The 53,486-nt window shown below is 63.9% G+C and carries 42 protein-coding genes and 1 other RNA gene; 22 read left to right on the top strand and 21 right to left on the bottom strand.

The features are described from left to right. A partial coding sequence (locus ACTHLA_RS17810; RefSeq protein WP_440192712.1) for a hypothetical protein occupies nt 1-435 on the bottom strand: 435 nt, incomplete at its 3' end. A gap of 144 nt (nt 436-579) precedes the next feature. Here ACTHLA_RS17810 and ACTHLA_RS17805 point away from each other — a divergent pair. Both ACTHLA_RS17805 and ACTHLA_RS17800 read left to right on the top strand, forming a co-directional pair. Further along, a complete protein-coding gene (locus ACTHLA_RS17805) occupies nt 580-2,190 on the top strand; it encodes a sodium:solute symporter family transporter (protein WP_440192709.1) in 1,611 nt (536 codons plus the stop codon). A 142-nt stretch (nt 2,191-2,332) separates the two neighbouring features. After that, nucleotides 2,333-5,146 (top strand): bifunctional diguanylate cyclase/phosphodiesterase, encoded by a 2,814-nt coding sequence (locus tag ACTHLA_RS17800; RefSeq protein ID WP_440192706.1) that lies wholly within the window; start codon nt 2,333-2,335, stop codon nt 5,144-5,146. A 13-nt stretch (nt 5,147-5,159) separates the two neighbouring features. Here ACTHLA_RS17800 and ACTHLA_RS17795 read toward each other — a convergent pair whose 3' ends face one another. From ACTHLA_RS17795 to ACTHLA_RS17785, 3 genes are read right to left on the bottom strand one after another with little or no spacing between them, the layout of a single operon-like run. Further along, the gene (locus ACTHLA_RS17795; RefSeq protein ID WP_440192703.1) at nt 5,160-6,485 is read right to left on the bottom strand and encodes a hypothetical protein; all 1,326 of its coding nucleotides are present in this window, start codon (nt 6,483-6,485) and stop codon (nt 5,160-5,162) included. Continuing rightward, complete coding sequence (locus ACTHLA_RS17790) at nt 6,482-7,363, bottom strand: ATP-binding cassette domain-containing protein (RefSeq protein ID WP_440192700.1); 882 nt, start codon at nt 7,361-7,363, stop codon at nt 6,482-6,484. The genes ACTHLA_RS17795 and ACTHLA_RS17790 overlap by 4 nt, the downstream gene beginning before the upstream one ends. Next, nucleotides 7,360-7,761, bottom strand: coding sequence for a GntR family transcriptional regulator (locus tag ACTHLA_RS17785; protein ID WP_440192697.1), 402 nt, complete (start codon nt 7,759-7,761; stop codon nt 7,360-7,362). Before ACTHLA_RS17785 ends, ACTHLA_RS17790 begins: the two co-directional genes overlap by 4 nt. A 135-nt stretch (nt 7,762-7,896) precedes the next feature. Here ACTHLA_RS17785 and ACTHLA_RS17780 point away from each other — a divergent pair, with 135 nt between their 5' ends. Further along, a complete protein-coding gene (locus ACTHLA_RS17780; protein ID WP_440192694.1) occupies nt 7,897-9,552 on the top strand; it encodes a DUF389 domain-containing protein in 1,656 nt (551 codons plus the stop codon). 96 nt (nt 9,553-9,648) lie between these two features. Continuing rightward, entirely contained in the window at nt 9,649-10,719 is a 1,071-nt protein-coding gene (locus ACTHLA_RS17775) for a YeiH family protein (RefSeq protein ID WP_440192692.1), read from the top strand. Nucleotides 10,720-10,803: 84 nt separating this feature from the next. Here ACTHLA_RS17775 and ACTHLA_RS17770 read toward each other — a convergent pair whose 3' ends face one another. Both ACTHLA_RS17770 and ACTHLA_RS17765 read right to left on the bottom strand, forming a co-directional pair. Continuing rightward, nucleotides 10,804-12,066, bottom strand: a complete 1,263-nt coding sequence (locus ACTHLA_RS17770) for a histidine-type phosphatase (RefSeq protein WP_440192689.1) — start codon at nt 12,064-12,066, stop codon at nt 10,804-10,806. A 120-nt stretch (nt 12,067-12,186) separates the two neighbouring features. Further along, a complete protein-coding gene (locus tag ACTHLA_RS17765; RefSeq protein WP_440192686.1) occupies nt 12,187-14,739 on the bottom strand; it encodes a TonB-dependent receptor in 2,553 nt (850 codons plus the stop codon). Nucleotides 14,740-15,271: 532 nt separating this feature from the next. Between ACTHLA_RS17765 and ACTHLA_RS17760 the strand changes: the two genes are divergently transcribed. From ACTHLA_RS17760 to ACTHLA_RS17750, 3 genes are all read left to right on the top strand, one after another. Next, nucleotides 15,272-16,117 (top strand): HAMP domain-containing protein, encoded by an 846-nt coding sequence (locus tag ACTHLA_RS17760; RefSeq protein WP_440192683.1) that lies wholly within the window; start codon nt 15,272-15,274, stop codon nt 16,115-16,117. Next, nucleotides 16,116-16,467, top strand: a transfer-messenger RNA (tmRNA) gene (ssrA, locus tag ACTHLA_RS17755). Before ACTHLA_RS17760 ends, ssrA begins: the two co-directional genes overlap by 2 nt. A gap of 255 nt (nt 16,468-16,722) precedes the next feature. Then, entirely contained in the window at nt 16,723-17,517 is a 795-nt protein-coding gene (locus ACTHLA_RS17750; protein ID WP_440192680.1) for a response regulator, read from the top strand. A gap of 11 nt (nt 17,518-17,528) precedes the next feature. Here the strand turns inward: ACTHLA_RS17750 and ACTHLA_RS17745 are convergent, their stop codons facing one another. After that, a complete protein-coding gene (locus ACTHLA_RS17745) occupies nt 17,529-19,727 on the bottom strand; it encodes a polysaccharide lyase family protein (RefSeq protein ID WP_440192677.1) in 2,199 nt (732 codons plus the stop codon). A 123-nt stretch (nt 19,728-19,850) separates the two neighbouring features. Continuing rightward, a complete protein-coding gene (locus ACTHLA_RS17740) occupies nt 19,851-21,236 on the bottom strand; it encodes a PLP-dependent aminotransferase family protein (RefSeq protein WP_440192674.1) in 1,386 nt (461 codons plus the stop codon). A gap of 101 nt (nt 21,237-21,337) precedes the next feature. Here ACTHLA_RS17740 and ACTHLA_RS17735 point away from each other — a divergent pair, with 101 nt between their 5' ends. Then, nucleotides 21,338-22,246 carry a DMT family transporter gene (locus ACTHLA_RS17735; RefSeq protein WP_440192672.1) on the top strand — a complete coding sequence of 303 codons (909 nt, stop codon included), beginning with the start codon at nt 21,338-21,340 and terminating at the stop codon, nt 22,244-22,246. A gap of 113 nt (nt 22,247-22,359) precedes the next feature. After that, entirely contained in the window at nt 22,360-24,108 is a 1,749-nt protein-coding gene (locus tag ACTHLA_RS17730) for an SLC13 family permease (protein ID WP_440192669.1), read from the top strand. On the opposite strand, the gene ACTHLA_RS17725 is transcribed toward ACTHLA_RS17730, so the two are convergent. Next, on the bottom strand, nt 24,099-24,563 hold the full coding sequence (locus tag ACTHLA_RS17725) for a MarR family winged helix-turn-helix transcriptional regulator (protein ID WP_440192667.1): 465 nt from the start codon (nt 24,561-24,563) through the stop codon (nt 24,099-24,101). The two genes, ACTHLA_RS17730 and ACTHLA_RS17725, sit on opposite strands and share 10 nt — an antisense overlap. A 107-nt stretch (nt 24,564-24,670) precedes the next feature. On the opposite strand from ACTHLA_RS17725, the gene ACTHLA_RS17720 reads away from it, so the two are divergent. After that, a complete protein-coding gene (locus ACTHLA_RS17720) occupies nt 24,671-25,075 on the top strand; it encodes a nuclear transport factor 2 family protein (RefSeq protein ID WP_440192664.1) in 405 nt (134 codons plus the stop codon). 132 nt (nt 25,076-25,207) lie between these two features. Further along, nucleotides 25,208-25,357: a hypothetical protein gene (locus tag ACTHLA_RS17715; RefSeq protein WP_440192661.1), complete on the top strand. Its 150-nt coding sequence runs from the start codon at nt 25,208-25,210 to the stop codon at nt 25,355-25,357. Between the two features lie 11 nt (nt 25,358-25,368). Here the strand turns inward: ACTHLA_RS17715 and ACTHLA_RS17710 are convergent, their stop codons facing one another. Further along, nucleotides 25,369-25,596: a hypothetical protein gene (locus tag ACTHLA_RS17710; protein ID WP_440192658.1), complete on the bottom strand. Its 228-nt coding sequence runs from the start codon at nt 25,594-25,596 to the stop codon at nt 25,369-25,371. Nucleotides 25,597-25,919: 323 nt separating this feature from the next. Between ACTHLA_RS17710 and ACTHLA_RS17705 the strand changes: the two genes are divergently transcribed. From ACTHLA_RS17705 to ACTHLA_RS17685, 5 genes are all read left to right on the top strand, one after another. Then, entirely contained in the window at nt 25,920-28,676 is a 2,757-nt protein-coding gene (locus ACTHLA_RS17705; RefSeq protein WP_440192655.1) for a TonB-dependent receptor, read from the top strand. Nucleotides 28,677-28,760: 84 nt separating this feature from the next. Next, on the top strand, nt 28,761-30,302 hold the full coding sequence (locus ACTHLA_RS17700) for a tryptophan halogenase family protein (RefSeq protein ID WP_440192652.1): 1,542 nt from the start codon (nt 28,761-28,763) through the stop codon (nt 30,300-30,302). Continuing rightward, the gene (locus ACTHLA_RS17695) at nt 30,293-31,729 is read left to right on the top strand and encodes a glycoside hydrolase family 30 protein (RefSeq protein WP_440192649.1); all 1,437 of its coding nucleotides are present in this window, start codon (nt 30,293-30,295) and stop codon (nt 31,727-31,729) included. The genes ACTHLA_RS17700 and ACTHLA_RS17695 overlap by 10 nt, the downstream gene beginning before the upstream one ends. Nucleotides 31,730-31,752: 23 nt before the next feature. After that, nucleotides 31,753-33,999 carry a beta-glucosidase family protein gene (locus ACTHLA_RS17690; protein ID WP_440192646.1) on the top strand — a complete coding sequence of 749 codons (2,247 nt, stop codon included), beginning with the start codon at nt 31,753-31,755 and terminating at the stop codon, nt 33,997-33,999. Nucleotides 34,000-34,072: 73 nt separating this feature from the next. Further along, nucleotides 34,073-34,840: a class II glutamine amidotransferase gene (locus ACTHLA_RS17685; RefSeq protein WP_440192643.1), complete on the top strand. Its 768-nt coding sequence runs from the start codon at nt 34,073-34,075 to the stop codon at nt 34,838-34,840. A gap of 105 nt (nt 34,841-34,945) precedes the next feature. Here ACTHLA_RS17685 and ACTHLA_RS17680 read toward each other — a convergent pair whose 3' ends face one another. The 9 genes from ACTHLA_RS17680 to ACTHLA_RS17640 form a co-directional block, all read right to left on the bottom strand. Continuing rightward, nucleotides 34,946-37,399 carry a glycoside hydrolase family 31 protein gene (locus tag ACTHLA_RS17680; protein WP_440192640.1) on the bottom strand — a complete coding sequence of 818 codons (2,454 nt, stop codon included), beginning with the start codon at nt 37,397-37,399 and terminating at the stop codon, nt 34,946-34,948. Nucleotides 37,400-37,606: 207 nt separating this feature from the next. Beyond that, on the bottom strand, nt 37,607-38,584 hold the full coding sequence (gene virB11, locus ACTHLA_RS17675; protein ID WP_440192637.1) for a P-type DNA transfer ATPase VirB11: 978 nt from the start codon (nt 38,582-38,584) through the stop codon (nt 37,607-37,609). Between the two features lie 2 nt (nt 38,585-38,586). Then, nucleotides 38,587-39,648 (bottom strand): type IV secretion system protein VirB10, encoded by a 1,062-nt coding sequence (gene virB10, locus ACTHLA_RS17670; protein ID WP_440192634.1) that lies wholly within the window; start codon nt 39,646-39,648, stop codon nt 38,587-38,589. Continuing rightward, entirely contained in the window at nt 39,645-40,409 is a 765-nt protein-coding gene (locus ACTHLA_RS17665) for a TrbG/VirB9 family P-type conjugative transfer protein (RefSeq protein WP_440192631.1), read from the bottom strand. The genes virB10 and ACTHLA_RS17665 overlap by 4 nt, the downstream gene beginning before the upstream one ends. Next, a complete protein-coding gene (locus ACTHLA_RS17660; RefSeq protein WP_440192629.1) occupies nt 40,406-41,647 on the bottom strand; it encodes a type IV secretion system protein in 1,242 nt (413 codons plus the stop codon). The genes ACTHLA_RS17665 and ACTHLA_RS17660 overlap by 4 nt, the downstream gene beginning before the upstream one ends. Next, entirely contained in the window at nt 41,647-44,064 is a 2,418-nt protein-coding gene (locus ACTHLA_RS17655; RefSeq protein ID WP_440192626.1) for a VirB4 family type IV secretion/conjugal transfer ATPase, read from the bottom strand. The genes ACTHLA_RS17660 and ACTHLA_RS17655 overlap by 1 nt, the downstream gene beginning before the upstream one ends. An 8-nt stretch (nt 44,065-44,072) precedes the next feature. Further along, the gene (locus ACTHLA_RS17650) at nt 44,073-44,357 is read right to left on the bottom strand and encodes a type IV secretion system protein VirB3 (protein WP_440192623.1); all 285 of its coding nucleotides are present in this window, start codon (nt 44,355-44,357) and stop codon (nt 44,073-44,075) included. A gap of 9 nt (nt 44,358-44,366) precedes the next feature. Further along, on the bottom strand, nt 44,367-44,672 hold the full coding sequence (locus ACTHLA_RS17645) for a TrbC/VirB2 family protein (protein WP_440192620.1): 306 nt from the start codon (nt 44,670-44,672) through the stop codon (nt 44,367-44,369). A gap of 16 nt (nt 44,673-44,688) precedes the next feature. Next, complete coding sequence (locus tag ACTHLA_RS17640; RefSeq protein WP_440192617.1) at nt 44,689-45,312, bottom strand: lytic transglycosylase domain-containing protein; 624 nt, start codon at nt 45,310-45,312, stop codon at nt 44,689-44,691. Between the two features lie 375 nt (nt 45,313-45,687). On the opposite strand from ACTHLA_RS17640, the gene pal reads away from it, so the two are divergent. Then, nucleotides 45,688-46,248, top strand: a complete 561-nt coding sequence (pal, locus tag ACTHLA_RS17635; protein ID WP_440192614.1) for a peptidoglycan-associated lipoprotein Pal — start codon at nt 45,688-45,690, stop codon at nt 46,246-46,248. 515 nt (nt 46,249-46,763) lie between these two features. Further along, nucleotides 46,764-47,375 (top strand): tetratricopeptide repeat protein, encoded by a 612-nt coding sequence (locus ACTHLA_RS17630; RefSeq protein WP_440192611.1) that lies wholly within the window; start codon nt 46,764-46,766, stop codon nt 47,373-47,375. A gap of 164 nt (nt 47,376-47,539) precedes the next feature. Here the strand turns inward: ACTHLA_RS17630 and ACTHLA_RS17625 are convergent, their stop codons facing one another. Together ACTHLA_RS17625 and ACTHLA_RS17620 are read right to left on the bottom strand one after the other, a co-directional pair. After that, complete coding sequence (locus tag ACTHLA_RS17625) at nt 47,540-49,744, bottom strand: TonB-dependent receptor (protein WP_440192608.1); 2,205 nt, start codon at nt 49,742-49,744, stop codon at nt 47,540-47,542. Between the two features lie 73 nt (nt 49,745-49,817). Beyond that, nucleotides 49,818-50,369, bottom strand: coding sequence for a TlpA disulfide reductase family protein (locus tag ACTHLA_RS17620; RefSeq protein WP_440192605.1), 552 nt, complete (start codon nt 50,367-50,369; stop codon nt 49,818-49,820). A gap of 23 nt (nt 50,370-50,392) precedes the next feature. Here ACTHLA_RS17620 and ACTHLA_RS17615 point away from each other — a divergent pair, with 23 nt between their 5' ends. From ACTHLA_RS17615 to ACTHLA_RS17600, 4 genes are all read left to right on the top strand, one after another. After that, nucleotides 50,393-51,718, top strand: a complete 1,326-nt coding sequence (locus tag ACTHLA_RS17615; RefSeq protein ID WP_440192602.1) for an ATP-binding protein — start codon at nt 50,393-50,395, stop codon at nt 51,716-51,718. Then, complete coding sequence (locus ACTHLA_RS17610) at nt 51,715-52,242, top strand: response regulator transcription factor (RefSeq protein WP_440192599.1); 528 nt, start codon at nt 51,715-51,717, stop codon at nt 52,240-52,242. The genes ACTHLA_RS17615 and ACTHLA_RS17610 overlap by 4 nt, the downstream gene beginning before the upstream one ends. Nucleotides 52,243-52,406: 164 nt before the next feature. After that, a complete protein-coding gene (locus tag ACTHLA_RS17605) occupies nt 52,407-52,997 on the top strand; it encodes an ANTAR domain-containing response regulator (RefSeq protein ID WP_440192596.1) in 591 nt (196 codons plus the stop codon). Continuing rightward, nucleotides 52,994-53,486, top strand: a 493-nt coding sequence (locus ACTHLA_RS17600; protein ID WP_440192593.1) for an ABC transporter substrate-binding protein, incomplete at its 3' end; no start/stop codon positions are given. The genes ACTHLA_RS17605 and ACTHLA_RS17600, both read left to right, overlap by 4 nt.

Below are 53,486 nucleotides of genomic sequence, written 5' to 3'. Positions count from 1 at the left end.
CCAGTCGCTGAAAAGGATGGTAAAATCCTCATCCTCATAGCGTCTGGGCCCAGACGGATAGGGCGTTGTGTAAAGCTGGCGCAGCAGGGCCTGCATGACGAGGGCGCAGCGTTGGGCGCGGGCGGCTTCGATGTGGGTCTGTGGCCGGTCGATGCGCTCGACGGCGTCGAGCAGGCGGTCGGCGCAGGCGCGTAAAGAGTCGCGGAAGGTGGGCGCGGGAGCCGCGTCACAGGTCTGAGGCGGCGCTTCGGGCAGGCTGGCCAGCGCCTTGTCGGCGGTCTGGAGAGCGCGGGCGGCGTGGGTGGCTTCGACATAGGTTTGCGGGGCCGGCATGTCGTGCAAACGCTGGGCAATGTCTTCGGTGAAGGCGCGCAGACGCAACAGCCGCGCTTCCAGCGCCGCCTTGTCCGCTTCTGCCTGTTCCGTATAGGTCATCGCATCAGGATAAGGGCGTTTTGGAGAGAGGGGATAAGTGCGCTCACCCGCGCTCAAGGAGCGCAGCGTTAGCGCGACGAAAACCGCATTGCGCGGCGGCGTGAATCCGCTACCTTCGCGTTATAAGATAAAGCAGGGGCCCATATGTTCGACGCCAGCCGTCTCAGTTCAAGCGATGTCGTCGTCTTCGGCCTCTATCTGCTCGGCCTTCTGGCGGCGGGACTGATCGGACGCAGCCGGGCGCTCAAGGCGCGCGAGCATTTCCTTGGCGGGCAATCGGCCTCGTGGCTGCGCATCGGTTTTGCGCTTTACGCCACCACCATTTCGGCGACCTCGCTGGTCGGGCTGACCGGATCATCCTATGCGCACGGCGTATCGTCGGCCTTTTCCTATGAATGGCCCGCCGCCATCGTGCTGACCCTGTTCTGCGCCGTCGTGCTGCCGACCTATGTGAAGTCGCGCATCTTCACCGTGCCGGAGTTTCTGGAGCTGCGCTACGGACGCTTCGTGCGCACCTATGTGTCGGGGCTTGGCATCGGACTGGGCGTGTTTCTCGACGCTTCGGGGTCGTTGTTTGCGGGAGCGGTGCTGTTTCAGACCCTGTTTCCGGGCTGGCCGTTATGGGAGGTGTGCGCGCTGCTGGCGGGACTATCCGGCGCCTTCCTGATCATGGGGGGATTGCGCGCCGTGCTGATGGTCGAGGGGGTGCAGGGCCTCGTCATGGTGGTGTCATGCGCGGCGCTGGCCTTTTTCACCTTTTCCGCCATTGGCGGCGGCGATCCGCTGCACGGCTGGGGCCGGATCATGCGCGAGGTCGATCCGTCGCATCTGAAGCTGATCCTGCCCGCCTCCGATCCGTACATGCCGTGGACCGGGCTTGTCACCGGCGTACCCCTGATCGGCTTTTATTTCTGGTGCGCCAATCAGACCATGGTGCAGCGCGTGCTGGCGGCCAGATCCCTCGACGACGGGCGGCGCGGGGCCTTGCTGGCCGGAGGGCTTAAACTGACCAGCCTGTTTCTGGTCTGCATCCCGGGCGCGGGCGCCATTTTGCTGTTTCCGCATCTGGCCCAGCCCGATCAGGTGTTTTCGCACATCCTGTTCGATATTCTGCCCCACGGATTGACCGGCCTGTTCCTGGCCGCCTGTCTGGTGTCGATCCTGTCGTCGCTGTCCGGCATATACAATTCGGTCTCGACCCTGACGACCATGGATTTCATCCGCCGCTTCAGGCCGGGTCTCAGTGAGGCGGCGCTCGTGCATATCGGCAAGGCGGTGACGGTGATCGTCATGTTGATCTCGATCCTGTGGGCGCCGCAGATCGTGCATTTCAAGGATACGCTGTGGCAGTATCTGCAGGCTTTGCTGTGCTATTTCGTACCGCCCATCGCCGCCGTCTTCATCGCCGGTCTGTTCTGGAAGCGCGCCAATAAGCGCGGCGCGGGTCTGGCCCTGGTGGTCGGGACGACGATGAGTTTTGCGCTGTTTTACGCCATCGAGATCGCGCATCTTCTGCCGCTGCACTTTCTGGTCGCGGCCATGCTCATCTTCCTGATCGCGCTGGCGGCGCTGGTCGTCGGCAGTCTGAGCGCGCCCTTGCCGGATATGAAGCGCGTGGCGCCTCTGATGTTCTCCCAAACCGTCTGGGCCGAGGAGAGCGCGCACCTCAAAGGCGTAAGCTGGTTTCGCAATTACCGCATCCTGTCCGTGGGGCTGCTGATCGTGACCGGCATCATCGTGATCTGGTTCGCCTGAAAGGGTATATTTTACCTTTTATTTCGCGTTAACGAGAAAAAAATCCTGCTTTGTTAGATAAAAAGGTCTGCGGAGCCGTTTTGGCGTGGAGAAATCCAGAACGGCGGACAGAATGACCGTATCCGATAAGGCCTGAGTTTACATGTTTCGAGTGCTTTACTGCCTGCGCGATCACCATGACTGGAAGCTGGTGGCGCTGGCGGCTATTGTCTGTCTGATTTCCAGCGCCGTCACGGTCATGATGATCGCGCGCGCGCGGCTGACACGCGGCGCGACGCGCAAAGACGACAGACGCGCCTATATCGCCTGGGTGCTGGTGTCCGGCGCGGCGGCGGGCTTTTCCATCTGGGCGACGCACTTTATCGCCATGCTGGCCTATAATCCCGGCGTGCCGATGACCTTTTCGCCGGGACTGACGCTCCTGTCGCTGCTGGTCGCCATCGCCCTGACGGCGGGCGGCATCGAGATCGGGGTGTCAAAAGCGTTTCGCGGCGCCGATCTGACCGGCGGCGCGGTCGTTGGCGCAGGCATCGCCTCAATGCATTTTCTCGGCATGGCGGCGCTCGACGTACCGGGACGGCTGATCTGGGCGCCGGATCTGGTCTTTGTCTCCATAGCGGCGGGCATGGCCCTGTCGGCGGCGGCCATGTGGTCGGTCAACCGTTACAATCACCGTCTGATCTGGCGCGCGGCGCCCCTTTTGACCCTGGCCATTGTCTGCCATCACTTCGTCGCCATGGGCGCGGTGACGGTGCTGCCCGATCCGCGCATAACGACCAATGGACTGCATCTGTCGCCGCACGCCATGGCCGCCGCCCTGTTCAGCGCCGCCGCCGCCGTCATGGCGGTCTGCGCCTTTGCGGTCATCTGGGGCCAGCGCTTCGACGCCATGCGCGCCGACACCGACCGGCGCTTCAAAGTGCTGCTGGAAGGGCTGGAGGACACCTTGCTGTTCCTGCTCGACCGCGAGGGGCGGGTTCTGGACTGGAACAACGGCTCAGAGCGCAACAACCGCTATCCAGTCAAGGACATTGTCGGCAAGGTCTATGCCGATGTCTGCGCGCTCGACGCGCAGTTTCCAATCCGGTATCGACACGCGCTGGACGCTGCGCGGCAGACCGGACACGCCGAACTCGAAGCGCGCATTCAGGATATCGAGGGCCGCGCCTTCTGGAGCCACACCACCTTGCGCGCGCTTCGCGATGACAACGGCGAGCTGATCGGTTACGCTTCGATTACCCAGGACATCAGCGCGCGCAAGGCTGACCAGGACCGTAGCCTTGAGGCGACGCGCAATCTCGACGCGGCTCTGTCGCACATGTCGCAGGGCCTTTTGCTGTTCGACCGCAACGAAAAGCTGGTGCTGGCCAACAGACGTTTCATCGACATTTACGGACTGGACGCCGCCCAGGTCACCCCAGGCCTGTCGTTTCGCGACCTGCTGGTCATGCTGATGTCCACCCGCGACGGCGCTGCGCCGCCTGAAGCCGAGATCGAGACCTGGCATGCGCGTAACCGCGCCCTGATCGCTCGCCCCGGCGGCGGCGACATGGTTTCGGACTTTTTCCCCCATCGCACCATGTCAGTGTCGCATCGCCCGATGCCAGACGGCGGCTGGGTGACGACCTTTGAGGACATTACCGAACGCCGTAAGACCGAGGCGCGCATCGCCCATATGGCGTTGCACGATAGCCTGACCGGCCTGCCTAACCGCGCGCATCTCAACACCCATCTCGACGCCGAACTGGCGCGCGTTGCGGCGGCTGACCAAAAGCTGGTCGTGGTCGCCATCGACCTTAACGGGTTTCGCGCGGTCAATGACCGCCATGGCCACAGCGTCGGCGACCGTATGCTCAGGGCGGTGGCGGCGCGGCTGTCCGACGCGCTGCGCGACGGTGAATTCATCGCCCGCTTCGGCGCTGACGAATTCGCAGCGGTCATGCCGTACGGCGATGAAGCGGCGCTCGACGATTTTCTCACCCGCCTGTGCGACGCGGTGCATACGCCCAGCCAGATTATGGACAGTCAAGGCGCCGTCCTGTCGTTGAACGGCGGCGGCGCCATCGGCGCGGCGCTGTTCCCGCAGGACGCGCAGACGCGCGAAGCCCTGCTCAACAACGCCAATCTGGCCATGTGGCGCGCGCGCGCCAGCCACAGCGATCACCTGTGCTTCTTCGACGCCGGAGCGGATGAGGCGGCGCGCGACCGCCGCGCCCTGGCGCACGATCTTGGGCGGGCGCTGGCCAATGACGAGTTCCGCCTCTTCTATCATGTGCAGCAGGCCGTCGCGACCGGTGAGGTCACCGGCTATGAGGCGCTGATCCGCTGGAGCCATCCGCAGCGCGGCTTCGTCTCGCCCGCCGATTTCATTCCGCTGGCCGAGGAGAGCGGCGCCATCATCGCCATCGGCGAATGGGTGCTGCGCACGGCGTGCGAAGAGGCGGCGCGCTGGAGCGAGCCTTTGCGCATCGCGGTCAATCTGTCGCCGGTGCAACTCAGCGACGAGCGTCTGATCGCCACAGTGCGCGACATCCTGATCATGACCGGGCTTGCGCCGTCGCGGCTGGAGCTGGAGATCACCGAAACCTCGATTATCGAGGACCGGACGCGCGCCCTGCACATCCTGCGTCAGATCAAGGCCTTGGGCGTCAGCATCGCCATCGACGATTTCGGCACGGGCTACGCCTCGCTGGATACGCTGGGCGCCTTCCCGTTCGACAAGATCAAGATCGACCGCTCCTTCCTGATGCAGGCCGATGTCAGCCCGCAGGCCCACGCCATCGTGCGCGCCATTCTGGCCCTGGGGCGCAGCCTCGACATTCCGGTGCTGGCCGAGGGCGTGGAAACTCAGGCCCAGCTTGACCTGCTGCGCGCCGAGGGCTGCGCCGGGGCGCAGGGCTATCTCCTGGGCCGCCCGCAGCCGCAGGTCGGCGTCACGCTCCGCGCGGCGGGGTGAGGCCAGACGTCCGTCAGCCGTCTCGACCGCGCCAGGTCTGCGCCGTCAGCGGACGCTGGCGATAGGCGGCGCGGCCATAGGCCAGCTCCGCCCAGGTCCAGACCCAACCGCCCGCAAGAAGCAGACACAGTAGCAGCGCCATCCACACCCTGGCGGCGGCGGGCAGCGCAGGGCCTCCTGTCGCCGCCATGAAGCCGGCGTTCACACCCATGAGACCGGCGAGGACGCCGACGAGCGCGACGGAGGCCCTGACGCCAAAGCGCAGTTGCAGGGCCAGGCTCACAGACGCGGCGGCCAGCAGGGCCAGCGCCGTCAGACCATAGGCGGCCAGCCACATTGGCGTCAGCGTCGCCGGAGCGATCAGAAGCGTCAGTCCCCACATGAGCGCGAACACCGGCAGTTGCAGCAAAGGCGCTGAAGCCTGCAAGACAACCGTTCGCGCCGCAGGCGTCAGCGGCAACCCCGCTAAGGCGCGGATCGGCGTCGTCGTCTGTGTGGTGATCGCCACGATCGCCGGAGGCAGCGCGCCCAGGATCGGCGTCCATGCCGAGGCTCCGTCTGAAACGATGAACATGACGGCGACGGCGAGCAGGGAAAGACCAGTGGAAAACGCCAGACGGTTCAGGGCGGGCCTAGCCAACGCGCCCCACCCCGTCAATCCAGGCTGGCCCGGCTTCGACGCGGCGGCGTCACGGCTTTTCGCGCGCGCGAGCCGCGGCGGTTTGGGCAGGGCCAGAGGCAGCCAGGGACTGGCCGCATACAACGCGAACATCAGCATCAGCCCCATCGCGCCGCCCGTCAGCATCTCGCCCTGGTGGACCAAAAACAGGTCTTTATCCATCCAGCGCATCCCGAGCGCAAGAGCGCCCGTCAGCGGCAGGCCAAGGCCCAGCGCATAGCCGCCAACGCCGAACATGGGCGCCAACTGGGCCGCCAGCAGCACCGCCGCGCCGAATAAGGGGATCAGAGATAGCTCAGCGCCGCCATAGGCCAGGATCTCAACCGGCGGCGTGCTCAAGGCGCCGAACATGGCCGCCCCCGCAACGGCCAGGGCCAGAGACGCCAATGCGCACAAAGCGGGGCGGCCCAGCAGATGCCACCATTGCGCCTGTCCCAGTTCGGCGCGCGACAGTGGAAGATGGCGCCAGACCGGCGTTTTGAGCGTATAGTTTGACGTCACGACGGAGGCGGAGAAGACCATCATGATGTTCGGCTCGCCCTTGCCTGTCATCCACACGCCAGCGATGAAGGCGACGATCAGCCAGAGCAACAGCCCGACGCCGTTTTGCCAGAGCGGGGCGGGATCAAGGACGAGATGGCGCAGTCGTGACGTCATCATGCGGCTTTCTCCTGCGTTTCAGAGGTCAGGGCGAGGAACAGGTCTTCGAGATTGAGCGGAACCCCGGCCACGACGCGCACGCCCTGCGCGCTCAGCGACGCCTCGTCGCAAAGATGGCGATCCAGCAACAGGCGGACGCGGTCGCCGTTGCGCGCGATCAGACGCACGCCGCTCAGATCAGGCAGACGCCCCGCACAAACGGCGTCCAGCTGCACGTAGCGCTCCAGAAGGCGGTCCATCGGCGCCATGACCTCAAGCCTGCCGTTGCTGATGATGGCGCAGTGGTCGGCCAGCCGCTCCAGATCGCTGAGCTGATGCGAAGATATCAGCACAGTTCGGTTATCGGCTTTCACGACATTGAGCAGTTCATGGAACAGAACGCGGCGCGCGTTCACATCAAGCCCGACCGTCGGTTCATCGAGCAGCAACAGCTCCGCCTCGCGCGCCAGCGCCATCGTCAGGGACAGCTTGATGCGTCCACCGAACGACAGGGCTGTGATCTTCTGGGCGCGCGTCAATTCAAACGCCGTCAGAAGGCGGGCGCAGCGCGTCTCGTCCCAGTCGGGATAGAAGCCGCGCACGAAATCGAGCGCGCGCCCGACCGTGCCCCAGACCGCGTAACTCACATCCGGATTGACATAGGCGACGCGCGTCTTGATTGCGACTTCATCACCAGGCTGCGTCAGACCCAGCAGTTCGATACGCCCCGACCGCGCGCGTCCCAGCCCCATCATAAGATCCAGCAAGGTCGTCTTGCCCGCGCCGTTCGGTCCGATCAGAGCTGTGATCGAGCCGCGCGGCACGCTCAGGTCCAGCGGGCCGAGCGTGAAACCGCCTTGTTTGCAATAAAGTCCTTCTGTCAATATCGCCGGGCTCATCCGTCAATTCCCTCTTTCAAAATGTGATTCAACATGTCCAGCAGCCCCGCATCATCCAAGCCTGCGGCGCGTCCGGCGGCCATGCCCGCCCGCAGAGCCGCCTGCGCGGCTTCGATATTCTGTTCGCGCAAGCGTTCGCCGCCAGCGTCGGCGACAAAGGCGCCCAGACCCTGCCGCGAATAGATCACGCCGTCCTTCTCCAGCTCCTCATAGGCGCGCTTGACGGTGATCAGGCTGACCATGAGCTCCGCGGCCAGACTGCGCAGCGACGGCAGGGCGTCGCCCGGATTAAGCCGGTTGGCGGCGACCTCCCGCTTCACCGCCGCGACGATCTGCTCGTAGAGCGGTCCTGGCGCAGCCGGTGAAATCGGCCCAAACATGAAGGCAAGCGAAGTCATATACTGTGCATATACAATATGCACAGTTTTGGCAAGACGCTATCACTCTGCTTCACGTTCGCGCGAGAGGGACGCGAGGTCACTGGTCACCGACGATAAGGCGAGGCATGAGGGGGTGGATATGATGGAGACCGCATGCCGCAGCCCAAAGACCCTTCGCCAAAGCCGGGTGTCGAAACCTCGCGCCTGATGACCCATCTGCGGGGCCTGGGCGACGAGTGCGCCAGCATCGTCAGCGAGCTGTTGCGCCCGCCGTCGCGCGCCTTCACCAAGGCGCACCGCGATGCGGTCGAGGAGGAGGTTCACGCCAATGCCTGCCATTCAGCCTTCTATTACGGCCTGACCTTCTGCGCCTGCGGCATCGCCACACTGGGCCTGTTGCAGTCCTCCGCCGCCGTGGTCATCGGCGCTATGCTGATCTCGCCGCTGATGGGGCCGATTGTGGCCATGGGCCTGTCGCTGGCCGAACTGGACCTGCCCAATTTCCGCCGCGCGGCGACCACGCTGGGGGTCGGGGTGCTGGTGTCGATCCTGGCCTCGGTGCTGATCGTCTGGGCCTCGCCGCTCAAGGAGGTGACGGGAGAAATTCTGGCGCGCACCCGCCCGACCCTGCTGGACCTGATCGTAGCCGCCCTGTCGGGCGTGGTCGGCGCCGTCGTCACCCTGTCGCGGCGCGGCGGGATTATTGCCGGCGTCGCCATCGCCACCGCCCTAATGCCGCCGCTGGCGACGGTCGGCTACGGGCTGGCGACCTGGACGCTGAATATCGCCGCCGGCGCCGGTCTTTTGTTCATCACCAACGTCGTGGCCATTCTCGGCGCGGTGTTTATCGTCGCACGCCGTTACGGTTTCCTGCCTGCGCGGCATGAGCGATCGCGCTGGGAGGCGCCGATTCTGGCGATGATCACCCTGCTGCTGTGCGCGCCGCTGGCCCTGTCGCTCAACGACCTGGTCACCGAGGCGCGCCAGACCAACCGCGTGCGCAACACCATAGAGAGCCTGTTCGCCAAGGAGGGCGCGCGCATCAACGACCTGCGCGTCAGCGTCAGCCATGGCAAGGTCGTCAATGTGCAGGCCGTCGTCATCACCCACGCCTATGTCGATGGCGTCGAAAAGCGCTTCGGTCAGACCTGGCCGGACCTCAAGGGCCTCAATATCGAGCAGGTGATCGCCGCCAACGCCAACGATATCAATGCGCACAAGACGGTCAGCCTGCCTTCGCCGCAACTGCCGTCCCTGTCCGATCAGGTGGCCAGCCTGCCCGCCGACCGTTATCTCAACGCCGTGCTGGAGCGGGTGGCGACGGTGCAGGGGCTGAAAAGCGACAACGGCGCTCTGAGCGCGCAGGTTACGCTCAAGAACGGCGGCTCGCTGGAGGATTATCACGCGCTGGAGCTGGCCGCGCGCCAGCTTATACCGGGAACGTCGGTGACGCTGATCCCGCCATCGCAGCCCCTGCCCGCCATCGCCTTCGACGCGGGCAAGTCTGCGCTTAGCGACGATGGCCGCGCCGCTGTGCTGGCGGCGGCCTGGGCGGCGCAGCGCTGGGGCGGCGGCGGCTTGCAGATCGTCGGCGGCGGCCCGACGGAGCGCATCGCGCGCGCGCGCCGAAGCGGTGGCGGCGGTGCTCGATCAAGTCGGGGTCGATCATGCGCCGGTCGCCGTGGCGGCGGCGAAGGACGCGCCGGATGCGGTGAATCTGTTTCTGGCGCCGGTCGCGACGGCTTCGGCGGCGTCCAGCGCGTCGCAATAAACGGGTCGCAAACAGACGCTTGCGGAGCTGGCCAATGACAGCAATTGTTCGATTTATAAGAACGAATTTAACATTATAATCTGTTGGAACGAACCTTTCTGCGGGTATAAACCGGCGGCGAAGTGGAGTTCCCCATGGCTGACATCGCCGTTCCTGTTCGCGCGCACCGCCTTTTGAGCGTTTTGCCCGGTTTCGTTTTGTGCCTGATCGTCACCGGCGCCGCCTATGCGCTGCAATCGGCGGAGGCGGCGTTGCTTGGCAAGGCGTGGGTCGAGGCGCTGGTGCTGGCCATCGTGCTGGGCGCGACCGCACGCAGCCTGTGGACGCCCGGCGCGGCATGGCGCAGCGGCGTGGAGTTCAGCGCCAAGTATCTGCTGGAGATCGCCGTCGTGCTGCTGGGCGCCGCGGTGTCGACTCAGATGCTCATTGATGCAGGCCCCTTTTTGCTGATCGGCATCTTCCTGGTGGTCGCCAGCGCCATCCTGATCAGTTTTGGCATCGGCAAGGCGCTGGGTCTGCCGACGCGCATGGCGTTGCTGGTGGCGTGCGGCAACTCGATCTGCGGCAATTCGGCCATCGCCGCCGTCGCGCCGGTGATCGGCGCCGATTCCGAGGATGTCGCCGCCTCCATCGCCTTCACCGCCGTGCTAGGCGTGGCGGTCGTGCTGGGCCTGCCGCTGATCGGGTTGCTGCTGGGCATGAAGGCGGCGGCGTTCGGCGCCTTTGCAGGCCGGACCGTCGATGCCGTGCCGCAGGTGATCGCCGCCGCCGCGCCGATGGGGGCCAGCGCGATCCAGATGGGAACCCTGGTCAAGCTGACGCGCGTGCTGATGCTGGGGCCGGTCAGCCTGGTTCTGTCGCTGATCGCGCCGCATCTGGCGCCGGAGACGGTTCCGAATGGGGAGCTGGTCGCGGGGGAGGCCCGGCGCCGACCGGATCTGGCGCATTTGGTCCCGTGGTTCATTATTGGCTTCATCGCCATGGTGGCTCTGCGGGCCCTGGGTTTTATCCCGCATGCCGCCCTGACGCCGATCAGCGATGTGGCGGGTTTTCTGACCGTCGTGTCGATGGCCGCGCTGGGGCTGGGCGTCGATGTGCGCACAGTGGCGAAGGCGGGTGGGCGCGTGACGCTGGCCGTGGTGCTGTCGTTGCTGGCCCTCGGGGGCATCAGTCTGGCGCTGCTGAAGGTTCTGGGGATGGCGTGAGGGCCAAAAGAAACCCCACCACCACGCGGGCGAGGCCCGCGCGGTCCCCTCCTCGGCATAGCCGGGGAGGCATGAGAAACAGGTCTAGTTTCTGTCCAGCAAGGTTTCGAAGCGTTTGGCCGCGCAGGCGGTTTTGCCGTGGCAGAGGGACAGGGGCAGGATGTGTGAGGCGGCGGGCGTCAGGTCGGTCAGGTTGCGCATCTGGTCGAGCGACTGGGCGCGATAGCGGACGATGACGACCTCGCGGCCTTTCGGGTTGCGCCATTTTTCGAAGATCAAAGCGCCGCCGGGGGCCGGATCGTCTTTCGCCAGACTGTCCGGCGCCAAACTGTCCGGCGCCAGACCGCCCGCCTTCCAGTGCAGGTCGAGCGCGCCGCCGACATAGGCGAGATTGGAATCGTGGCCGACCAGCACGGTCATCTTCTTCGTGTCGGTCGCGAACAGGCCGCGCTTCACCTCGGCCAGCAGCGGTCGGGCGCCGAAATCGGCGATGGCTTTCGGGCGGGCGACAAGCTGGAATTCCAGCGCGTGCAAGGCCGACAGATCGGCGATGGTCTGGCGGTCAGCCAGGCCCCAGCCGACGCTGTCCAGCGGCTTGGCGTCGGCATATTGCAGCAGCAAGACCTGCGCCAGTGACGAGGCCGTATCAAGGCCGCCGTCGATCTTGACGCGGTTCTTCTTGTCGACGAAGCGCGTCGGCATGTCTTCGAGGCCGCAGGACGCCGCGCCGTCAGGACAGGCGGGGGCCGAGCAGCAGCCGAGAATGGCGTCGAGCTTTTTCAGCAGCGGCGCGTAACTTGCGTCGAGCGCCGCCAGACCGCCCGATCCGAGCGCGCCCTGCGCTGCGGCCAGCATGGCTTCGCCGTCGGCGGGCGTATCGGCTTCGAACGGCGAAAAGCGCGGATCGGCCTGATCCATCGGGCCATGTTCGACCGTGACCGGACATTTTGGCTCCAGCGCCTGCGCATAGGCTTCGGCGGTCTTCAGCGTGCGCTGGTCAATGTCGGCGACGACGCGGATATTGTGGCAATCCTCGCCCAGAAAGGCGCCATAGCTGCGCGCGTCCAGTTCGCCGAGCTTGGCGATGGCTTTGGCGCCGTGGCCGGTCAGATAACCCCAATCGACGTCCCAGGACGGCCAGGTCTTTTGCGTGAAGCCTTCGGGAACGACCCTGGCCTTGGTCGGCGGGCGGACGCCATGGCGCATGACCACGACGACGCGCTCAAGCCGCCAGGCTTCGCTGGCCTCAGCCCGCCCCAGAAACGCCATGGCGATAAGGGAAAACACCATCCAGGTCAGCAGTACGCCGAGCCCGCCGATCCCCGCCTTACGCAATGTCCTGACCATTCTGCATCCTCCTGCGGCGCGTTTTGATAAGTTGTCGCAGCGGCCTTCAACCACGGACGGCGTCATAGCCCGCTTTCTTGACAGCCAGGCGACAATCTTCGTCGCCTGGCTGCCTGTGCATCAGAACTTGGCCGCGACGCCAACCGCCCAGGTCTGGCCGTAGGCTTCGTTCTCGACCAGTTGACGCGCATTGCCGATATAGCGGCGCCACGGCGCGTCGTTCAGATTCTTGCCCTGCACGAACACTTGCCAGGTCTTGTTGAGTTCGTAGCCGACCTTGACGTCCACACGCCCGCGCGCCGCCGTGTAGATGTCGGTGCTCTTGTCGTCGCCCAGCGTATCGAGGAATTTGGAGCGGTACGAATAGGCGATGCGCGCCGTCCAGTTATATTTCTCATAGGTCAGCTCCGCCGTGACGGTCAGGTCGGAGGTGTAGATCAGGCTGACCTTGTCGCTGCGGCCCGGCGCGCCGTCGGTCGAGGACTTCTGCGAGGTCAGGTTCAGCGAGGCGCCCAGGCCGTCGAGCGGCGCAGGCAGCATGTCGTCAAACTGATAGACGAGATTGAATTCGACGCCCGCCAATGTGGCCTTGTCGAGATTCTTCGGCTGGGTGACGTTCAGATCGGTATAGGTCACGCCGCCAAGGGTCAGATCGCCGGTATAGCCGGTGTTGAAGATCGGATCCTGAATGTCCTTGTAAAAGGCCGAGACCGAGATCACGCCGCGCTTGCCGAAATAATGCTCGAAACCGGCGTCGAGATTGACCGACTTGAGAGGATTGAGGTCGGGATTACCCATCTCCGCGCTGCCGTCGTTCTTGCTGATGTTCACATGCGGCGCCAGATCGACATAGTTGGGACGGCCGATCGAGGTGGTGGCGGCGAAGCGGACAAGCGTGTCGGAATTGACGTCGTACCGCCCGACTACGGACGGGAACAGGTCGGTATAGTCCTTCTTGCCGAAGCTGTTGAACGGCATGTCGATGGACGAATCCTCGTCGAACGCCTTGGCCTTGGAGGTGTTGGCGGTATGCTCGACGCGCAGGCCCGGCGTCACGGTCCAGTTTCCGTTGCGGATCGTCGCCTGGGCGTAGCCGGCGCTGACGGTCTCGGTGACGTCGTAATCGTCGGCCAGTTCGCCGACCAGCGTGTCCGGCTCCTCCAGATTGGCGTCGGTCAGATAACCGCCCGCCTCGGCGGCGTCGAGCGACTTGATGAAATCGACCGTCGGGCCGAAATCATAACGGCCATTATAGAGGGTCGCGCCGGTGTAGGATTGATAGTCGCTGAGCGTCATGCCCGAATGCGACACGTCATAGAGCTTATAATTGACGTCGGAGCGCTTGTGGCGCTTGGAATATTTCGCGCCGAACTTGAAGGTCGTATCGCCGCCCCAGAGGCTGGTCGGCAGGCTGTAGTTGAGGCTGGCCTGGTTCAGGATTTCGCGATAGTGGTCGGCCTCCAGTTCGGCCTCGGAGGCTGTGTAATTGGACGGGTCATAGACCTTGCCGCCCGGATCGACATCGAACAGCACATCGGACAGATCGTAAGTCCCTTTGGCGTCCTTCTTGCCCGACACATAGGAGAAGTTGTAGCGCGGATCGTCGTCCTTGATCGCGGTCGAATTGGTGATGTCGGCGTCAAGCTTGCCCTGACCGACGGTGACTTCGCCGCCGAAGCTGACCGTCGAAATATGCTCGTCTTCGAAGCGATACTTGGCGTCGCGCTTGGCGGCCTTGGCGCTGGCGAAGGTTCCCGTGTCGTCGCCCGTGGCGGTCTGACCGGCCAGCTTGATCCCGAACTGCTGGCGCTGCTCCATGTCGGTGAAGTGCGAGAAAAGGGTGTGGGCGTACAGATGCACGTCGTCATTGGGCTTATAGTCGAAATTGACGGCGGCGCCCTGACGGTTGCGGATCACATAATAGTCGCGCAGCTTCCAGTCGGACGGAACGATCTGAGCGCCCGTCTTGTCTTCGCCCCAGTGTTCCGAGCCCTGCAGATTGTCCGAGGCCTGCGGACGGCGTGAGGCGTTGAGCGCGACGACGACGCCGAACTGCTTATGATCGCCAAAGCGCGTCCCGGCGGACAGGTCGGCGTCATACGAGGTCTTGTCGTCAAGGTCGATATGGCCCGCCGCATAGCGCGCGGTCACGAACGGCTTCTTCTTGTCGAAGGCGGTCATGGTCTTGACATTGACCGCGCCCGCAATGGCGTTGGCGTCGTATTCGGCGGTCTGGTCCTTCAGCACTTCGATCGAGCCGATCAGGCCGGACGGGATGGTGTCCACCTTGACCTCGCGCGTATCGGTTTCCGGCGCGGCGGCGTCCTGGCCGTTGATGCGCACGGCGGCCAGGGCCGGGTCGAGGCCGCGGATCACGACGTAACGGCCTTCGCCCTGATCGTCATCGACCGTGACGCCCGGCATGCGCTGCACGGCTTCGCCGACATTCTGGTCAGGCAGCTTGCCCGCGTCGTTGGCGGTCACGACCTCTTTCAGGGTCTGGGACTTGTGCTGCTGGTCGAGCGCTTCGCGTTCGGCGGCGCGCTGGCCGAAGACGGTCACGACGACGGGAGCGTCGGCAGCGGGCGCGGGCGCCGGGGCGGCGGCCTGAGCATGCGACGCCACTGCCAGAAGCGAGGCGGCGGACAAAAGGGCGATCTTGGAGCTGGTCATTGGGTTCCCCAACCGAAACTGATCCGTAACTGAACAGAAAATGAAAGGCGGCTGAAGAGCGGCTATGACGGTTGAGTTTGACGTTTGGATGCAGGTTTTATGAAGGCTTGACGAAATGGGGCCGGTTGCTGGCGGCATTGTGGCCGAAAAGCGACATAAAACCGGATGGCGGGCCGATTTACGCGCGCGGCGACTCATGGGCTGATAGGCGTCTGAATCAACTTCGGGACAAACCGTCATGTCGAACGCACCGCGCAGCTCCGCAATCGTAATGGGCCGCGTTAGCGTGCGCAGACCGGTCGCCGCTACCGGCTACCCGAATCCCTTTCTGGCGACGCGCCCGAGCGCGCCCGCTTCGCCCTATGGCGGCGCGCCTTCGACCGGATATACCCGCCCTTACCGCTGACGTGTTTGGCTGACAGGCCTCGGCGCCCGGTAGATAAGCCTCAAACGGCTGCGTCTTTTTTATGGATTTATAACCGTTAAGGTCTAAACTGGTCGTCTCTGGCTTGGCGCCGCGCAGGATTTCCTCATGTCGATACGCGCACGCATTCTGGCTCTCGTAGCCTGTTTCGCCCTGATGGCTCTGGTGGTCACCGGCCTCGGTCTGGCGACCATCGCCGACTATAATCGCATGATGAAGGATTATGGCCACGCCTACGAAAACGCCTGGCGCGGCGAACGGCTCAATCATCTGGTGTCCAATGTCGTGATGGAGTCGCGCGGCGTCTATATCGCCCGCAACGTCGAGGAGATGGACACCTTCGTGACCGGATTAAAGACCAATCTTGATGAGATCGAGGATCTGCTCAAGGTCTGGAAGGCCGATTCCACCTCGGAGGAATTGCGGCAGATGCAGCCCATCCTGAACGATGCGCAAGGCTTCATGACGGTGCGGCGCGACCTGATCCGTCTGGCGACCGGCGGCGATCAGAAGGCCGCCGAGACGCGGGGCGTCAACAGCCGCAACGACCGCATCGCCTTCCAGAACGAGGTCGAACGCATGGTCGATGGGCTGCGCGATAAGCTGGCGACCGCCAAGGCCAAGGCCGACGCCTATAACCGTCAGCGCGCCGGGGAGTTTCTGGCCACGGCGCTGATCGGCATCGCGCTCATGCTGGGCCTGTCCCTGTGGATCGTCGCGCACTTCATCACCCGCCCGCTGCAGGATGTGGCGACCGCCATCATCAAGACCTCAAAGGGCGATTATGATACGCCGATCAACGAGCCTGCGGACAGCGAGGATGAGGTGTCGCATGTCTGGCAGGCGCTGGCCGTGCTCAAGGCGCGCGCGCAGGAGGCCGAACGGCTGGCCGCCGCGCAACGCGAGGCCGAACACCGTGAGGAAATGAAGCTGCGCGAGATTTTGCTCGATTAGGCTTCCCCTCGCCTCCGTCCGCGCCTATATTAGCTGTGTCCGGGCGACCGGACTATGGGGATAAACGCCCACGTAATAAGCGAACTGGACCCGGGTGCGATTCCCGGCGGCTCCACCATCCTCCCCTTTGGGGCTTTATGGGGCCGATCAGCATCGACAGGCGTGTAAAGGTGAAGCTTTCCCTCAGTGTGAGGCTCTGTGATCGCCTCATTTTTTAACTGCGAACGATAACTTCGCTCCGGAGTACGCTCTTGCTGCGTAATGCAGCGGGGTAATTCCGAACCAAACTCCTGACGATTAGCCTCGTCAGGCGGGGCCCGACAGGCGCCTGGCAACAGAAGCCTGTCACTTCCTTAGCAAGATAATGCAGAGGCGCCTGGCAACAGAAGCCTCTCCACTCGCAACTGTGCGCGCCTCTCCGAAATCTGATGAAAAATGGCAGGCGCCTGGCAACAGAAGCCTGTCACTTCCTTAGCAGGATAATGTAGAGGCGCCTGGCGCCAGAAGCCTCTCCACTCGCAACAGTGCGCGCCTCTCCGAATTTTTAACGATTGAAAGCTTATCCTTACGGCAACGGGCGCGAGTGACGCGACACCGAGGCAGTGATGGCGCGTTCGGCATTAATTCTTGAGGACAGTAAAACTCAGGCGCAGATCATGTGCCGGATGCTGGAAAAGCTCGGCTGGCTGCCGGTGCATTGCGAGGACGTCCGCGGCGCGATCAACGCCCTGAGCCATATGAAGATCGAGGCTATGTTCCTCGACATCTTTCTGAGCGGCGACAATGCGCTTTTGCATATCGACCGTTTCCGCAAGCTGGGACGGCATATGCCGCTGGTGCTGATGACGGCGGGAGCGTCGGGACGCGATCTGGAGCAGACCCTGGAGCGGGCGCGCCGTTCCGGCGCCGACCATGTGCTGAAAAAGCCGTTCAGCGAACAGACCGTCGCGGCGATTCTCGCCGACATCAACAAGGATTGCGACGCCGGAGAAATACGCAAACACGTCCTCGTCATCGACGACAGCCAGACTGTGCGCGCCTTTGTGCGGCAGGCGCTGATCAAGGCCGGTTACCGCGTCTCCGAGGCCAACAGCATGGAGGCGGCCTTTTCAAGCGTCAACATCGCCCATATCGACGTGGCGCTGTGCGACGTCTTCATGCCCGGTATGGGCGGGCTGATGGGCATCCACCAGATCAAATCGACCTGGCCGGATGTGAAGATCATCGCCATGTCGGCGGGTCTGGCGCAGAAGATCGGCGGCCACGCCGCGCTCGACGCCACGCGGCGGCTGGGCGCCGACGCGCAACTGACCAAGCCGTTCACGCCCGCCGACCTGACCGACCTGCTGGCCGCAATGTTCGAGGCTGACGACGATCCGTCGGCGCACCTGATCGGCTGACGGCGCCCGCTCTATTTGCCGTCATCGACCTCCAGCCGCAGATAGTCCCAGACCACGCCGCTTTGCAGACTGCCCGCCGGGACCGTGAAGGTCATCTCGTTCCAGCCCTTCTTCAGCTTCGCCGCGTCGAAATGCAGGGCGCGCTGCTGCCACAGGCCTCTGTCGGTATTGTAGCGGATGGCGTTGGTCTGGATCATGCGCGCATTGTCAGAGCTGGAGCCGTCGCCGATGGCGCCGAGGCTCTGACCGTTGAGCGCCACGGGCAATTGCCCGTCCATGCCGTCCTCGCCCGCCAGAGCGACGCGCAGACAGGCCGTGCCGGTTTGCGCCTTCGGCAATTTGAACTTCACGGTCCAGACGGTTTCGCGCCCCATGCCATAGACGCGCCATGGGCCGGTATGATCGGTCTGCGGGTATTGATCGAGCGATTCTGTCTTCACCCAGCCGAACTTCTGATTGGCCGGATCCTTCGCCGCCGGATTGACGAAGGACAGGTTCGTGGCGTGCGGAACCTCCTCGAAGAACCAGTCCTTCGCTGGATCGCTCTTGCCGATCGTGTAGGTCACATCGTGCGGGAAAAGCAGCGCATAGCGCAGATTCCAGCCCCACAGCCAGGCCTGATCGCCCTTGAAGAACTCGCTGGCCGAGCGGTTGGGATAGCCGATCTGCCAGAGCTGGCGGCCATGCCGCTCCGGCGTCCAGTTCAGCGCGCCCAGATCGAGCGTCTTGCCGGGTGCGACCGTCACATCGGCCTTGAGATATTCGCCCAATATCCCGTCCGAATAGGCGTGCAGCGTATAGGTTCCGGGCCGGACCTTGGTGATCGCGAATGCGCCGTCCGGCTTACCGTCATTGAAGAACTGATAGAAGCGCGCATCGTGGCGATAGGCGTCGGGGCCGGTGTGCAACGCCTTGGCCTGCTCGATAAAAGCGGCGGCGTTGCGGCCCGGCATGGCGTGCTGCGGCGCCCAGTCGTCAGGATCGCCCGCCTGGGTCAGGCCGACGACGAGGTCGGGGAAGGTTGTCGGCGTTCCCGCTGGCGCCAGCGGATCGTTCAGCACGAAGCGCCCGGTGACCGTGCCGCGCTGATCGGCGGGCGTATAGCCGTCATCCTTCACCCATCCGTAGGGCCATGCGGCGTTTTCCTTCTTCGCCTGCGCCAGCGCATCGGCGTAGAGCGCGTCGGCATTGTGCGTCCAGCTTGCCGGGACCGTGGGATTGCCCGCCGTGGCGGCAAGCCGCTTCAGTTCCGTGTCCGTGGTCGGTTGCGGATGGTCGAGCGCATTGACGTAAACGAAGATCGGCCCGATCACCTTATGCCACTGCTCGCCCGCCTTCAGCGGCGTATTGGCGCCCGCATAGTGGCCGGAATGCCAGTAATCGAGAATGATCGGATCCGGGTCATTATTGGAGTCAAAATGCGCGTCGAGGTCGATGCGCGTCGGGCCGCCGCTTAAATATTCGGTGGTCGGATTGATGAACCAGACGCCGATATGGTCTTTCGTTGAGGACCAGCCATAGGCGGGCTGACGGTACTGCATGCCCGAATAGCTGTACTTGTGTTCGACCGAGTTCTTATAGACCCCGGTGGACAGGATGCGCTGCTCCTTGGCGTGGACCACGACGCCCGCGCCCCAGTCGGCGGGCGAGGCTTCGAGCATATTGCGTTCGGGATCGACCGTGATCCAGTCGAAATCGTGGCTCAGGCGGGTGATGAAGCGGTCCTCCGCCCCCGTGCCGCCCGCCGGATAGCTGGCCGGATGGTCGTAGATGGCGTAGACATAGACGCCGCTGTCGCCGCGCCCCAGCGCGTAGCGGATCTCCATATCGGCCTGCGCGCCGCCTCCCGGCGCATGCGGGCTGAGCGTATAGGCGCCGTCGGTCACGCCCTTGATCGACACCTCGGCGCGTTCGCCGCCATTGGTCGCCGGGTCGATGGTAATCGTGTTGCTCAGGTGCGGCGCGCCCTCCGGCGTATGTTCCCACGAGCCGCCCCTGTTGGCCGACATCAGCTCCTTGCCCTTATAGATCAGCGACGGCATATAGCCGGTGTCCTTGGCGACGGTCACCCGCACCACGCCATTGTCCAGCGTCCAGCTCGCGCCGTTATCGGTGACCGTGACGGGCGCCTCGGTTTGCGCGCGCGCCGCCAATGGACCGATGCTGAGGCTAAGGGCGGTAAGGAGCGCAAGCGCCTGGGTGAATTTCATGTGAGCCTCCGGGAGTCTGGAAAGAGCAGGTCTTCGCGCCCGCATCCTTGTCTTTCACGCCGGACTATGGCGAATCCTGCGCGCACTGTCACAGAATTTGTCATTATTGCGCATTTTATTTCATCATCGCACATATTTGCGCAACAACCCGTATAGGCGCGCGTCCTGCGACTGGGCGATATTGAAGCGCAGGAAGCGGGCCGCGCGCTGTCCGACGCTAAAGGCGTTTCCGGGCGCCAGCACCAGCCGCTCCTCAAGCGCGCGGCGCGCCAGATCGGAGGCGTCCAGACCCTCAGGCAACTCGCACCAGAGGAACATGCCCGCCTGCGACGTCAGCCATGGCTTCAGTCCCAGATCGGCCAGACGTTCGGCGGTCGGCGCGCGTTGCACCGCCAGTTTCTGGCGCAGGGTTTCGACATGACGGCGATAACCGCCGCCGCTTAAAACCTGATGCGCGACGTCAGCGACGAAGTCCTGGCTGGAGAATACGGTGGCGATTTTTAGATCGGTCAGCGGCTCGATCCAGTCGGCGCGCGCCGCGATGAAGCCGAGCCGCAACGAGGCCGACAGGGTTTTCGAGAAACCGCCGATATAAACGACGCGCTCGAATCCGTCGAAGGCGGCCAGACGCGGGCCCGGCTCCAGTTCGAAATCGCTGTAGATGTCGTCCTCGATGATCGTCAGGTCGTGCGCCTCGGCCAGTTTCAGCACCCGGTGCGCGACCAGCGGCGAAAGGCTGGCGCCGGTCGGATTGTGCAGGGCGGAATTGGTCAGGTAAAGGCGCGGCCTGTGCGCGTACAAAATATCGGCGAGCGCAGCGACATCGGGGCCGCCTGGGGTCATCGGCACGCCAAGGATCTCGACCTGATGGGCGCGCAGCTTGGCCAGGAAGTTGAAATAGCACGGATCGTCAACCAGCACCGTATCGCCGGGCTTGAGCAGGAAGCGGCACAGAAGCTCGATCGCCTGAGTGGCCGAATCCATCAGCACGATCTGCGACGGCGGCGCGTCAATGTCCTTGTCCGCCAGACGCCGCGACAGATGGCGCCGCAGGCCCGCATGGCCCGCAGGCGTCGCGTAATCGACCAGATTGGCGTCCGGTCGGCGCGCAAGGGCGCGCAGCGCGCGGCGCAGTTCCTCCTGCGGCATCCAGTCTTCGGGCAGCCAGCCGCAGCCTGGCTTGAGATAGTCCTGCGTCTCCAGCGATTGCCGCGACACCCATATCGGGTCGATTTCGCGGTCGAGGCGCGGGCCGATATCGGCCACAGTCAAAGGCGGCGCGGGCGGCGCGACATAATAGCCCGATCCGCGCCGCGCGGTGATCAGGCCCTCGGCCAGCAGGCGGTCATAGGCTTCGACCACGGTGGATTTTGAAACCCCTTGCGCCTCGGCGAGGGCGCGGATCGACGGCAGGCGCGCCCCCGCAGATAATCGCCGCTGCTCGATCCTGACGCGGATTTGCGCCATCAGCCTGTGCGTCAATCCGGTGTCGCGAGATAAGCCGTCCAAGTGTATCGCCTTTTGTACTGGTACAGTTTGGCGAAACTTTACCGGAATGTCTCTGTCCGCGCCAGCCCCTCCGCTCCATAAGGCGGCAGGAGACGAAAACCATGACCCACAGCCTGACGACATCCGCAGCGGCGCCGCAAACGCAGGCAAAGACGCATCAAGGCGAGGCCTGGCTCTATGCCGGTCTGGCGGTGCTGGCGTTCAGCGGCTCCCTGCCCGCCACGCGGCTGGCGGTCATGGGCCTTGCGCCCCTGTTCGTCACCGGCGCGCGCGGCGCCTGTGCGGCGGTTCTGGGCGGCCTGTGTCTGCTGGCGTTGCGCGCGCCGAAACCTTCGCGCAGCGATCTGGGGCCGCTTCTGGTCGTGGCGAGCGGCGCGGTCATAGGCTTTCCGCTGCTGACGGCGCTGGCCCTGCAATCGGTTCCGGCGTCGCACTCCATTGTCTTCACTGGCCTCTTGCCGCTGGCGACGGCGGGCTGGGCCACATGTCTGGGCGAAAAGCGCCCGTCGCCGCCCTTCTGGCTGTTCTCCGGTCTGGGAGCGATCTCCATCGTCGGCTTCGCCCTGCATGAAGGCGTCAGCGCGTCGCCCGCCGACGCCCTGCTGGTTGTGGCCGTCCTGATCTGCGGGCTGGGCTATGCGGTCGGCGCGCGGCTGGGACGGCGCCTCGGCGGCTGGCAGGTCATCTGCTGGGCGCTGCTGCTGGCCCTGCCGGTCATGGCGCCGCTGATGCTGATCAATCTGCCGCCGCATCCGGCGCTGGTTCCGGTCAGCGCGTGGCTGGGCCTGGGTTATGTGACCCTTTTTTCCATGCTGATCGGCTTTTTCTTCTGGTATCGCGGCCTGGCCCTCGGCGATATCGCCTCGGTCGGACAGTTGCAACTGCTGCAACCCTTCCTCGGTCTGGTGCTCGCCGCATGTGTGCTGCATGAGACCGTCAGCGCCGCCGCGCTGATCGTCATGACGCTTGTTATGGCGTGCGTTCTTGGCGCGCGACGCTTTTCGGCCTGATGAGGGCCGCCAGACGGGGCCGCCAATTCCCCATCGAAAATTTAGCTGCGTTCAAGCGTAGATCGGTGCGCGGCGACCGTTTCGGCCGCGTCTTTCATTGCGTGAGGGGCGGCTTGCTCACATCGTTTTTTCCGGCGCCGATCCTGTGCAGCCTGATCCTGATCGGCAGTCTGGCCCTGTTCATGAGCGGAAAGCTGCGGCCCGACGCGGTGGCGCTCACCGCCCTGTTCGCCAGCGTCGTGGCGGGCGTGGTCACGCCAAGGGCGGCGCTGGAAGGATTCGGCGACCCCGCCGTGGTCGCCGTGGCCGCCGTCATGGTGGTCGGGCAGGCCCTGCAGATGACCGGGATCGCCGGTTGGGTGGCGCGCGCCCTGATCCCGGAGAAGGCGGCCTTTACGGTGCGCCTCGCCATGCTGCTGACCGGGGCCTGCCTTCTGTCGGCCTTCATGAACCATGTGGCGGCCCTGATCATCACCATGCCGCTGGCGACCGAGGTGGCGCGCACAAGCCGGAAGTCGCCGGGTCTGGTGCTGATGCCGCTGTCCTTCGCCACCATGATCGGCGGCATGACCACCCTGATCGCCACGCCGCCGAACATGATCCTGTCCTCGATCCGGCAAGGCGCTCTGGGTCAGCCCTTCGGCTTTTTCACCATGACGCCGGTGGGGCTGGCGGTGTGCGTGGTCGGCCTCTTGTATCTGACCCTGATCGGCTGGCGTTTCCTGCCGCAACGCGCCCGCGCCGATCAGAGCGACGACGCGCCGTGGCGGGTCATGGAATTTCCGCTCGACGCGCGCCGCGTTCTGGACCGCGACGAGGCGGCGCGGCAATTGCGCAAGACGCGCACGCGCATCCTGGCCTTTCTGCGCGGCGGGCGGTCGATCCGCTGGCCGCGCACGCACCGGCTGAAATCGGGCGATTCGCTGCTGCTGCTGTCGCGCGCCCTGCCCGCCGAGGTGCATGACAGCATCGACTTCAATCGCGGCAGGCCGGTCGCGGAGCCCGGCCATGTTACGGCGGGCCTGATGGTCACGCACGGCTCGCCGCTGATCGGACGCACCCATGAGGCGGTCGCGGCGCAGAGCAATGGCGCCCTGCATGTCGTCGCCGCCGGTCCGCGCGCCTCAAGCGTGCGCAGCTCGCTCGATACGGTTCCGATTGAAAGCGGCGACCAGTTGTTTATCTCCGGCCCGCCCGACGCCATCGCCGTCTTCGCCGCCAATACACGGCTGGTCGAGATCGACCGGCGCGACTCCATTCCGGTCGATCTGCGCAAGGCGGCGCTGACGCTCGGCATTTTCGCCTGCGCCATCGCCACGGTCATTCTTCTGCATGTGCCGCCCGCCATCAGTTTTCTCGGCGCGGCGGCGCTGATCACGACGTTTCGGCTGATGAGCGTCGAGACCGCCTATGGCGCGGTCAACTGGAGCATTATCGTGCTGCTGGCGGCCATGATCCCGGTCGGCGCCAGCTTCGCCAGCACGGGCGCCGCCGCCTACGCGGCGCAATTCGTCGGGGGACTGTTGCAGCATACGCCTCTGATCGCCGCCATCGCCGCAGTCTGCGCCCTGACCCTGTTGCTGTCGATCCTGATTCACAATGCGCCCGCCGCCATCATTATGGGGCCGATCGCGCTGAAGATCGCGCCCGTGGTCCACGCCCAGCCGGACGCCTTACTGCTGGCCGTGCTGGTGGGGGCGTCGTGCGACTTCCTGACCCCGATCGGGCATGAGAACAATCTGATCGTCATGGAGCCGGGCGGTTATCGCTTCGCCGACTATTCCCGCCTTGGCGCCGGCATGTCGGCCCTGGTCATTCTGACCGCCTCCGTCGTGCTGAGCCTGCAATACGCTCAGGGCTGACCCGCATTCGAGGCCAGCGCGTCGGCCAGTTCGGCCAGAGCGCCGCGCAAGGCCGCGACACGATTCTCGCCGATCAGGTCGGCGCATATGGCTTCCGCTTCAGCGGACAAATCAACCAGCGCCGTCCAGACCGCCTGACCCTTCTGCGTGAGAACCACCAGTTTGGCGCGGCCATCGTGGGGATCGGGAATAATGTCCAGATAACCCAGGTCGGTCAGGTCTTTCACAAGATAAGCCATGCTCTGCTTGGCCATATCGGCGCGCGCAGCCAGATCGGACACATGCGAACCTTTGGGACGGATATAGCGAAAAACGCTGGAATGAGAGGGGCGGATGTCGGGAAAGCCGCGCGCCTTCAGGCCGCTGTAAACCCGGACCTGTAAGGCCTCATAGGGTCGCCTGAGCAGCGAGCCGAGCGTCAGCCTGGCTTCGGAAATGGTGATATTGTCGTCCATAGGCCTAACTCCTGATACGCGAACATAAATAATCTTTAATGATTGACAGATTGTCTGTCTAGTTTTATTTAGACAGTTATTCTGTCCATTAAAGGAACTTATCCGTGATGACCATGACGCCCGCCCAGATCAATCTCGCCGTCGTTGACGCTCATATGAAGGGAGAGGCCTCCGATCCGGCCTCGATCATGAACCTCTATACCGACGATATCGTGCTCGACATGCCCAGCCGCGACATGCGCCTGACCAGGCTGGCCGATATTCAGCGTAATTACGAAAACCTGTTCGGTTCGATCCGTCTGCTGGCCATGCAGCCGCTGGACCGCTTCGCCACCCACGATCGGGTGGTGGACGACTGCATCGTGCATTTTGTCGTCACCGGCGATGGTTACGCCAAACTGCCCTATCCCAAAGGCGCAAGCATCGAGCTTCGCCTGCTGCACGTCTTCCAGATGCGCGACGGCAAGATCGCCCGCGAGACCGTCTTCGAAAGCTGGAAGCCCATGGTTTAAGGCGCGCAGATTGCGCCGCGCCCGCGCCTGATGCGTGCTCTTGAGGCGCGATGGTCAAGGCGCATTCTTCCGTAACGCGCCACACCGGTTACGGAACGCGCCGCGGGCTTCCCATGCCGATAAGGCGACCTCATGATAAATCGCATGATCGTGTGCATGCTGATGGTTGCGGCGCAACCGGCACCTGGCAACCGGCTTGACTGGCGCCAACTGGGGTCGCATCTGCCGGATCTGCATATCCTTCAGTCGGGCGGTCAGAGCCTGACCATCACCCAGTACTGAGCCCGGACCGATCAGCCGAAGGATCGCATATCAAGACCCGCCGCCTTGGCGGTTTCGAGATTGAAGAGTTCAAGAATCGGCGGCGCGTCGGGATTGGCGCGAACGGCGCGGCCATCGACGTCATAGTCGAAGCTGTCGATATGAAATATGCCGGGATTCGCCTTGTCACGAAAAGCGCGCGCAGGTTGCTCAACGCCCTCAAGCCGCACCCAGACGCCGTCATATAGTCTGATACCCATGTTTTCCATCAATCCTAAAACTGTTGCGCGCCACCGCCCGTCTTAGCGGAATTGGTCACGAAAAATGTAGCCGGAAAATGGCCCCGCGCGCATTTTTTTGGCTCAGGGCTGTTTTTCGTCACATCCCCAAGGCGTCGCGCGCGTCCAGAGACGACCTGGCAACCGTGACCTGAAAAGCACATTGAAAGCGCTTTCGATACATAAGGCCGCGTTTTGCGCCTGCGGTCGCATTTGCCGCAGTTGACATGCAGAAGGGCCGGGCGCATGCAATGGAAGCGCTTCCATAGCAACAAAGACAATAAGCCCATTCGGGAGGAACTAAAATGAAACATAACCGAACCCGCGCTGCGGATAGCCGCGCCTTGTTTTATAAGGCCTCGACGGCTGTCGGCCTCGCCCTATTCGTTGCTGGCGCCGCCCACGCACAGAATCAGACGACTGAAGATGGCGGCAATTCCGATAAGGGCCAGGTCGTGGTCGTGACCGGCATCCGCAAGAGCCTGCAGGATTCCATCGCGACCAAGAAGAAATCCGACGAGATCGTGGAAGCGATCTCATCGGAAGACATCGGCAAGCTGCCTGACGCCTCGATCGCCGAATCCCTGGCGCGCCTGCCGGGTCTGGCAGGCCAGCGCGTCAATGGCCGCGTTCAGGCGATCAATATTCGCGGCTTGTCCGGCGACTTCGCCACGACCTTGCTGAACGGGCGTCAGCAAGTGTCCACGGGGGACAACCGCGCCGCCGAGTTTGACCAGTATCCCGCCGAACTGATCGGCAGCGTCACTGTCTATAAGACGCCCAATCCATCGTTGATCGGCCAGGGCCTTTCCGGGACCGCCGATCTGCACACCGTCCACCCGCTCGATTACAATCATCGCATCGTGTCCCTGAACGTGCGCGGTTCGATCAACTCCAACGGCAAGCTGAACGCAGGGACCAAGGATACGGGCAATCGCTATTCCTTCGCCTATATTGACCAGTTTTTCGACAAGAAGCTGGGCGTCGCCATTGGCTATTCGCATCTCGACGATCCGTCGCAGACCCGCCATTACAAGTCCTGGTGGTGGGACAAGCAAGGCTCATTGTTCGGCGCTGGCCACGCCGACGCGCTGGGTCTCCAGGGCGCTGAAGTCGAGGACACTTCGCGCTCGCAGATCCGCGACGGCGTCATGGCTGTGGTCGAGTTCCATCCGACCGACAATTTCCGCTCGGTCAACGACATCTATTCCTCGACCTTCCATCAGAAGGAAACGACGCGCGGCCTGATGTGGTATCAGTCGCAATACGCCGACTCGATCTCCTTCACCAACCCGACCTTTGCGACCTGGGGCGGCACCGAGATCAACACCTCCGCGACGGTGAATGGCGTCACGCCGATCCTGCGCAACGACTACAACACCCGAAAGGACAAGATGTTCTCCATCGGGTCGAACAACACCTATCTGCTCGGCGACTGGCGCCTGGTCGGAGACGCCGGTTATTCCGAAGCGACCCGGAAAGAGGTGCTGATGGAGCAATATGCCGGCACGGCGCCGATCCGCACCTTTGACAGTATCGGCTATCAGTTACAGCAGAACGGCCCGACGCTCTTCTCACCGCAGACCGACTATGCGGATGTGACTCAGGTCGAGCTTGGCGATCCGGCGCCCTGGGGCGGCTGGGGCCATGACGGCCTGATCCACGCGCCGGAAATCAAGGACACGATCACCAGCGCCACCCTGTCCGGCGATCGCGAATGGCGTTTTGGTCCGTTCAGCCACGTCAATCTGGGCGTCAATTTCAGTCGCCGCGAGAAGTCGCATTCGTCCGAAGACATCAATCTGATGCTCAAGAACAACCGCGCGCCGGTGTTTGTTGATCCGAGCATTGTGGTCAACCCGGTTGACCTGAGCTGGGCGGGCATTACCAATGGCACGCTGTCCTACGATCCGGTCAAGGCCCTGAACATGTATTATGATCAGGTTCCAATCAACAATGAGGACCAGTGGAACAAGGCGTGGGACGTGACCGAAAAGCTGGTGACGACCTATTTGAAAATGGACATCGACACCAGCCTCGGCGGCATTCCGTTGAGCGGCAATGCGGGGCTGCAATATATTGACGAAAATCAGCATTCCCGCGGCTATGTGACCCAGGCCGGCAGCAACGGCCAGGCGGAACTGGCGCCCTTCGACAATGGCGCGCATTATCATGACGTCCTGCCTATGTTGAACCTCGTCGCCAAGTTCAGCGGCGACCAGTATCTGCGCATCGGCGCCTCGCGCACCATTGCGCGACCGCGACTGGAAGACCTCCGCGCCAACGTCTCGGCCGGAGTGGACATCACCAAGTTCACCTGGAGCGGTTCCGGCGGCAACCCGAACCTCAAGCCCTGGCGCGCCTTTGCGATGGACATCTCATATGAGAAGTACCTGACCAAGGACAGCTATTTCGCTCTCGCCGTCTTCCACAAGAAGCTCGACACCTACATCTATACTCAGACCGACCAGAATTTCGACTTCACCGGCTATCCCAATCTGAGCGGCGCCACGCCCACGAGCAATATCGGCACGATGTCGCGGCCTGAGAACGGTACGGGCGGCAAGCTGCAGGGCATCGAACTGTCCGGCACGGCTCAGGGCGGAGATCTGGTTTCCTGGCTTGACGGTTTCGGCTTCAGCGGCAGCTATGCGCGCTCCTGGACCGATATTCACCCCAATGGCCCGAGCGATCCGACCCGTCTGCCGGGCTTCTCCGGCACAGTCACCAATGCGACCCTCTTCTACGAAAAGCACGGCTTCTCCGCGCGGATTTCCGAGCGCTGGCGCTCGGCCTTCCGCGGCGAAACCGAACAGCTTTGGGGCACGCGCCAATATTCGGAAATCCAGCCGGACAAGCAGATCGACGCGCAGATCAGTTATGATATGCCCGACGACAGCGCTCTGCGCGGCCTGACCTTCCTGGTCGAAGCCTATAATCTGGCCAACTCGCCTTATGAGACGCGCACTGGGACGGAAACGTCGAATGGCGCCTTCCTGCCGGAGACCTACGACACCTACGGCTCGACGATCATCTTCGGCGTCAACTACAAGTTCCAGTAGTTCCCCGCCAGATGCCCGGCGGATGGCGCAGCTTCTCCCGCGCCATCCGCCGGTTGCATCATCACCATCGCAAGGGATGGACGGATGAAGCCTATTTCAAAAATCGTCATCGTTGGTGGGGGAACCTCTGGCTGGATGGCGGCGGTCTTGCTGGCGAAGCTGTGCGCGCCCAGGGGCGGGAACCTTCAGATTGAGCTCGTCGAATCCGACGCCATCGCCACCATCGGGGTCGGCGAAGCGACGATCCCCGCCATCAAACAGTTCAATCGACTGGCGGGGCTGAGCGAGACGGAGTTTCTGCGCGCGACGCAGGCCACGTTCAAGCTCGGCATCGAATTTTCCGGCTGGGGCGCGCCCGATCAGGCTTACATCCATGGATTTGGCAAGATCGGTCAGGATATGGGCTGGCTGCGCCTGCACGCCTACTGGCTCAAAATGCGCGGAACGGGGCGCGTCTCGGACAGGTTCGCCGACTATTCGATCAACACCGCCGCCGCCTATCAGAACCGCTTCATGGTTCCCCGCCCGGACATGACGAAGTCGCCGCTGCGCGAGATCGCCTACGCCTATCATTTCGACGCTGGCCTCTATGCGCGCTATTTGCGTCGGCACGCCGAGGCGCTGGGCGTCGCGCGCACAGAGGGGACAGTGCGCGAGGTCGTCCTGCGCGCCGAGGACGGCTTTGTCGAGCAGGTAATTCTCGAAAACGGCGCGACCGTCTCGGGCGATCTTTTCCTGGATTGCACGGGCATGCGCGGGCTTTTGATAGAAGAGACGCTGAAGACCGGTTTTGAAGACTGGTCGCACTGGCTTCCTTGCGACCGCGCCGTCGCCGCGCCCTGCGCCTATGGCGGCGATAAGCGAACCCAGATGACGCCCTATACGCGCTCAATCGCTCGTCCTGCGGGCTGGCAATGGCGCATCCCCTTACAGCATCGTATTGGCAACGGGCATGTCTATGCCTCGCGCCATATGAGCGATGACGAGGCGTGCGCGATCCTGATGCGCCATCTTGACGGCGAAGCCTTGGCGGAGCCGCGTCTGATCCCGTTCCGCACAGGCCGACGCCTGAAGATGTGGAGCCGAAACGTGGTGGCCACAGGCCTTGCGGGCGGCTTCATGGAGCCTTTGGAATCGACCTCCATCCACCTGGTGCAGAGCGGGCTTTTACGGCTGATCAACCTGTTCCCGGACTCTGGATTTTCCGAAACGGCGCGCGACGCCTATAACGCCCAGAGCCGCTTTGAATATGAGCGCATCCGCGATTTCCTCATCGCGCATTATCATCTCAATGGCCGTGACGAGCCGATGTGGCGCGCCTGTCGCGACATGGCGATCCCCGACAGCCTGAAGGCGCGGCTCGATCTGTTTCGCGCCAGCGGCCGTTTCTTCAAAGACGCCGACGAACTGTTCGCCGACGAGAGCTGGATCCAGGTTCTGCTCGGTCAGGGCCTGATCCCCAACGCCTGCGATCCGTTTGTCGATCTTTACGATGATGAGGCGAAAACGGCCTATCTCAACAATATCAGGGACGTGATCCGGTCCTGCGTCGCAGGCATGCCCAATCACGCCGACTATATCGCCGCCCACTGCGCGGCGGAAACGGAGACGACGTCATGCGCCTGATCCCCGCCCTGCTGGCTGGAACCGCCCTTATAGCCTTGCATATGTCCGCACCTGCATACGCCGCCGCACCCTCTGGGTCTGGACGCGTCCAGGTGTGGGAAACCGACGCCGATCAATCGAAGCTTCTGGCGCAGCAGCCCGATCTGTCCTTCGGCCATGCCGAAGCGGCGGTCGTCATCACCGTGGATCCGTCCCGAACCTATCAGAGCATGGTGGGCTTCGGCGCCGCCATGACCGACGCTTCGGCCTATATTCTGCAACACGACATGACGCCGGAGCAGCGCGACGCGCTGATGCGCGACCTGTTTGACGCCTCCGGCGATCATCTCGGCCTCAGCTTTATGCGCCTCACCATCGGCGCCTCGGATTTCTCCCGAATCGATTACAGCTACGACGACATGCCCAAGGGCGAGCAGGATTCGGCGCTGGCGCATTTCTCGATCGCCCCGGCCAAGGCGGACGTGCTGCCTTCGGTCAGGCAGGCGCGTCTTCTCAATCCGAACCTCACCCTGATGGCCTCGCCGTGGAGCGCGCCCGGCTGGATGAAAACCTCGGACAGCCTGATCACCGGATCGCTCAAACCCGAAGCCTATCCCTATTTCGCCGACTATCTGGCGCGCTATGTGACGGTGATGAAGTCTGAAGGCGCGCCGATCTCGTTTATCACCCTGCAAAACGAGCCCGGCTTTGAGCCCGCCGATTATCCGGGCATGCGCGTCGATCCGAACGCGCGCGCCGACTTCATCGGCGGTTATCTTGGCCCGAAATTCAAAGCCGCCGACATAGAGACGAAAATTCTCGACTACGACCACAACTGGGATCTGCCGTCCTCGCCGCTCACTGTGCTCGGCGACGCCAAGGCCAATCCCTATGTCGCGGGCGTCGCCTGGCACTGCTATGCGGGCGATGTCGGGGCGCAGGGACCGGTGCATGACGCCTATCCTGATAAAGACGCCTATTTCACCGAATGCTCCGGCGGCGACTGGGCGCCGAAATTCGATGACTCCTTTGACTGGTTCATGAATACGCTGATCATCGGATCGACGCGCAACTGGGCCAGAGGCGTTCTGTTCTGGAACCTCGCGCTGGATGAAAACCACGGCCCTCACCTGGGCGGCTGCGGCGATTGCCGCGGCGTCGTGACGGTCGATTCCAAGACCGGCGCCGTGACGCGCAATCTGGAATATTATGCGCTGGCTCACGCCAGCCGCTTCGTGCGTCCGGGCGCGACTCGCATCGCTTCAGATTCTGGCGCAGGCGGGATCAGCACGGTCGCCTTCAGGAACACAGACGGCTCAGAGGCGCTGATTGCGCTTAACACAAACAAGACGCCGACCGCATTCGCCGTCCGGCAAGGCGCGCAGAGCTTTGCCTACACCCTCCCCGCCAGAGCCGCAGCCAGCTTTGTCTGGCGGCCCGCCAACTGATTTATCCTGCAGGAACTCACGCCATGACGACACGGTCGCACCTCGCCCGCCTCATCGCCGCCGCCACGATTGGAAGCGCTCTGAATCCTTTGCCCGTCATGGCGCAGGCGCCGACGCCCGCCGTTCAGGCGCCGGATGCGGACGCGCGCGCCGAGGCGATGTTGAAGCGCATGACGCAGGATGAGAAGCTCACCCTCGTCTTTGGCTATTTCGGCGCCGATATTCCGGGCAGGTTCACCCGTCCGAAAGAGGCGCGCTGGTCGTCGGCGGGCTATGTGCCGGGGATTGCGCGCCTTCATATTCCCGCCCAATGGCAGACCGATGCGGGCATCGGCGTCGCCACCCAGCACGATGCGACCCATTGGCGCGAGCGCACCGCCCTGCCCTCAGGTATCGGCACGGCGGCGACCTGGAACACGGACCTGGCCTATAAGGGCGGCGCCATGATCGGGTCGGAGGCGCGCGATTCCGGCTTTAATGTCATGCTGGCGGGCGGGGTCAATCTGCTGCGCGATCCGCGTAATGGCCGCAATTTCGAATATGGCGGCGAAGACCCGCTGCTGGCCGGCAGGATCGTCGGCGCCGAGGTGGCGGGCATCCAGTCCAACCACATCGTCTCGACGATCAAGCATTTCGCCTTCAACGATCAGGAGACGGGCCGCCACTTCGTCAGTTCCAATATCGACCACGATCAGGCGCACATGTCCGACCTGCTGGCCTTCCAGTTCGCCATTGAGGACGCAAAGCCCGGCTCTGTCATGTGCGCCTATAACCGCGTCGATGGGGACTATGCCTGCGAGAACGACTGGCTGCTCAATAAGGTGCTCAAAGGCGACTGGGGCTATCAGGGCTATGTCATGTCCGATTGGGGCGCGGTCTATTCGACGGTCAAGGCGGCCAGGAATGGCCTCGACCAGGAATCGGCGGGCGAGGCTTTCGATTCCCAACCCTTCTTCAAGGACGCGCTGAAAAAGGCCATCGCCGACGGTCAGGTTCCGCAGGCGCGGCTTGACGACATGGTTCTTCGCATCCTGCGCAGCCTCTACGCCACCGGCGTGATGGACGCCGCGCCCGTGGCGGACGCCCCGATCGACCTCGACGCCCACGGCAAGATCAGCCAGGCCGACGCCGAGGAGGCAATGGTGCTGCTGAAAAACGATCCCGTAAACGGCCAGAACCTGCTGCCGCTGGCGAAGAGCGCTAAAAAAGTGGTGATTATCGGCGGCCATGCCGATGTCGGGGTCCTGTCAGGCGGCGGCTCGTCGCAGGTTCACGTCAGGGGCGGCAATGCCGTTCCGGGACTGGGTTCGCCCAACTTTCCCGGCCCCGTCTACTATTTCCCGTCCTCGCCGATGCAGGCGATCAAGGCGCGCCTGCCAGACGCGCAGATCAGCTTTGTCAGCGGAGACGATCCCGCAGCGGCGGCGCAGGCGGCGAAAGGCGCGGATCTCGCCATCGTCTTCGCTGACCGGTGGACCGGCGAGGACATCGACTTTTCCGTCACCCTGCCCGATCATCAGGATGCGACGATTGCAGCGGTGGCCGACGCCAATCCGCGCACCGTCGTCGTACTTGAGACAGGCGGACCGGTGCTGACGCCGTGGGCGGATAAGGTTCCCGCGCTGATGGAAGCCTGGTATCCGGGCTCGAATGGCGGCGAGGCGATCGCACGCGTGCTGTTTGGCGAGGTTGACGCATCGGGCCGCCTGCCCGCCACCTTCGCCGCTTCACTGGATCAGTTGCCGCATCCCGTTCTGAACGACAACAATGGCCAGCCGCATAAGCCCTACGACATGGACTATAGCGAAGGCGCGGCGGTCGGCTACAAGTGGTTCGACAAGCACGATCTGACGCCGCAATTCCCGTTCGGCTACGGCCTCAGCTATACGCATTTTCGCTATAGCGGCCTGAGTGCAAGCTATACGGACGGCAAGGCGAGCGTCAGCTTCGATGTCAGCAATGACGGCGCGCGTCCCGGCAAGGCCGTTCCAGAAATCTATGCCGGACCGGCTGGCGATTACAACGCCCAGGGATGGGAGGCGCCGCGCAGACTCGCCGCCTTCGCCAAGCTGGACTTGCAGCCGGGCGAGACGCGCCACGTCAGCCTCAGCATCGACACGCGCCTGCTGGCCGTCTATCGTGACCACGGCTGGCGCATCAAGGCGGGCGATTACACAGTCTCGCTCGGCGCCTCATCGCGCGACCTGACGCAGAGCGCGACGCTCGCCCTGCCCGCCCGCGACCTGCCCGCTGACTATAGCGGAGAGTGAGGCTGGCGATCCATGGTTCACATGCGCGCGGTTTGGCGTCATAAGAACGCCGACACCAGCGAAGGCTACACCCATGTGCGAACTCCTGGCCATGAGCGCCAATACGCCGACCGATATCCGCTTCAGCTTCACCGGGCTGTCGCAGCGCGGCGGGCGCACGGGCGCGCATACGGACGGCTGGGGGATCGCCTTTTACGAGGACAAGGGCTGCCGCGTATTGCACGATCCGGCGCCGAGCGCGGAATCGGAGCTGGCGCGGTTCGTGCGCGCCTATCCGATCAGGAGTCTTGCGGTGATCGCCCATATCCGCAAGGCCAATCGCGGTCGTGTCGCGCTGGAGAACACCCATCCGTTCACGCGCGAACTGTGGGGCCGTCTGTGGTGTTTTGCGCATAACGGTCAGCTCAAGGGTGTGAAGGCGTTGCCGCTGGGACCGTTCACGCCGGTCGGAACGACGGATTCCGAGCACGCCTTCTGCTGGCTGATGGGCGAGCTGCGCGCGCGTTTCGACCGGCGGCCTTCGGAAGCGCGGTTGCGCAAGGCGGTGGCGGAATTGTTCGCGCGATTGCGGGATCTGGGTGTGTTCAACGCCCTGCTCAGCGACGGGATGAGCATCTATGTCTCCTGCTCGACCAGACTTTGCTACGTCGAGCGCTGCGCGCCGTTCGGACCGGCGGCGCTGATCGATGAGGATATGGAGGTCGATTTCTCTCAGGAGACGACGCCCGACGACCGCGTGCTGGTGCTGGCGACGCAGCCTCTGACCCGCAACGAGACCTGGCGCGTGGTGGCGCCGGGTTCAAGCCTTGTGCTGAAAGACGGACATGTGACGCCGCTTTAGAGCGTTTCTCCAAAAAATGGTTCCACTTTTTGGATAATAAAAATCTATAAACCAAAGACTTAGAGCGCTGATCTGATCCTATCAGATCAGCGCTCTAGCGTCATATCAAGGCTGAATCGTCACCGTCGCCGCTTTGGCCTGGTCGGGCAGGTCGATGCGTAGGGTATGGGCGCTTGCGTCGAAATCGGCGTTCAGCGCCTTGCCCTTCAGGCTGGCCTTGGCGGCGGCGGCCTGGCCGTGGATCAGCAGGGTTACGCCGGTCCACCACGGCTTGTAATCGCCTTCGCGCGCGGCGAAATCGACGCTGAGGCCGCTCTTAGTTATCTTGCAGGTGAAGCTTTGGCGTAAGAAGTGGCCGGCCTTGTAGGCGAAGCTGATGCCGTCGTCCTGATAGATAAAGCCGTGGCAGTCGTCGCCCGGATAGATGTCGAGCGTCAGCGGCCCCACAGGCGTCTCGCCCGTCGATTGCGTCAGGGGCTGTTTGGGGATGATCGAACCGGGACGCACGAACACGGGCAGACGATCCAGCTTCGGCGTCTCCATGGTCGAATCCGAGGCCAGTTTTTCGCCCGACCAGTAGTCGTACCAGCCGCTGCCGGGCAGCGTCACCTTGTAAGCTGCGGGCGATTCCCAGGTTGTCGGCGGGGCGACCAGAAGGTCGGCGCCCAGCATGAAATAGCCGTCCGTGCCGCCCAAATGATCGCCGCCCGCCACCACCTTGGGATAGGCCATGAAGACCGGGCGCATCAGCGGCAGGCCGGTGCGGCTGTTCTCATCGGCGAGGCTGTAGATATAGGGCATCAGGCGGTAGCGCTCGTCGATATACTGACGGCGGATCGCCTCCTGATCCGGCCCGTTGACCCAGACCTCCTGCGCGGGCTTGTCCTTCTGATAGTGGTCGCGGAAGATCGGGTTGAAGGCTCCGACCTCGATCCAGCGCGTCAAAAGCTCTGGCGAGGGCTGATCGCCCGCAAAGCCGCCGATGTCGTCGCCCGCATAGGCAAAGCCCGACAGGCCCAGATTGACCAGTTGCGAGACGGACAATTGCAGATGCGCCCACGATGAGGAGTTATCGCCCGTCCAGGTGGCGGCGAACTTCTGCCCGCCCGCATAGGAGGCGCGCGTCATAACGAACGGGCGCTGATCGGGATTGAGTTTCAACACGCCGTCATAGGTCGCTTCGGTGTTGAGCATGCCGAAGACATTGTGCATCTCGGCATGGGTGGCGTTGCGCGTCGCAAAGCCCGGCTCCTCGATGCGGTGGATATTGTCGAGCGGCATGGTCTTGGTCGGCGTGTTGAACACGGAGGGCTCGTTCATGTCGTTCCAGAAGCCCGACACGCCCATCCTGACGAAGTCTTTGTATTGCTCGCCCCACCAGTCGCGCGCGGCGACGCGGCTGAAATCGGGGAAGACCGCATCGCCCGGCCAGACCGGACCGACAAAGGTCGAACCGTCGGCCTTGTGAACGAAGATGTCCTTCTTCATGCCGTCGTCATAGGGCGCATAGCCTGCATTTGGCGCGGCGGCGATGTGCAGGTCGGTGATGACGACCAGGTGCATGTTCTCGGCCTTGAGGTCCGACACCAGTTTCGGCAGGTCGGGGAAGGTCTCTTTGTTGACGGTGAACGGGCGCAGCTTGTCCTGATAGTCGATATCGAGCCAGATGGCGTCGGACGGGATCTTGTCGGCGCGCAGGCGGTCGGCGATGCCTTTCGCCTCAGCTTGCGTCATATAGCTCCAGTGCGACTGCTGAAAGCCCAGCGCCCATTCGGGCGTCAGCGGCGGCTTGCCCGTCAGGTAGGTGTAGTCCTGAACGATGTCGGCGGGAGTCGCGCCTGTCATCACGTAATAATCGACGCCGCCGCCCTGCACGTTGATGTCGAGCGCGTCGGGTTCGGTCTTGCCGAAGTCGAAGGTCGAGCGCCAGGTGTTGTCCATGAAGAAGCCGAAGCTCTGGCCTTTTTCATCGACGCCCAGCACGAAGGGGATCGACTTATAGAGCGGGTCGGTGGCGACGCCGAAGCCGAAATTGTCGGTGTTCCAGTTGGTGAAGGCTTCGTTGCGGCGGTCGAGCGGCCCGGTCTTGTCGCCGAGGCCGAAATAGTGGGCATCGACCGGCATGGCCTTGCGCAGGCGGAAACCCTGGCCCAGATGGTCGGGATCGAATTGCAGCGCCGCGCCCTTGGCGTCGGCCAGCACGACATGGCCCGCCTTGTCATAGACGGAGACGGCGAGCGTATTGGGGTCGATCTTCACCGAGGCTTCGCCGGTCGAGACGGTGACCGCATCGGCGGCTTCCGTGACATTGAGCGGAACGTGCTGGGCGCGCACGGCTTGCGACACCGCCCAGGAGGCGTCTTCCGGCAGGGCCGGATCGCCCGCGCGCACGCGGATAATGTCGGCGCGCGGCGCGCTGATCTCCAGAGTCACGCCGTTCTTCGTCAGGGTGTAATGATCGACGCTAGCCGCGAAGGCGCTTCCCGCGCACAGGGTCAAGGCCGTGGTGGCGATCAGGGCGCAGCTCAGACGGCGTGCGGACGAAAAGCGATAAGACATGACGATCCTCCCGACCGCTGCGACGCCGCGCGGTCTTATTGCCCGCACATGAGCGGCGCGGGCGCGGAAAATCAAGGCGCAAACGCACAAGCCGCGATTGAATACGAATTCAATCGCGGCTGGCGACAGGAACCTTATTGTTTTCGGGAGACGCTTTGCCGCCGGTGAAACCGTTGCAATAGTCGCCGCTGAGGCTGACCGTGGCGGCTATTCAGGGATATCTATATCACTGATCATCCGCTCGCCGCCGGTGCGCGACAACTGCACGACAACGTCGATGAGGGAGCGGGCATAGGCCAGGGTTTCGCCGCGCGAAAGCTGGGTTCCCGACTGCATGACCATGAGCGCGATCTGCTCCAGCGCGCCGCGCGGGGTGTTGGCGTGGACCGTGGTGAAGGAGCCGGGATGGCCGGTATTGATGGCGCGCAGGAAGGTGGTGGCCTCCTCGCCGCGGATTTCGCCGACGATGATGCGGTCGGGGCGCAGGCGCAAACTGGCTTGTAACAGATCGTTGATGGTGACGCGCGCCTCGCCCAGCTCGCCCTTGACCGCCACCAGCCGCAGCGAATTGGCGTGGTTGTCGGCGATTTCCGGCGTGTCCTCAACCAGGATGATGCGCTCCTGCGCCGGTATGGTTTTCAACAAAGCGTTGAGGAAGGTGGTCTTGCCCGACGAGGTGCCGCCGGAGATCAGTATGGTCTTGCGCGCCGCTACCGCCTCTTTCAGGAAGGCGACCGGATTTTCGCGCGCGAAGCCGAGATCGTCGCGACGGGTCCGGTCGCTGAGGGCCGGGATCGGGCCGCGATCATAGGCCTCAAGCGACAGATCGACCATGCGATGACGGCGGATGGCCAGCGCCCAGTGTTTCGCAGCGGGCGGTCCGACAAGCTGCACGCGCTCGCCGCTGGGCAGGGCGGCGGCCAGCAAAGGATTTTCGCGGTTGACGCCCTGATGGGCGACGCGGGCGATCTGCGCCGCCAGCCGCGACAGCAGCAGGTCGTCGACCTCCGGCGCGTCATAACGCAGCATCTGCGGCTGGCCTGCGGCCTCGATCCACACCTCGCCGGGCCGGTTGACCAGCACTTCGGAGACGTCGTCGCGCTCCAGATACGGCAGGAAGGGGCGCAGCCAGGTGCGCAGATAGACCCCGTCAAGCGTGGCGACAGACTCGTCTCCGGCGGCCATATCTATTGTCCCAGATCGAAATCAAGGTCGCGCGCGGCGAAGACCTGAATCGGCGCGCCCTGCGGCGCCTTGATGGTCGGCGGAATCTTGACGTCGCTGGCCAGGGCCTCGCCAACCGCGCCCTGGGCGTCCGAGGACGTGCCGATCACGATGGTGTTGCTGTTGCCGCCGCTCAGGGCGCCGGCCAGTCCGTTGACGATCGACAACAGGATGGCCGAGCCGAAGCGCTTGGCGAAATGGGTGTCGACCTTGCCGCTCATGCCCGCCTGCCCCAGATCGTCGGTGGCCGGAGAGGCCAGCGAGATCGACACGCCGTCCGGGCGGATCAGCCGGTTCCAGATGATGAAGACGCGCGTCTCGCCGCTGGCCAGCCCGCACTTGTACTGGCCGACCAGACGCGAGCCGCGCGGGATCAGCACCTGCGCGCCGTCAAACGAGCGCACGTCGCGCGACACGATGGCGCGGGTATAGCCCGGCAGGTCGGAATTGATCGCCGTCTCCAGCACAGCGGGGATGACCGCGCCCTGCGGCACGATCTGCGACGGGTCGGAGAATTTTTGCGCCTTTTGCGAGGCGTCGCTGGTCTGGCTGGCGAAGAACTGGTCGTTGGCGTTGAGCGCCTTGGCTTCCTTGGCCGCCGCCGATTGTGCGGCGGCCTGCGCCGGGGGCAGGGAATTGTCGATGATCAGCGCCGGGGCGCGGGTATTGTTCGTTTCGACCTGAGCGGGAGCGGGCGCGACCGGTTGCACGGCGACCGGTTGCGGCGCGGGCTCGACCGGATTGAGCGATGGATTGACCGGCGGCAGGTCATTTGACGGCGGCGGCGCCTGCACGACGGTTTTGACAGGTTGCGGCGCGGGCGTTTTCGGCGCGCGGCCAAGACTGAAGAAGGTGAACAGGCCCAGAGCGGCGATGCCCGCGATTCCGGCCAGCAGGGTCAGGTTGTCGCCCGACGACGAGGCGCGCGCCACCTGCGGCATGGCGGTCAGCGAGGCGGCCTCCAGCGCGTCGCGGTCGAGCTTCAGGCGCGGGTCCGAACCCTTGGGCAGGCGGGTCTCGCTCATTTTATGATCCCCTGTTCCTTGCTGCGCGGCTGCGGCGAGTCCGCGTCGAGCGCCACGGTGCGAAAATCGTCATTGTACAGCACGGTTTTCAGATTGCCGCGCCGCAGCACGAAGGCGCGCGCCACCTGCTCGACCACCAGATAGTCGCCGCGCTGGGCGTAGTTGACAAGGCTTTCCGATCCGTCCGCGCCCAGCGCATAGATGGCGGGCGTAGCGACGCCGTCGGCCCAGTGCATGAAGGTTGAACTGCCATTGTCGAAGACGCGCAGCGGCACCAGATCGACGGCGCCGGAATAGGTGTAAGCGATATTGCGTTTAGCGGGCGGCGGCAGGTCGTCGGGATTCGCCGCCGCAGCGGCGACGCTGGCGGCCTTGTCCGCCGGATAGGTGAAGCGCAGTTCATAGACGACGCGGCCCTTGCGGCAGTCGGCCTCCGGCGCGGCGCGCAGCTCGAAATTATAGACGCGCTTGTCGCTGACCACGGTCATGTTGGAGAAGGCGGCGGCGCTCAACGGCTTGACGAACAGGAGGTTGCCGCGCTTGTTCGGCATGACCTGCCATTGCGAGGAATCGCCGAGGCCGACATTGTCGATATGCTCGTCGTCGTTAAAGCCGATCATGGTCTGGAAGTTCTGACAGCCCTCCAGCACCGTTACGGCGTCAGGCGTGTAGGGCAGGACGCGCAGGCGCGCATCCGGGGCGGTCTGCGCGAGGGCTGCGGGCGCAAGCAGCAGGCTCAGGAGAAAAGGCAAGGTCTTCATGGCGTATTCGGCTTTGTGGGGGTCAGACCGGCGGCGGGCCGGGTCGGGCGAAAGCGCTGGCCCAACCCCTGCACGCGGCGGAAGCGGTCGGCGGAGGCGGCGCGGCCAGGGTCGCGGCCAGAGTCGCGAGCTGCGGGATCGTAAAGGCCGAGCGCATTGGCGCGCGCGGTTGTGCTCGCTGCGCCGGTGGCGATCTCCTGCGCGCGGTTGATGGCGCTGACCAGCGGCTCGGTGCGGGTCTGGGCGTCGCGGCCGACAAGCGGTTGCGCCGCGCCTGACGCGCTGGCTGTGGCCGCTGCCGAAACGGGCGGCGTCACGTCGCGGCCCCGGAAGCTTGCCTGCCAGTCGCGCACCAGTGAGGCGGCCACCCACATCAGCACGAACAGGAAGGCGCAGTAGATCAGCGAGCCCATGAACAGGATGACCATGGGCTGAACGGCCTTGACCGCGCCTTGCGGGTCTTCGCCAATGGCGTTGATCAGGGGCGCGAACAGCATCAGGGCCGCCGTGCCGCCCAAAACGGTCAGAAGCGGCGCCAGGGCGAACACCAGGGACGTGCGCAGCCAGCCGTTGAACAGGCCGCGCGTCTGCGGAAACAGGGCGAAGATGATGAAGACCGGGCCGAGGATGAGCAGCAGGTACAGCACCAGTCGCGTCAGGATCAGTACGCCGAGCGTCGAGACCAGCAGACACAGGCCCGACAGCCAGAAGAGCTGCACCGGCATGCTGTGCGGCAGGGGCATGGCGACTTGGGCGACTTGGGCGACCTGCCCGTTCGGGGTGGTCACCGTCGCCGCGCCGCTGTCGTCGAGCGCGCGGGCTATGTCGGCGAAGCGCACGAACAGGGCGTCCAGTTGTTGCGCGAAGTGCATGACGGCGCTGCCGTTGACGTGCAGAAGCGCCGCCGCCACCTGATCGGGGCCGCCCATCAGAAGGCCGTAAAAGATGGCGTGATAGGCGGGCCAGGCGGTCGCGAAGGTCAGGACCAGCGCCATGGTCATGATGCGCGGCGACATCATCATCAGGGTCAGGCGGGTGCGTCCGGTCATGAAACCGTAGCCGATCAGGGCGACATAGATGACCAGCAGGGCGCTGAGCGCAAAACCGAAGGCGCCGCCGGGACCGAACAGACGGTCATAGCCGATATGCACCGCCGCATTGATGTGGCAGTCCATGGCCGCCAGCGAGCCTGAGACGCTGGTTTCGCCGACCAGGGTGATGGCGGGGCAGTCTTCCATCAGGCCGCCGCCTCCGGTGTTGGTCCGGGCCAGGCCTGTCCGGTCAGCTCGGACCACCACAGGGCCGGATCGTCGCCCAGCCTGGCGCGCAGTTCATCGAGCCTTCGCACGCTCTGCTCGCGGCCCGACAATACGGTCAGGATCTCCGGCATGTTGGACAGATCAAGCCGCGCCACGACCGAATGGTTGCCGTGCTTGACCAGAAAGGCGCGCGAGGCGGCGGGGATGGCCCGGATCAGGTCCAGCTCGTGTTCGGTCAGGCCGAAGCCGTCGCAATAATCCTCGGCCTGGGCGCGCGGATTGGGCGTGAACACCTGCGTGGCGGTCTGTTCGATGATGGCGCTCGCTATGCGCGAATCGAGCGCGTCGCGCGCCGACTGGGTGCCGAAGCCTAAAATAGCGTTGCGCTTGCGCAGGGTCTTCATCCAGTTGCGGATGGCCGCGGCGAAGGCGTCGTCGTCGAGCGCCTTCCAGCCCTCGTCGATGATCAGAATCGTCGGCGTTCCGTCAAGCCGCTCCTCGACGCGCTGGAACAGATACATCATGCAAGGCGTGCGCAGGGCCGGATCGTTGAGCAGCAAGGTCATGTCGAAGCCGAGCGTGCGCCGGTCCATGTCGAGCGCATCGTCTTCGTTGTCGAACAGCCAGGCGTTTTCCCCCTCGCCGACCCACGGCGCCAGCCGCGCGGCCAGATCGCCGTGCGTCGGGCGGCGCGCACCGCTTAGGAGTTCGCGCAAATAGCGCAGGCGGCGGTATTTGGGCTCCTGCTCGAAATTGGCGTCGACCGCCTCGGAGATGATCGCCTCTTCTTCCGAACTGAGCGCAAGATCAGGGCGCGTCAGCAATCGCCCGATCAGGGCGCGCAGGAAGGCGCGGTTGCCTGGCGTGTCGTCCATGCGCAACGGGTTGAAGCCGGACGGCTCGCCGGGGCGTAAGGTTGCGTAATGGCCGCCGATGGCGCGGATGAAGATTTCGGCGCCGCGATCCTTGTCGAACAGGACGGTGCGCGGCTCGAACTTCTGCGCCTGCGCCGCCAGGAAGTTGAGCAGGACCGTCTTGCCCGAGCCCGACGGGCCGATGACGGTGAAATTGCCAAGATCGGCCTTGTGGAAGTTGAAATAGTAGGGCGTGCCGGACGAGGTCTCGAACACCGTCACCGCCTGCCCCCAGTGATTGCCCTCCGGCTGGCCGATCGGAAAGCCGTGCAGGCTGGCGAAGGAGGCGTAGGCCGAGGTCGAGATCAGCGCATTGCGCGCGATATAGGCTTCGTTGCCGGGGAACTGCGCCCAGAAGGCCGGCTCCAGATTGACGTCCTCGCGCACCGCCACGGCGCCGAGATCGGCCAGCGCGGCCAGAGCCTGCGCCACCGCCGGGTCGAGCGCCTCCAGCGATCCGGCGCGCACCAGCACGCTCATATGGTGTTCGCCCAGCCCCATGGCCCCGGTGGCCAGATCGTCCTTGGCGTTCATCAGCCCCTGCCGCAGCGACAAAGCCTCCTCATCCGCCGCGCGCATACGGCGCAGGGCCAGGTTGACGCGCTCCATGCCGATCTGACGGTCCACGAAGGCGAAGCTTTCGGTCAGGGTCATCTCGAACGGTAAGCGCAGCAGGGCGTCGCACATGCCGGGCGTGGCGTGCGGCGGATAGTCCTTGAGCGACAGGATGGCGGAAAAATCCTTGCCCGCGCCGAGGCTGGCCTGCTCCAGCGCCTCCAGGCCGAAGCTGACGCGGCGATAGGGCAGGTAATGGCCGATGTCCGAGGTCGGGCGCAGGACCGGGCGCATCTCGCCGTTGAACAGGCAGGACAGGAGCTCCAGCAGCTCGTTGCAGCGACCGTTGGCGGTCTCATAGCCGCCCAGCAGGCGCGGGCCATAGGCTTGCAGCGCCGCCAGCAGCGCGTCTGAGGCGCCTTGCAGCTCCTTGTGGTCGCGCGCCTGCTGCGCGGCCTGCGCCGTCGCGCCGACGCCGCGCCCCATCAGACTGGCCAGGCTTTCGGCGAAGCCGACCTTGCCCTTCGGATTGCGGCGCACGATGGTGATGAACAGGTCGTTGACGAACAGTTGCCGCGATGACAGGCGATCCCGCCATTTTTGCTGGATCAGTTCGCAAACCGGATCGTCAAAGGCGGCGTCCAGCCCGACCGACACGCGGCGGCGGACGATGTGATGATAGAGGACGAAGCGCGACGAACCGATGGCCCTGAGCGCGGCGGCGCGCACGATCTGACGATGATTGACCTCGTCGGTGTCGGCCGTCTCGAAGGCGAAGCCCTCCAGATGGATCGTCTGCATCAGCGATCCATCGCGCAAGACGAGCGTGCGCTCGTCCAGCAGGCGGTCATAAGGCAGGCGGTCGCCCGCGCGCTGCTCCTTGCCGAACAGGCGCGCAAATCCGGTGCTGGCGGGGGGCTGGGACATGAGGGACTTTACGGACTATAGGAGTTGCAGCGCCAGAAGCGGTGGTTGCGCACCCGCGGACAGCGCGAGACCTTGATGAGCCACAGATCGAAGACGCGCGGCTCGCGCAGGCAGGCCAGATAACCGATGGCGTGGATGACGCCCGCCACCGCAAAGGCCCAGAAGGAGCGCGTGACCAGAAAGGCCTCCGTCGTCACCACCGCATTGATGATGAAGTAGGAATAGGTCACGCCCGCGAACATCTGCGGCTGGGTCAGCGCCTTGAACACCGGTGAGCGGATCAGCTCGGCCATGGCGCGCGCCTAGTGCGCGACCGACTGGATGCCGGCGACGATGGTGGCGGCGCCGAACAGCACGAAGCAACCCACGATCACCGTGGCGCCGAACTTCCAGTTCATCCGGCCCGTCAGCATCATGAAGCCGACCGCCGCGACCGCGATCACCGCCACCGTCGTGGCCACGCGGCCCATCAACGTGCCCTGAATCCAGTCCAGAGCGTTCGCTATCGGCGACGAACCCGCAGGATCGACGGTTTGCGCCTGCGCGGAGGCCGCCAGACCCATCAGGCCCGCCGCCGCAGCGGTCAGGCTGTGGTGAATGCGTTTCATAAGCTTTGTCTCCCCGTCAGCGGACATGTGTATCCGCCTGACATGACTGAATATAGTTATCGGCATTTATCGGCGCTTGGCCAGCCTTATGAACAGCATTTTCGCTGATGGCCGCCAGATTGGCAAGGTTTTGTCCGACATATTCACGCGTTTCGGCATAGGGCGGCATACCGCCATATTTCGCCACCGCCCCCTGCCCGGCGTTATAACCGGCCAGGGCCAGGTCGATATGGCCGTCATAGGCGTCGAGCAAGTGTCGCAACAGGGCGGCCCCGCCCATGATGTTCTGCTGTGGATCGTAAGGGTCCACGCCGAGCGCCTTAGCCGTCGTAGGCATGAACTGGGTCAGGCCGACAGCGCCTTTTTTCGAGACAGCCCTGGCGTCATAGCCGGATTCCTCCCGGATCAGGGTGTCGAGCAGGTCGGGCGCCAGTTGGTAAGCCTGCGCCGCGCGCGCGATCATGGGCGCATAGGCGGCGGGCGTTGTCGTCATAGGCGCGACGGGCGCGGCTTGGGCGTTCTGCGCCGCCGTACACAGCACAGTCATGTGACCGTCTGCGTCAAGACTCAGAACCTGCGCCGACGCCGCGGTCGCGCCCAGCCACAGGCCGCCGCCAAATAGAAAAGTCTTCACCACCATAGGCGACCAGTTATCGCAGGAAAGCCACCAATTCCAAGACGTCTTTCTATCAGTTCGCAAAGAAAACGGAGCCGCTTTGCGCGCGCAGCCCTCTGAAAGAACTGGCCCCGCTCGTTTGGACAGGCAGCGGGCTGAGATGAGGGGAGCCTGCCAGTCTCTGTCGTATCAAGAGTTGTCCACGGCGGCGGCAGGTCGTAGCCTCACCACGGAGGACTGATCGCCGCCAATCCAAGCTTTGCGTCGCTTCAGTATAAAAAGACACCAGTTTGCCTCAGATATTTCTGCTTCGTCAGAAACCCGGTAGTTTTGCACCGTTTTTTCGCCATGTGGTCGTGAGACCTAGCCGTCCGCGTTCAGTCTAGCGCGGGGATCATCATGAAAAATTTGCATAAATACGGGCAGCTCATCGCTCTGAGCGGTCTGATGACGTTATCTTTGGCCGCATGCGCGTCAAAGCCGACAAAAATCGCCGCCGCGCCGCCGCCGCCGCCGGCTGCTCCGGCGCCTTCTCCTGCGCCGCAGCCCCAGACTCCTGTCGCGCAGGCGCCTATGCCTTCGATCGCGCCTGGGTCGCAGCAGGACTTCGTTGTGAATGTGGGTGACAGAATTTATTTTGACACCAATGACTCGACGCTCAGCGCCAAGGCCGACGCTATACTTGCGGCGCAGGCGCAATGGCTCGATCGTTACCCGGCGGTGCATGTTCGCATCGAGGGCAACGCCGATGAACGCGGAACCCGAGAATATAACTTCGCCCTGGGCGCGCGGCGCGCGCAGACGGTTGCGGACTTCCTGACGGCTCACGGCGTGACGCCAGCACGCATCGCGACGATCTCCTATGGCAAGGAAAAGCCTATCGATCCGGGTACGGGCGAGGCCGCGTGGCAGCACAATCGCAATGCTCACACAGCTATTGTCTCGGGCGCCGTAGGCTAAGGCTCCTGCGCCCTGGCTTTAAACATAAAGGGGCGAGCTTTTCGGCGCTTTCATACAGTGGTATGCTGGCGGCAAGGCTTTTCTCATCAGATAGGCCAGGGCGCATGCCAGACTTACACTCTTATCAAGGCTTGCCGTTCAGCCGCGTCTGGTCAAGGAGAAAACCTTCCATGCGAGCAGGAGTTTGCGCTGCTGTGGTTGTCTTAGCGGGCGCCATTTGCGGCTGGACGTCATCAAGCGCTCAGGACTTCCTACCGGCGGCGCAATCGGCCCAGAGCGCGTCTCAGACTGGACCCCAGACTGGACCCCAGACTGGACCTCTGGCGGGACCGGAGGGCGCGAGCCCTGGCGTATCGGCCCCATCCGGCTGGAACGATAAGCGCATTGACGAACTTGACCGTGCGGTGCGACATGCGCATTGGGATTTGACCTGGATGCGTCGACCCAAATCCGGGCCACCCCAGCTTCTGCCAACCGATCCAGAGGTGCTCGCGCTTCAGGCGACCTTATCGGCTATGGACGCCAAGCAGACAGAGCTCGCCAATAAGGTTCGAGATCTTACCGGGCAGGAAGAAGACGTTCAGCATGGAACCTCTTTGGCGCAGCAGGCGATGGCGCTGAACCAAACCCGACTGGACAGCCTGAGCCAACGCGCCGATCAGGAGGATGCGCATCTGGCGCTTCTGGATAAGGAAAGCGCGCCGCCTCCTCCCCCGCCGCCACCGCCCCCGACAACGGGAAGCGCCTCGGGAGATTTCAAACAGGCCGTCGGCTTTTTGCAGGCAGGTCAGACTGACACCGCGATCCTTGCGCTTCAGGCCTATGTCAAGGCATGGCCCAAATCTAAAGAGCGGAACGAAGCCTGGTATCGGCTCGGTCTGGCCTATGTTGACACATCACAGGCCGACGACGCGATCGCCGCCTTCGCCCATAGTCTTGAAGGCTGGCCATCTGAGCCCTGGGCTGGCGACGCGACGATCGAGCTTGCCACAGTCTTGAACGCTTCGCATCGACCAAAGGAAAGCTGCCAGGCGGTCAGCGCCTTTGATGAGCAGTATGCGCGCAAAAGCGACGCGAAACTCAAAGACCAGGCAAGGGCTCTGGAGAAGACCATTCCGTGCAGGTAGGATCTGGACTTGTGTGAGCGCTTGTGAACGCGTCAGGCGTAGCGCAAGACTTTCTAACCGGGCGCCATTCGTCGTCGGTCAAATCATTTGGCAAGACCAATACGTGCAGGACGGGCGGTCAAACTAACCTACTGACGCCACTCACTTTAATTTCAGATCGGGCTCTAATAGCGATATTTCAGATCGAGGATCGCCGTGCGTTGCGGGAACGGATGGTAGAGGAAAAACGCCTGATTGTTCAGGTTGTTGACGCCCAGATCGGCGCTCCAGTGGGCGTTAAGCCGATAGCGCGCATGCAGGTCGATGACCGTGAAGCCGTCAAAGCCGGTATAGGCGTCATGCACATGATCGCTGTTGTCGATCGTCCCGTAGGACGGGTCGGAATAGCGCGCCGCCACGGTTAGATCCCATTTCGGCGTCGGCTCATAGGTCAGGACCAGCGATCCTCGCAGGCGCGGCAGTTGCGGGATGTCCTTGCCCACGGCGGCGGCGAAGGCCGTATCCTTGTCGATCCTGACCTCGACATAGGTGACCCAGCCGGAGATTTGCAGGTTACGAATGAGAAAATCGCTCTTGTCGCCGACGATCTCGATGCCGCTTCCGCGCGTGCGGTCGATATTCTGGACGTAGTTGTAAAGCGTGGATGAGCCCGCCAGCAGGGGCGCGCTCTGCGACAGCAGGGCGTCCTTGATCTCTTCGTGGAAGACCGAAATGCGTAAGGAGGCGTCGGGCCAGATCTTCTGCGCCGACAGCTCGGAGGACACGGCCTGTTCGGGACGCAGGGTCGGATTGGGGACGCTGAGGACGGCGCCGGTCGTCACCGCCTGATAAAGTTCGGTCACGGTCGGAAAGCGCGACGCGGCGCCGAGCGAGGCCTTCAGCGCCCAGTCGGGCCTGGGATTAAAGGCCAGGACCAGCTTTGGCGACACGGCGTCGCGTTTCAGCTCCGGCTGCCTGACGTCGAGCGCAGGCGACGCGGAATAGTTTTCGCCGTCATAGGCGCGCCAGTGTTCGAGCCGCAGGCCGGCGGTCAGGCGTGTGCGTGGTCCCAGCCGCATGACGTCCTGCGCCCAGAGGGCCTGCGTCTGGGTGCGACCGCGGCTGGCCGAGGCCAAAACCCCTTCGTCGTCGCCGCGCCAGTCGGCGACCTTATATTTGGGATTGTCGAGCTTGAAACTGTCCTGATGCAGGCCGAAACTGACTTCATGCGGCCCGTCGGGACGCCACACGCCTTGCGCATCAAGCGTGTTCCAGCCGGTGCCGTTCAGCACCGCGTCGCTTCCCGCGCCGCCGTCATAGGCTGCGGGCAGCGCCAGCGTCGGGGTGCGCTGATGGCTTTTCAGATAGTCGAAGACCGACATGGTCAGGCTGTAATCGAAGACGCCGCCCGTATGCGAGGTCAGGGACGCGCCTTGCGCCAGTTGGGTTTCTTTCAGACGATAGACGCCGTTGGAAAAGGCCGATGTATAGACCGGCGCGCCGCTGGCGTCTTTCAGGTAGGTGTTTGCGTGCGCCTGATCGTCGTTGACGAACAGACCGAAGGCATAGGCCGCGGTCAGGTTTGGGGTCAGGTCGTAGGTGACGCGCCCCGAAGCGTTGTCCTGAACCTGATGCTCAAGTCCGCCCGCGCCCAGCACTTTGATGGCCGCGCCGGTGCGGTTCACGGCGTCGAACCAGCCGGTCGAACCGGCGGGCGCGGCGCCCGTGGCGGTGATATAGGTCAGGGGCTGGCTGTGCGTATCGAGGTGGTTGAGACTGAGTCGCCAGGCCAGACGCCCGTTGCGATCGCCGAGATCGGCGGCGAGGCGGCCTGTGGCGTAACTGTCCTTATCGCCGTATTTTTTGAAGTCCTGTTCGGCGGCCTGCACGTCGATCCCGCCTTCCAGCTTCGTCGGCATGCGGGTCTGGAAGAGGATGACGCTGCCCAGACTGTTGCCCGCATAGGCGGCGGAATAGGGACCGTACAGCACATCGACGCGCGCCACCGCGTCCGGCGTGATCAGCCCCCATTTCGGCGAGGCCGAGGTGTTGTTATTGCCGATCAGGGCCGAGATCAGAATGCCGTCAACATAGATCAGACTGCGGGCGGAGCCGCCGACGCCGGAGGTGCGCGTGGTGATCGGCGATTGCGTGTCGCCGATATGGCGCTGGCGGATCAGCACGTTCGGGACGTAACGCAGCGTGTCTTCGGGCGTGACGATATTGACCGCCTTGGCCAGAGCTTCGGCGGTGACGCCTTCGGTCGTGGTCGGGACATTGGGGGCCTTGCGCTCGCCCTTGACCACCACTTCGGTCAGGATTTCGGCGTGGGCGCACACGGGGAGAAGGGCGGCGGCGAAAAGCAGTGAAAATGTGCGAACCTGTGTCATAGGCCGCGCTATATAATGCGATGGATTTGCGCCCTATTGGACAAAGTGTCCAAGCGCGGCGCGCGCTTCTGCGCTATAGAACGTCCGGCAAGGCCTTGGCGGCCGGACTGACGGGCAGCGACAACAGGGGCGAAATCACCTGATCGAGCTTATAGACATCGAAAATGACCGGATGGCGCGCGCCGTCCAGCCGCAATACGCCCGAACGGTCGATGACGAAGCTGGTCGGCAGGGCGTAGATATCGCCGTAGCCGCGATAGGCCGCATCGCGCTCCAGCGCGACGGGGAAGGACAGACCGCTCGCCAGAGCGCGCACCACCGCGTCCTGAGCGGGCGCGTCCTGGCTGATGGCGACGATCTCAAGGCCGTGATCGCGCCGCGCCTTGTAGAAGGCGTCGAGCGCGGGCATTTCGCCGCGACACGGCCCGCACCAGCTCGCCCAGAAATTCAGCAAAACCACCTTGCCGCGCAGGGACGACAGGCTGAGGCTTCGCCCATCCAGCGTGACGGCGTGAAAGTCCGGCGCGGGACGGCCCTGACGCGGCGCGGCGGCGGCGGCGGGCGTCGCCAGCAGGGCGGCGGCGGCGACCAGAATATCTCTTCGTTTCAGAGATTTGCGCATCATCAAGTCCTTACAGGGGCGTCGGCATGACCTCCTATCAGAGCATTGAAGACGCCGCCAACCGAAAAAACCTGCGCATCCTGCTGACGCTGCGCGGCATGGCCTTCTGCGTGCAGGTCGGATTGATCGCCGTCGCCGTCTATGGCCTGGGCATTGTTCTGCCTTTGGGACTCATGCTGGGCGCCGCCTCGCTCCTGATCGCGTTCAATGTCTGGTCGGTGTGGCGGTTACGGCAGGTCAAGCCCGTGCGCGATCTCGATCTGTTCGCGGGCCTGGTCGTTGATGTGCTGGTTCTGGCCGCCCTGCTCGACCTGAGCGGCGCGACCTCCAACCCGTTCGTATCGTTCTTTATGCTGCCGGTGATTCTGGGGGCGGTCATGCTGTCGCCGCTGCGCGCCTGGCTGCTCTATGGGCTGACGCTTGTGTGTTACGCCGCTCTGGCCATCGCCGCCGCGCATCAGAACACGCCGATGATCATGGATATGGGCGATAAGCGCATGAGCGCGGATGCGCCTCTGGTCGATATGTCGGCCCTGCATATGAACGGCATGATGCTCGGCTATGCGGTCTGCGCCGGGGCGCTGGTGTTGCTGATCGCGCGCATCAGAGCGAACTTACGCCTGCGTGATCAGGAGGTGGCGGATCTGAAGGCGCATCGGCAGGAGCAAGACCATCTGTCGCGTCTGGGCCTGTTGACGGCGGGCGCGGCGCACGAGCTGGGCACGCCTTTGACCACAGCCTCGGTGATTCTCAAGGACTGGCAGGATCTGGGCGCGCCCGAAGGGGCTGAGCGCGACGCCGATATCGCCGCGCTGCAAAGCCAGATCGGACGCTGCAAGATGATTATTTCCGACATTCTGGCCGCGTCGGGCCAGACGCGCGGCGAAGGGGCGCAAGAGAAGCCGCTCAACGTCTTTGTCGCCGACGTTGCCAAAGGGTGGCGGCGACGTCACCCTGACGCGCCGCTTGATGAGGACATCCGGCTCGATGAGACGCCGATCGTCGCCGACAAGGCGCTGGAGCAGGCGCTTTTCAACCTGCTCGACAACGCCGTTGAGGCCTCGCCGTCCGGTTTGCGCTTTGCAGGATACATGGAGGCGGGCGAGTTGAGCCTGGTCGTGGCGGATGACGGTCCCGGTTTCGCGCCCGACATTCTGGCGGCGGTCGGCCAGCCCTATGTCACAAGCAAAAGCGGCGACGCGCCGCGTGGATTAGGACTTTTTCTCGCCGCCAACACGGCGCGGGCTTTGGGCGGGCGGCTTGAGGCGCGCAATCTGGCGCGCGGCGCTGAGGTCGCGCTGATCCTGCCTCTGGACGGTTTGAGGATGCAGACACAGAGCAAGCTGCCATGATCGAGACCATTCTGATCGTCGATGACAATGCCGATCTGGCCGCAGCGCTGGCGCGATCGCTGACCCGTCGCGGCCATGTCGCCCATGTCGAACATTCGACCGAAGCGGCGCTTAAAAGTGCGCCCGCCTTGCGCCCGCAGGCCGCCGTAGTCGATCTGCGCATGGGGGGAGCGTCGGGGCTGGAATGCGTCAAGGGGCTGGCGCAACTTGATCCGGCCATGCGCATCGTCGTGCTGACCGGCTACGCCAGCATCACCACCGCCGTCGAGGCGGTCAAGCTGGGCGCCTGTCACTATCTGGCCAAGCCCGCAAACGCCGAGGACATTCTGGCCGCCTTCGGGCGCAGCGAGGGCGAGACCGAAGTTGAAATCGTCGAGAGGCCGACCTCGTTGAAAAACCTCGAATGGGAACGCATCAACGAGGTGCTGGTCGAGACCGATTACAATATCTCCGAGACCGCGCGTCGCCTCGGCCTGCATCGCCGCACCCTGGCGCGCAAGCTGGCCAAACGTCCGGTGACCTGAAGCCATTATCAGGACGCTTGCCAAATGCGCAAATATTGCACATGCTAATGGCTTAGCGGGCGGCTCGATGGCCGGATTGGCCCGCATGAGGCAACGCCGCCTTTCTTCGTCTGTGCTGTCGCAGGCGGGGAAAGCGGCTTTTTTATTGGACGATCGACCGACAGATGAAGGTTCTGGTCATTGACCCCGACGAGACGCGCGCGACGCTGGTGGCGGACGGCATCCGCGCCGAATATGGCGGGCCGGACACGCTGATCCGTCTGTCCGGGCGTTTCGAGCTGCGCATGTTGCGCGACTTCGACCCGGACATGGTGATCATCGCCTGCGAAAGCCCGGACCGCGACATGCTGGAGGCGCTGCAACTGGCCAATGACGCCGCGCCGCGGCCCGTCGTCATGTTCGTGGATCGCTCCGACGCCAACGCCACGGCCAAGGCGCTGGAGGCGGGCGTGGTCGGCTATATTGTCGATGGCTTCAATCCGGCCCGCATCGCCTCGATCCTCAGCGTCGCGGCCTCGCGCTTTGAGGTCATGCAGGGCATGCGCCGCGATCTCGACAAGGCGCGCGCCGACCTCGCCGCCCGCAAGACCATCGACCGCGCCAAGGGGGTGCTGATGAATTCGCGCCATCTCAGCGAGGACGAAGCCTATAAACTCCTGCGCAAGCACGCCATGGACACCGGGCGGCCCATGCAGGCGGTCGCCGCCGACATTCTGGCCGTCAGCGACCTTCTGAAACCGGGAAGCGCGTTATGAACCTGACCCTCGCCTATAATCCGCTCAACGACGCGGCGGTGATTCTGGTCGCCGAAGCGCTCGGTTTTTACGACAGCGAGGGCTTGAGCGTCACCCTGTCGCGCGAGGCCAACTGGTCGAACATCCGCGACAAACTGGCCTATGGCCTGATCGACGCGGCGCATATTCTGGCGCCCATGCCGTTCGCGGCGGCCCTGGGGCAAGGTCCGTCCATGGGCCGGATCATTGCGCCGATGGCGCTGGGAGCGGGCGGCAATTCGGTGCTGGTGTCGGAGGCGTTGAAGCGCGCGCTGGAGGAGAATGGCGAGGCGCCCAAATCCTTGCGCGGCAGCGCGAAGCTTCTGGCGCGCGAGGTGGCGAAGCGGCGCTATGCGGGCGCAGGACGGCTGGTCTTCGCCGTGCCCTTCACCTTTTCGCCGCACCATTTTGTGCTGCGCCACTGGGTCGCCGCCGCTGGCCTCGATCCTGAGCGTCAGGTGCAATGGGTGG

The organism is Asticcacaulis sp., from assembly GCF_051956075.1.
GTDB lineage: Bacteria > Pseudomonadota > Alphaproteobacteria > Caulobacterales > Caulobacteraceae > Asticcacaulis.
This window is presented reverse-complemented; position numbering and strand designations above follow the sequence as displayed.

Coding starts and splice junctions, on each gene's coding strand:
- ACTHLA_RS17715 (WP_440192661.1), top strand. CDS start 25,208: ATGATAAATCGCATGATCGTGTGCATGCTGATGGTTGCGGCGCAACCG.
- ACTHLA_RS17735 (WP_440192672.1), top strand. CDS start 21,338: ATGACCCACAGCCTGACGACATCCGCAGCGGCGCCGCAAACGCAGGCA.
- ACTHLA_RS17795 (WP_440192703.1), bottom strand. CDS start 6,485: ATGATGACGTCACGACTGCGCCATCTCGTCCTTGATCCCGCCCCGCTC.
- ACTHLA_RS17700 (WP_440192652.1), top strand. CDS start 28,761: ATGAAGCCTATTTCAAAAATCGTCATCGTTGGTGGGGGAACCTCTGGC.
- ACTHLA_RS17710 (WP_440192658.1), bottom strand. CDS start 25,596: ATGGGTATCAGACTATATGACGGCGTCTGGGTGCGGCTTGAGGGCGTT.
- ACTHLA_RS17805 (WP_440192709.1), top strand. CDS start 580: ATGTTCGACGCCAGCCGTCTCAGTTCAAGCGATGTCGTCGTCTTCGGC.
- ACTHLA_RS17620 (WP_440192605.1), bottom strand. CDS start 50,369: ATGATGCGCAAATCTCTGAAACGAAGAGATATTCTGGTCGCCGCCGCC.
- ACTHLA_RS17765 (WP_440192686.1), bottom strand. CDS start 14,739: ATGACCAGCTCCAAGATCGCCCTTTTGTCCGCCGCCTCGCTTCTGGCA.
- virB11 (WP_440192637.1), bottom strand. CDS start 38,584: ATGGCCGCCGGAGACGAGTCTGTCGCCACGCTTGACGGGGTCTATCTG.
- ACTHLA_RS17660 (WP_440192629.1), bottom strand. CDS start 41,647: ATGGAAGACTGCCCCGCCATCACCCTGGTCGGCGAAACCAGCGTCTCA.
- ACTHLA_RS17625 (WP_440192608.1), bottom strand. CDS start 49,744: ATGACACAGGTTCGCACATTTTCACTGCTTTTCGCCGCCGCCCTTCTC.
- ACTHLA_RS17655 (WP_440192626.1), bottom strand. CDS start 44,064: ATGTCCCAGCCCCCCGCCAGCACCGGATTTGCGCGCCTGTTCGGCAAG.
- ACTHLA_RS17605 (WP_440192596.1), top strand. CDS start 52,407: ATGAAGGTTCTGGTCATTGACCCCGACGAGACGCGCGCGACGCTGGTG.
- ACTHLA_RS17610 (WP_440192599.1), top strand. CDS start 51,715: ATGATCGAGACCATTCTGATCGTCGATGACAATGCCGATCTGGCCGCA.
- ACTHLA_RS17725 (WP_440192667.1), bottom strand. CDS start 24,563: ATGGACGACAATATCACCATTTCCGAAGCCAGGCTGACGCTCGGCTCG.
- virB10 (WP_440192634.1), bottom strand. CDS start 39,648: ATGAGCGAGACCCGCCTGCCCAAGGGTTCGGACCCGCGCCTGAAGCTC.
- ACTHLA_RS17705 (WP_440192655.1), top strand. CDS start 25,920: ATGAAACATAACCGAACCCGCGCTGCGGATAGCCGCGCCTTGTTTTAT.
- ACTHLA_RS17785 (WP_440192697.1), bottom strand. CDS start 7,761: ATGACTTCGCTTGCCTTCATGTTTGGGCCGATTTCACCGGCTGCGCCA.
- ACTHLA_RS17695 (WP_440192649.1), top strand. CDS start 30,293: ATGCGCCTGATCCCCGCCCTGCTGGCTGGAACCGCCCTTATAGCCTTG.
- ACTHLA_RS17800 (WP_440192706.1), top strand. CDS start 2,333: ATGTTTCGAGTGCTTTACTGCCTGCGCGATCACCATGACTGGAAGCTG.
- ACTHLA_RS17775 (WP_440192692.1), top strand. CDS start 9,649: ATGGCTGACATCGCCGTTCCTGTTCGCGCGCACCGCCTTTTGAGCGTT.
- ACTHLA_RS17650 (WP_440192623.1), bottom strand. CDS start 44,357: ATGGCCGAGCTGATCCGCTCACCGGTGTTCAAGGCGCTGACCCAGCCG.
- ACTHLA_RS17615 (WP_440192602.1), top strand. CDS start 50,393: ATGACCTCCTATCAGAGCATTGAAGACGCCGCCAACCGAAAAAACCTG.
- pal (WP_440192614.1), top strand. CDS start 45,688: ATGAAAAATTTGCATAAATACGGGCAGCTCATCGCTCTGAGCGGTCTG.
- ACTHLA_RS17750 (WP_440192680.1), top strand. CDS start 16,723: ATGGCGCGTTCGGCATTAATTCTTGAGGACAGTAAAACTCAGGCGCAG.
- ACTHLA_RS17640 (WP_440192617.1), bottom strand. CDS start 45,312: ATGGTGGTGAAGACTTTTCTATTTGGCGGCGGCCTGTGGCTGGGCGCG.
- ACTHLA_RS17745 (WP_440192677.1), bottom strand. CDS start 19,727: ATGAAATTCACCCAGGCGCTTGCGCTCCTTACCGCCCTTAGCCTCAGC.
- ACTHLA_RS17760 (WP_440192683.1), top strand. CDS start 15,272: ATGTCGATACGCGCACGCATTCTGGCTCTCGTAGCCTGTTTCGCCCTG.
- ACTHLA_RS17790 (WP_440192700.1), bottom strand. CDS start 7,363: ATGAGCCCGGCGATATTGACAGAAGGACTTTATTGCAAACAAGGCGGT.
- ACTHLA_RS17630 (WP_440192611.1), top strand. CDS start 46,764: ATGGACGCCAAGCAGACAGAGCTCGCCAATAAGGTTCGAGATCTTACC.
- ACTHLA_RS17690 (WP_440192646.1), top strand. CDS start 31,753: ATGACGACACGGTCGCACCTCGCCCGCCTCATCGCCGCCGCCACGATT.
- ACTHLA_RS17720 (WP_440192664.1), top strand. CDS start 24,671: ATGACCATGACGCCCGCCCAGATCAATCTCGCCGTCGTTGACGCTCAT.
- ACTHLA_RS17685 (WP_440192643.1), top strand. CDS start 34,073: ATGTGCGAACTCCTGGCCATGAGCGCCAATACGCCGACCGATATCCGC.
- ACTHLA_RS17770 (WP_440192689.1), bottom strand. CDS start 12,066: ATGGTCAGGACATTGCGTAAGGCGGGGATCGGCGGGCTCGGCGTACTG.
- ACTHLA_RS17645 (WP_440192620.1), bottom strand. CDS start 44,672: ATGAAACGCATTCACCACAGCCTGACCGCTGCGGCGGCGGGCCTGATG.
- ACTHLA_RS17665 (WP_440192631.1), bottom strand. CDS start 40,409: ATGAAGACCTTGCCTTTTCTCCTGAGCCTGCTGCTTGCGCCCGCAGCC.
- ACTHLA_RS17680 (WP_440192640.1), bottom strand. CDS start 37,399: ATGTCTTATCGCTTTTCGTCCGCACGCCGTCTGAGCTGCGCCCTGATC.
- ACTHLA_RS17780 (WP_440192694.1), top strand. CDS start 7,897: ATGCCGCAGCCCAAAGACCCTTCGCCAAAGCCGGGTGTCGAAACCTCG.